The 57,671-nt window shown below is 72.0% G+C and carries 44 protein-coding genes and 2 tRNA genes (1 of these 46 running past the window's edge); 30 read left to right on the top strand and 16 right to left on the bottom strand.

Going from position 1 to position 57,671, the window contains the following annotated elements; all coding sequences use genetic code 11:
* On the bottom strand, positions 1-1,611 hold the 5' portion of the coding sequence (locus ABZW18_RS16915) for a DEAD/DEAH box helicase (protein WP_356187962.1). It extends 84 nt beyond the left edge of the window; only the first 1,611 of its 1,695 coding nucleotides appear in the window; it begins with the start codon at positions 1,609-1,611; its stop codon lies beyond the left edge, outside the window.
* A gap of 493 nt (positions 1,612-2,104) precedes the next feature.
* Between ABZW18_RS16915 and ABZW18_RS16910 the strand changes: the two genes are divergently transcribed.
* Positions 2,105-2,851 carry a ferritin-like fold-containing protein gene (locus tag ABZW18_RS16910; RefSeq protein WP_356187960.1) on the top strand — a complete coding sequence of 249 codons (747 nt, stop codon included), beginning with the start codon at positions 2,105-2,107 and terminating at the stop codon, positions 2,849-2,851.
* Positions 2,852-2,931: 80 nt separating this feature from the next.
* Here the strand turns inward: ABZW18_RS16910 and ABZW18_RS16905 are convergent, their stop codons facing one another.
* From ABZW18_RS16905 to ABZW18_RS16890, 4 genes are all read right to left on the bottom strand, one after another.
* Positions 2,932-3,198, bottom strand: coding sequence for a hypothetical protein (locus ABZW18_RS16905; RefSeq protein ID WP_356187958.1), 267 nt, complete (start codon positions 3,196-3,198; stop codon positions 2,932-2,934).
* A 185-nt stretch (positions 3,199-3,383) separates the two neighbouring features.
* Entirely contained in the window at positions 3,384-3,611 is a 228-nt protein-coding gene (locus ABZW18_RS16900; RefSeq protein ID WP_356187956.1) for a DUF3107 domain-containing protein, read from the bottom strand.
* 154 nt (positions 3,612-3,765) lie between these two features.
* Positions 3,766-4,407 (bottom strand): TetR/AcrR family transcriptional regulator, encoded by a 642-nt coding sequence (locus ABZW18_RS16895; RefSeq protein ID WP_356187954.1) that lies wholly within the window; start codon positions 4,405-4,407, stop codon positions 3,766-3,768.
* 167 nt (positions 4,408-4,574) lie between these two features.
* On the bottom strand, positions 4,575-4,790 hold the full coding sequence (locus ABZW18_RS16890) for a hypothetical protein (RefSeq protein ID WP_356187953.1): 216 nt from the start codon (positions 4,788-4,790) through the stop codon (positions 4,575-4,577).
* A gap of 151 nt (positions 4,791-4,941) precedes the next feature.
* Here ABZW18_RS16890 and ABZW18_RS16885 point away from each other — a divergent pair, with 151 nt between their 5' ends.
* The 7 genes from ABZW18_RS16885 to moeZ all read left to right on the top strand — a co-directional run bounded on the left by ABZW18_RS16885 (position 4,942) and on the right by moeZ (position 14,323).
* Complete coding sequence (locus tag ABZW18_RS16885) at positions 4,942-5,928, top strand: alpha/beta hydrolase (protein WP_356187951.1); 987 nt, start codon at positions 4,942-4,944, stop codon at positions 5,926-5,928.
* A gap of 59 nt (positions 5,929-5,987) precedes the next feature.
* On the top strand, positions 5,988-7,334 hold the full coding sequence (locus tag ABZW18_RS16880) for a DUF3152 domain-containing protein (RefSeq protein ID WP_356187949.1): 1,347 nt from the start codon (positions 5,988-5,990) through the stop codon (positions 7,332-7,334).
* 516 nt (positions 7,335-7,850) lie between these two features.
* Entirely contained in the window at positions 7,851-9,734 is a 1,884-nt protein-coding gene (locus ABZW18_RS16875) for a DUF3492 domain-containing protein (RefSeq protein WP_356187947.1), read from the top strand.
* The gene (locus tag ABZW18_RS16870) at positions 9,731-10,996 is read left to right on the top strand and encodes a hypothetical protein (RefSeq protein ID WP_356187945.1); all 1,266 of its coding nucleotides are present in this window, start codon (positions 9,731-9,733) and stop codon (positions 10,994-10,996) included. Before ABZW18_RS16875 ends, ABZW18_RS16870 begins: the two co-directional genes overlap by 4 nt.
* A gap of 369 nt (positions 10,997-11,365) precedes the next feature.
* Positions 11,366-12,319, top strand: a complete 954-nt coding sequence (locus tag ABZW18_RS16865; protein WP_356187943.1) for an NAD-dependent epimerase/dehydratase family protein — start codon at positions 11,366-11,368, stop codon at positions 12,317-12,319.
* The gene (locus ABZW18_RS16860; protein ID WP_356187941.1) at positions 12,307-13,062 is read left to right on the top strand and encodes a spherulation-specific family 4 protein; all 756 of its coding nucleotides are present in this window, start codon (positions 12,307-12,309) and stop codon (positions 13,060-13,062) included. Before ABZW18_RS16865 ends, ABZW18_RS16860 begins: the two co-directional genes overlap by 13 nt.
* An 82-nt stretch (positions 13,063-13,144) precedes the next feature.
* Entirely contained in the window at positions 13,145-14,323 is a 1,179-nt protein-coding gene (gene moeZ, locus ABZW18_RS16855; protein ID WP_356187939.1) for an adenylyltransferase/sulfurtransferase MoeZ, read from the top strand.
* 238 nt (positions 14,324-14,561) lie between these two features.
* Here the strand turns inward: moeZ and ABZW18_RS16850 are convergent, their stop codons facing one another.
* The 5 genes from ABZW18_RS16850 to ABZW18_RS16830 all read right to left on the bottom strand — a co-directional run bounded on the left by ABZW18_RS16850 (position 14,562) and on the right by ABZW18_RS16830 (position 22,803).
* Positions 14,562-16,151 (bottom strand): alpha/beta hydrolase, encoded by a 1,590-nt coding sequence (locus tag ABZW18_RS16850; protein ID WP_356187937.1) that lies wholly within the window; start codon positions 16,149-16,151, stop codon positions 14,562-14,564.
* A 334-nt stretch (positions 16,152-16,485) separates the two neighbouring features.
* Positions 16,486-18,609, bottom strand: a complete 2,124-nt coding sequence (locus ABZW18_RS16845; protein WP_356188012.1) for an ABC transporter permease — start codon at positions 18,607-18,609, stop codon at positions 16,486-16,488.
* 140 nt (positions 18,610-18,749) lie between these two features.
* On the bottom strand, positions 18,750-19,562 hold the full coding sequence (modA, locus tag ABZW18_RS16840) for a molybdate ABC transporter substrate-binding protein (RefSeq protein WP_356187935.1): 813 nt from the start codon (positions 19,560-19,562) through the stop codon (positions 18,750-18,752).
* A 73-nt stretch (positions 19,563-19,635) separates the two neighbouring features.
* Positions 19,636-20,037, bottom strand: a complete 402-nt coding sequence (locus ABZW18_RS16835; RefSeq protein ID WP_356187933.1) for a helix-turn-helix transcriptional regulator — start codon at positions 20,035-20,037, stop codon at positions 19,636-19,638.
* Positions 20,038-20,244: 207 nt separating this feature from the next.
* The gene (locus ABZW18_RS16830; protein WP_356188010.1) at positions 20,245-22,803 is read right to left on the bottom strand and encodes a lysylphosphatidylglycerol synthase domain-containing protein; all 2,559 of its coding nucleotides are present in this window, start codon (positions 22,801-22,803) and stop codon (positions 20,245-20,247) included.
* Positions 22,804-23,465: 662 nt separating this feature from the next.
* Between ABZW18_RS16830 and ABZW18_RS16825 the strand changes: the two genes are divergently transcribed.
* The 5 genes from ABZW18_RS16825 (at position 23,466) to nudC (ending at position 34,315) form a co-directional block, all read left to right on the top strand.
* Entirely contained in the window at positions 23,466-23,852 is a 387-nt protein-coding gene (locus ABZW18_RS16825) for an MGMT family protein (RefSeq protein ID WP_356187931.1), read from the top strand.
* 254 nt (positions 23,853-24,106) lie between these two features.
* Positions 24,107-27,529 carry an ATP-dependent DNA helicase gene (locus tag ABZW18_RS16820; protein WP_356187929.1) on the top strand — a complete coding sequence of 1,141 codons (3,423 nt, stop codon included), beginning with the start codon at positions 24,107-24,109 and terminating at the stop codon, positions 27,527-27,529.
* A gap of 110 nt (positions 27,530-27,639) precedes the next feature.
* The gene (locus ABZW18_RS16815) at positions 27,640-31,710 is read left to right on the top strand and encodes a UvrD-helicase domain-containing protein (protein WP_356187927.1); all 4,071 of its coding nucleotides are present in this window, start codon (positions 27,640-27,642) and stop codon (positions 31,708-31,710) included.
* A 170-nt stretch (positions 31,711-31,880) separates the two neighbouring features.
* Entirely contained in the window at positions 31,881-33,299 is a 1,419-nt protein-coding gene (locus ABZW18_RS16810; RefSeq protein WP_356187925.1) for a M20/M25/M40 family metallo-hydrolase, read from the top strand.
* A gap of 71 nt (positions 33,300-33,370) precedes the next feature.
* Positions 33,371-34,315, top strand: coding sequence for an NAD(+) diphosphatase (nudC, locus tag ABZW18_RS16805; RefSeq protein ID WP_356187923.1), 945 nt, complete (start codon positions 33,371-33,373; stop codon positions 34,313-34,315).
* Positions 34,316-34,433: 118 nt separating this feature from the next.
* On the opposite strand, the gene ABZW18_RS16800 is transcribed toward nudC, so the two are convergent.
* Positions 34,434-34,676, bottom strand: coding sequence for a mycoredoxin (locus ABZW18_RS16800; RefSeq protein ID WP_356187921.1), 243 nt, complete (start codon positions 34,674-34,676; stop codon positions 34,434-34,436).
* A gap of 302 nt (positions 34,677-34,978) precedes the next feature.
* Here ABZW18_RS16800 and ABZW18_RS16795 point away from each other — a divergent pair, with 302 nt between their 5' ends.
* The 5 genes from ABZW18_RS16795 (at position 34,979) to ABZW18_RS16775 (ending at position 38,882) form a co-directional block, all read left to right on the top strand.
* Positions 34,979-37,210: an ATP-dependent DNA helicase UvrD2 gene (locus tag ABZW18_RS16795; protein ID WP_356187919.1), complete on the top strand. Its 2,232-nt coding sequence runs from the start codon at positions 34,979-34,981 to the stop codon at positions 37,208-37,210.
* Between the two features lie 166 nt (positions 37,211-37,376).
* On the top strand, positions 37,377-37,715 hold the full coding sequence (locus ABZW18_RS16790; protein WP_356187917.1) for a hypothetical protein: 339 nt from the start codon (positions 37,377-37,379) through the stop codon (positions 37,713-37,715).
* Between the two features lie 170 nt (positions 37,716-37,885).
* A complete protein-coding gene (locus ABZW18_RS16785; protein ID WP_356187915.1) occupies positions 37,886-38,251 on the top strand; it encodes a WhiB family transcriptional regulator in 366 nt (121 codons plus the stop codon).
* Positions 38,248-38,574: a hypothetical protein gene (locus ABZW18_RS16780; protein ID WP_356187913.1), complete on the top strand. Its 327-nt coding sequence runs from the start codon at positions 38,248-38,250 to the stop codon at positions 38,572-38,574. The genes ABZW18_RS16785 and ABZW18_RS16780 overlap by 4 nt, the downstream gene beginning before the upstream one ends.
* A gap of 98 nt (positions 38,575-38,672) precedes the next feature.
* Entirely contained in the window at positions 38,673-38,882 is a 210-nt protein-coding gene (locus ABZW18_RS16775; protein WP_356187911.1) for a hypothetical protein, read from the top strand.
* 50 nt (positions 38,883-38,932) lie between these two features.
* Here the strand turns inward: ABZW18_RS16775 and ABZW18_RS16770 are convergent, their stop codons facing one another.
* Together ABZW18_RS16770 and ABZW18_RS16765 are read right to left on the bottom strand one after the other, a co-directional pair.
* On the bottom strand, positions 38,933-40,321 hold the full coding sequence (locus tag ABZW18_RS16770; RefSeq protein ID WP_356187909.1) for an AarF/ABC1/UbiB kinase family protein: 1,389 nt from the start codon (positions 40,319-40,321) through the stop codon (positions 38,933-38,935).
* Positions 40,322-40,354: 33 nt separating this feature from the next.
* The gene (locus ABZW18_RS16765) at positions 40,355-41,524 is read right to left on the bottom strand and encodes a ThiF family adenylyltransferase (RefSeq protein ID WP_356187907.1); all 1,170 of its coding nucleotides are present in this window, start codon (positions 41,522-41,524) and stop codon (positions 40,355-40,357) included.
* A 176-nt stretch (positions 41,525-41,700) separates the two neighbouring features.
* Between ABZW18_RS16765 and ABZW18_RS16760 the strand changes: the two genes are divergently transcribed.
* The 4 genes from ABZW18_RS16760 to ABZW18_RS16745 all read left to right on the top strand — a co-directional run bounded on the left by ABZW18_RS16760 (position 41,701) and on the right by ABZW18_RS16745 (position 45,618).
* Positions 41,701-42,297 carry a M48 family metallopeptidase gene (locus ABZW18_RS16760; protein ID WP_356187905.1) on the top strand — a complete coding sequence of 199 codons (597 nt, stop codon included), beginning with the start codon at positions 41,701-41,703 and terminating at the stop codon, positions 42,295-42,297.
* 113 nt (positions 42,298-42,410) lie between these two features.
* Positions 42,411-44,144, top strand: a complete 1,734-nt coding sequence (locus tag ABZW18_RS16755) for a TerD family protein (protein WP_356187903.1) — start codon at positions 42,411-42,413, stop codon at positions 44,142-44,144.
* Positions 44,145-44,155: 11 nt separating this feature from the next.
* On the top strand, positions 44,156-44,839 hold the full coding sequence (locus ABZW18_RS16750; RefSeq protein WP_356187901.1) for an AIM24 family protein: 684 nt from the start codon (positions 44,156-44,158) through the stop codon (positions 44,837-44,839).
* A 17-nt stretch (positions 44,840-44,856) separates the two neighbouring features.
* The gene (locus tag ABZW18_RS16745) at positions 44,857-45,618 is read left to right on the top strand and encodes an AIM24 family protein (RefSeq protein ID WP_356187899.1); all 762 of its coding nucleotides are present in this window, start codon (positions 44,857-44,859) and stop codon (positions 45,616-45,618) included.
* 30 nt (positions 45,619-45,648) lie between these two features.
* Here ABZW18_RS16745 and ABZW18_RS16740 read toward each other — a convergent pair whose 3' ends face one another.
* Complete coding sequence (locus ABZW18_RS16740; RefSeq protein ID WP_356187897.1) at positions 45,649-46,176, bottom strand: NUDIX hydrolase; 528 nt, start codon at positions 46,174-46,176, stop codon at positions 45,649-45,651.
* On the bottom strand, positions 46,173-47,615 hold the full coding sequence (locus ABZW18_RS16735; RefSeq protein WP_356187895.1) for a zinc-dependent metalloprotease: 1,443 nt from the start codon (positions 47,613-47,615) through the stop codon (positions 46,173-46,175). Before ABZW18_RS16735 ends, ABZW18_RS16740 begins: the two co-directional genes overlap by 4 nt.
* A gap of 192 nt (positions 47,616-47,807) precedes the next feature.
* Between ABZW18_RS16735 and ABZW18_RS16730 the strand changes: the two genes are divergently transcribed.
* From ABZW18_RS16730 to ABZW18_RS16715, 4 genes are all read left to right on the top strand, one after another.
* A complete protein-coding gene (locus ABZW18_RS16730; RefSeq protein WP_356187893.1) occupies positions 47,808-48,917 on the top strand; it encodes an NAD-dependent epimerase/dehydratase family protein in 1,110 nt (369 codons plus the stop codon).
* Between the two features lie 119 nt (positions 48,918-49,036).
* Entirely contained in the window at positions 49,037-49,495 is a 459-nt protein-coding gene (locus tag ABZW18_RS16725; RefSeq protein ID WP_356187891.1) for a molybdenum cofactor biosynthesis protein MoaE, read from the top strand.
* 204 nt (positions 49,496-49,699) lie between these two features.
* Positions 49,700-49,873, top strand: coding sequence for a hypothetical protein (locus ABZW18_RS16720; RefSeq protein WP_356187889.1), 174 nt, complete (start codon positions 49,700-49,702; stop codon positions 49,871-49,873).
* Positions 49,874-49,969: 96 nt separating this feature from the next.
* Positions 49,970-51,061, top strand: a complete 1,092-nt coding sequence (locus ABZW18_RS16715) for a PDZ domain-containing protein (RefSeq protein ID WP_356187887.1) — start codon at positions 49,970-49,972, stop codon at positions 51,059-51,061.
* A 221-nt stretch (positions 51,062-51,282) separates the two neighbouring features.
* Here the strand turns inward: ABZW18_RS16715 and ABZW18_RS16710 are convergent, their stop codons facing one another.
* Positions 51,283-51,840, bottom strand: coding sequence for a PPA1309 family protein (locus tag ABZW18_RS16710; RefSeq protein WP_356187885.1), 558 nt, complete (start codon positions 51,838-51,840; stop codon positions 51,283-51,285).
* A gap of 136 nt (positions 51,841-51,976) precedes the next feature.
* Between ABZW18_RS16710 and ABZW18_RS16705 the strand changes: the two genes are divergently transcribed.
* The 4 genes from ABZW18_RS16705 to ABZW18_RS16690 all read left to right on the top strand — a co-directional run bounded on the left by ABZW18_RS16705 (position 51,977) and on the right by ABZW18_RS16690 (position 57,605).
* Positions 51,977-54,850, top strand: coding sequence for a UPF0182 family protein (locus tag ABZW18_RS16705; RefSeq protein ID WP_356188008.1), 2,874 nt, complete (start codon positions 51,977-51,979; stop codon positions 54,848-54,850).
* Between the two features lie 42 nt (positions 54,851-54,892).
* Positions 54,893-54,966 (top strand) — tRNA-Met (locus tag ABZW18_RS16700).
* Between the two features lie 252 nt (positions 54,967-55,218).
* Positions 55,219-57,141 carry a tetratricopeptide repeat protein gene (locus tag ABZW18_RS16695; protein ID WP_356188006.1) on the top strand — a complete coding sequence of 641 codons (1,923 nt, stop codon included), beginning with the start codon at positions 55,219-55,221 and terminating at the stop codon, positions 57,139-57,141.
* A gap of 390 nt (positions 57,142-57,531) precedes the next feature.
* Positions 57,532-57,605: transfer RNA gene (locus ABZW18_RS16690), tRNA-Met, on the top strand.
* The last annotated feature ends 66 nt before the right edge of the window (positions 57,606-57,671 follow it).

The following is a 57,671-nucleotide window of genomic DNA, read 5'->3' as shown; positions in this document are numbered from 1 at the left end:
CGCATCCGATGCCTGCGGCGCGGCCGCCGGCTCGGTCTGCTCGGTGGCGGGCTTGGCGGCACGCGTACGGCGGCGGCGCGGCGCCGGAGCGCTGTCGGCTCCACCCTCAGCCGCGGTCACCGCTGACTGGGCCTCGGGGGCTGCTTCCGCGGTTCCGGAGGCCGCACCGCTGCTTGCCCGGGTACGGCGGCGCCGGCGCGGCTGCTTCGACTCGGAAGCGGACACGGACTCGGACGCGGGCTCGGGAGCCGACACGGCGCTCTCCGCCTTGTCGGCCGCGGGCTCGACAGCCTCGGCAGGGACGGCGTCCATGGCCAGGCCGTTGCGCGTACGGCGGCGCTGGCGCGGAGCGCGGGTGGACTTGGGGCGCTCCTCCACCACCGGGGTGGCGCCGCGGCCACCGCGGCGACCGCGGCCGCCCGTCTCGCCGAGGTCCTCGATCTCCTCGGCGCCGAGACCGGCGCGGGTCCGCTCTGCGCGTGGCAGTATCCCCTTCGTGCCCTTGGGGATGCCCAACACCTCGTACAGGTGCTCGGAGGTGGAGTAGGTCTCCTCCGGCTCGTCGAAGGGCAGATCCAGCGCCTTGTTGATCAGCTTCCAGCGCGGGATGTCGTCCCAGTCGACCAGGGTGACGGCGATACCCGAATTGCCCGCGCGGCCGGTGCGGCCGATGCGGTGCAGATAGGTCTTCTCGTCCTCGGGGGACTGGTAGTTGATGACATGTGTCACACCACCGACGTCGATGCCTCGGGCCGCGACGTCGGTGCAGACCAGCACATCGACCTTGCCATTGCGGAAGGCGCGCAGCGCCTGCTCACGCGCCCCCTGGCCGAGGTCGCCGTGCACCGCGCCGGACGCGAAGCCGCGGCGGGAGAGCTGGTCCGCGATGTCGGCCGCGGTCCGCTTGGTACGGCAGAAGATCATCGCAAGCCCGCGGCCGTCGGCCTGCAGGATGCGCGAGACCAGCTCCGGCTTGTCCATGCTGTGCGCACGGAAGACGTGCTGGGTGGTGTTGGCGACGGTCTGGCCCTCGTCGTCCGGCGAGGTCGCGCTGATGTGCGTGGGCTGGGACATGTAGCGCCGCGCGAGCGAGATGACCGCGCCCGGCATGGTGGCCGAGAACAGCATCGTCTGGCGCTTGACCGGCAGAAACTGGATGATCTTCTCGACGTCGGGCAGAAAGCCCAGGTCGAGCATCTCGTCGGCCTCGTCGAGGACGAGGGACCTGACGGAGGACAGGCTCAGCTTCTTCTGGCCGGCCAGGTCCAGCAGCCGGCCCGGGGTGCCGACGACCACGTCGACGCCCTTCTTCAGGGCCTCGACCTGCGGCTCGTACGCCCGGCCGCCGTAGATCGGCAGCACGCGGACGTTACGGACCTTGCCGGCCGTGAGCAGGTCGTTGGTGACCTGCTGGCACAGCTCGCGGGTGGGGACGACGACGAGCGCCTGCGGGGCGTCGGTCAGCTGCTCGGGTGTCGCCCGGCCCGACTCGACGTCCGCGGGGACGGTGACGCGGTCCAGCAGCGGAAGGCCGAAGCCGAGCGTCTTGCCGGTTCCGGTCTTGGCCTGGCCGATGACGTCGTTGCCGGCGAGTGCGACGGGGAGCGTCATCTCCTGGATGGGAAAGGGGGACGTGATGCCGACGGCCTCGAGGGCTTCGGCGGTCTCGGGGAGGATCCCGAGGTCTCGGAACGTAGTCAGGATGCTGCCTCTTCTGTGAGACGCGGCGCACAGGGGGCGAGGAGGGTTCTACCGCGCCGGGATTCGACGGCCGTGGGTGGCCGCAATGGCACAGGACCACAAGCTCTCGCGCTTCCACTCGCGCCGCGAGCGGGCCCCTCACTCAGCAGTTCGCACAGTCGTACGCGCCACGGGGAGGGCTGTCGGTCGGAGCCGATCGGGCCACCGACCGGGCATCCTCTGCGGGCCCGGAGAGCAGTCCCCGGAAGCCGCAGTATGTGATCACCCACCGAATCCTCGGCGGGCGCATTACCACCATACCCCGGAATCGCGCATCTGTGTCGGGGCGATTGTGTGGCCGGATGCATCACGCGTGTCTGACCAGGGCCTTCCCCGGGGCGCTCAGCGGGCTATTGTGCGCTCCATGGAGACGCCTGACGAGACCACTGCCGCCGCAGAGACCGCCGAGACGCACACCGGGTTCGCCGCCCAGGACTGGGCGCAGGCATCCGCAGACCCGCAGTACCGGGCAGCCGTGGTCGACCTGCTCGGCGCGCTGGCCTACGGCGAGCTGGCGGCCTTCGAGAGGCTGGCCGAGGACGCCAAGCTGGCGCCCAGCCTGGAGGACAAGGCGGAGCTGGCGAAGATGGCATCCGCCGAGTTCCACCACTTCGAGCAGCTGCGGGACCGGCTCGCGGCGATCAACGCGTCGCCGACCGAGGCCATGGAGCCGTTCGCGGCCGCGCTGGACGAGTTCCACCGCCAGACCGCGCCCTCCGACTGGCTCGAAGGGCTGGTCAAGGCGTACGTCGGGGATTCGATCGCGAGCGACTTCTACCGGGAGGTCGCCGCGCGGCTGGACTCCGACACCCGGAGCCTTGTGCTCCAGGTGCTGGACGACACCGGCCACGCGTCCTTCGCCGTGGAGAAGGTGCGGGCCGCGATCGAGGCCGAGCCGCGCGTCGGCGGGCGGCTGGCGCTGTGGGCGCGGCGGCTGATGGGCGAGGCGCTGAGCCAGGCGCAGCGGGTCGTCGCGGACCGGGACGCGCTCTCCACGATGCTGGTGGGCGGGGTCGCCGACGGCTTCGACCTGGCGGAGGTCGGCAAGATGTTCTCGCGGATCACCGAGGCGCACACCAAGCGGATGGCGGCGCTCGGCCTCGCGGCCTGACACCGGTCCCTCGGCACCGGTCGCACCAGTCCTTCGGCACCGGCCCCTCGAAAGGAAGCGGCCCGGCGGTCCGGAAACCGTCAGGCCGCGGCTGATCGCCGGACCCTCCCGGCGGGCCGGATGAGCAGCGAGAGCAGGGCCACGCCCATCACGAGCGCACCGAGGAGCGTCGCGAACGGATAGCCCGAGCCCACCACGGTGTAGGTGAGCAGGCCGCCGAAGAGTGCGGCCACCGCGCCGGTGATCAGCACCACCGGGCGTGCCGGGAGTCGCTCGGGCAGCAGGCGGACGCCGCCGTAGGCGACCGCGAGGCCGATGAGTACCGAGCCGAGCGTTTCCCAGATCATTGTGTGTTGTCCCTCCCGCACAGCAGCCGACAGGCACGTGCAATTCGGTCCACCGGCGGTCGTACCCCCGGCTCGCGGAAGGTAATCCTCCGCACTCGCCCCGTAGAGCACACGCGTACGGCGGCCCGGTAGCCGAATGACTACCGGGCCGCCGTACGCGTGTGCTGTGCCGTTGTGCCGGGCCGCTACAGCGCGCCGAACCCGACCTTGCGGGCCGTCGTCTCGCCGATCTCCACGTACGCCAGCCGATCGGCCGGAATCAGGACCTTTCGGCCGTGCTCGTCCACCAGGCTCAGCAGCTGCGCCTTGCCGACAAGCGCATCGGCCACCGCTCGCTCGACGTCCTCAGCAGACTGCCCGCTCTCCAGAGTGATCTCGCGGGGCGCGTGCTGCACGCCGATCTTGACCTCCACGGCTTCGTCCCTCCGACGGTTGTGGGATTCCCCATGGCGTAGCCCTGGGGAACGGTGCGCGGTCCGCCGCGCCGTACGCAGCACACATTAGCCCGGTACGGAGACCGCGAAGCCGCCATCCGTGCACGCCGGGAGCGAACAAGCGCGGTCCGGTTCAGTACTGCTGGGCCGCGCCGTGCATCGGGAAGCCGGCGATACCCCGCCAGGAGAGCGACGAGACGAGCTTCGCGGCGGCGTCGCGGGGGAGCTTCTGACCCGACCCCAGCCAGTAGCGCGCGGTGATCTGGGCCATGCCGCACATGCCCACCGCGAGCAGCATCGATTCCTCGGCGGGCAGGTTGGTGTCCTCGGCGATGACCTCGCAGACGGCCTTGGCGCAGTCCAGGCTCACCTTGTCGACGCGGTCGCGGACCGCGGGCTCGTTGGTGAGGTCCGATTCGAAGACGAGCCGGAACGCCCCGCCCTCGTCACCGACGTACGCGAAGTACGCGTCCATCGTCGCGCCGACCCGCTGCTTGTTGTCGACGGTGGACGCGATGGCCGCGCGCACCGCCTGGAGCAGGGACTCGCAGTGCTGGTCCAGCAGAGCCAGATAGAGGTCCAGCTTGCCGGGGAAGTGCTGGTAGAGCACCGGCTTGCTGACCCCGGCCCGCTCCGCGATGTCGTCCATCGCCGCCGAGTGATAGCCCTGTGCGACGAAGACCTCCTGGGCGGCGCCCAGGAGCTGCTGACGTCGGGCTCGACGCGGCAGGCGCGTGCCTCGCGGGCGCGCCTCGGTCTGCTCGATGGCTGTCACGCCGCCTCCCATGGGTTGATTGGTGCGCAGCGACGCAGTGTGCACCGCGTCGGCCATCGTACTTTCGGGTAACCCGGGTTTGCGTGGTGCGGGGCGAGAATTTCACGGACCGGACACTGCGCCGGGTCTGCGGAGCGGTCGGTGGAGGTGCTGACAAAAGGGGCAGGTCACCTGTAGTCGTCCTCACTGAGCTCGACGACCCGGGCCTGTTCCGCGGCATCCGCGGGGTCGGTCTCGAGATCGGGCTCGGGCGGAGCCTCCTGGGTGTTCGGGGTCACCTCGAAATGCTGTTCCGCGGCGTCGGCCTCGGGGGTCTCGATATCGGTCTCGGCGGGCTCGTCGTCGGTCTCGAAGGTTTCGGGATCGCTGGGATCGACAGACATGGTGCTCCCCTCTCCAGGGCGAGCGTCTTCTACACGAGCCTAGGGAAGGTGTCGTGCGGACGCCATGGATGCATGTGACCGCGCGGACACCATGCATGCATGTGACGGCGAACACACGAACCGTCGCGTGATCGTCTCGTAACATTGCCGCATGTCTTCGACCGAGCCGCCGGGTACCCGGTCCGCCCCCGCGGTAACCCCGGAGCGGGGATTCCGTCTCTGCCCGGGTGAGGAAATGCAGACGCTCGCCCTGCCCGGGCTGAATCTGGCCGTGCGCTCCCGCCCGCCCGCCCGCGCGGGGCTGCCGCCGGCGCTGTACGTCCACGGGCTGGGCGGATCATCGGTGAACTGGTCCGCGCTGATGGCCGAACTTCAGGACCGGGTCCACGGCGAGGCCGTGGACCTGCCGGGTTTTGGTCACTCCTCACCGCCGGACGACGGCGACTACTCCATCACGGGGCACGCCCGCGCGGTCGTCCGCTACCTCGAGGCCTCCGGACGCGGACCCGTCCACCTGCTCGGCAACTCCCTGGGCGGCGCGGTCACGACGCGGGTCGCCGCGGTCCGGCCGGACCTGGTGCGCACCCTCACCCTGGTCTCACCCGCGCTGCCCGAGCTGCCCCCGCAGCGCTCCGCGGTGCCGACCGCGCTGCTCGCGGTCCCCGGCGTGACGGCGCTGTTCGCCCGGATGACCCGGGCGTGGACCGCCGAGCGGCGTACCCGCGAGGTGCTGGCCCTCTGCTACGGCGACCCGGCTCTGGTCGATCCGCACGGATTCACGGCGGCGGTCGAGGAGTACGAGCGGCGGCTGGGCCTTCCGTACTTCTGGGATGTGATGCACCGTTCGGCACGCGGTGTCGTTGACGCGTACACGCTGGGTGGCCAGCATTCGCTGTGGCGGCAGGCGGAGCGGGTGCTGGCGCCTACGCTGCTGGTGTACGGCGGCCGGGACAAGCTGGTTTCCTCCCGGATGGCGCGCCGCGCGTCCGGTGCATTCCGCGACTCGCGGTTGCTGACCCTTCCGGAGGCCGGACATGTGGCGATGATGGAGTACCCGGTGGCGGTGGCGCGGGCCTTCCGTGAGCTGCTGGACGAGGAGACCACGGATGCGGGCAGTACCGATGCGGGCAGGAGCTGAAGCGACGCGTGGGACGTCATAGCCGTCGTGGCCGTCCGGAAGAGACTGCGGCCACGGAGATGAACCAGGACCAGGACCCCGACCCACTCGGCGATCCAGGCCACTCGGACAGCAGCACGACCGGCACCCACCGGCGCCCGCCCCCCGTCACCCCGCCGCACGGCGTTCCCCGTCCGCGCTCCGCGCGCGGCGGTCACCCCGAGCACCGCGAGGCGGGCGGTGCATGGGGTGTGCCCCCGCCTTCGGCGGCTCCGGCCCAGGCGCGGGCGGCGGCTCCGGCGGCACAGACCCCGGTGCAGGGCGTACCCGTGTACGGCGGGAACCCGCGTCGGGCGACCGGACCGCAGGGGGCAGCGCAGCAGTTCGGCCGTACCGCGGTGGCCGCACCCGTCCGCCCCAGCAGGGAGCAGGCGGGCGCATTCCTGCCGAGGCCGCGGCAGGAGTACGTGGACGCCTTCGACGAGGGCGTGTATCCCGCAGGGGCTCCGACCGCCCGGACGGCCGCCGAGGAGACGGACGCCCGGCCCTCGGCCGCGCCGGGCGGAGACGGTGAGCCGCCGGCCGGTGACCAGGAGACCGCGGCGCACGGCAAGGACGGAAAGAGCGGCAAGGGCCGGGCCTTCGGCGGTGTCGCGGCCGCGGCCGTCACCACCGTGCTCGCCGTCGTCGTGGCCGGACAGGTCGTCGGCCACGGCCGGGACAGTGGTGCGTCGCAGTCCGCGAACGAGGTGACGCGCAAGGACACCGACGACGCCTCCCGTTCCGACGACAGGCCGACGCCCGAGCGGCCGCCCGCGGTCACCGCCTCGTACGAGGAGAGGATGGCGGCCAAGTACCCGCTCGATGTGGCGCTCGCCGGGTCCGGGGACTTCAAGCCGGTCGCCGGGCGCGACAGTGCGCCCGGCAAGGGCGAGGTCGTGCGCTATCGCGTGGACGTGGAGAAGGGGCTCCCGCTCGACGGGGAGCTCTTCGCGCAGGCCGTCCACAAGACGCTCAACGACGAGCGCAGCTGGGGCCACGGCGGCACCCGTACCTTCGAACGGGTCTCCGGCCGGAAGGCCGACTGGGTGATCACCCTGGCCAGCCCGGGTACCACTGCGGTCTGGTGCGCCAAGTCCGGCCTCGACACGACCGAGGACAATGTCTCCTGCGACGCGGCCTCCACACAGCGCATCATGATCAACGCCTACCGGTGGGCGCAGGGCGCGGAGACCTACGGGGACAAGATGTTCTCCTACCGGGAGATGCTGATCAATCACGAGGTGGGCCACCGGCTCGGACGCAATCACGAGGAGTGCGAGGAGCAGGGCGCCCTTGCCCCGGTGATGATGCAGCAGACGAAGTTCCTCGCCACGGACGGCGTCATCTGCAAGCCCAACGCCTGGCCCTTCCCCGGGAGTCGATGACAGCGCGTCGGCACCCGGCGTTCCCCGGGCTTCTCAGCCTGTCGGACCACCACGCCTCGCACACGCCGCCGTCGAGCCTGTGTTCCCAGGTGGGCGGGCCCTGCGTGGCCGGGTGTGCGCTGGCGCTGACGCCGCCCCGGTGCGGGCGACGGCACCCCCGCCGGGTGGGGCCTCCGCGGCCGGGGCGCGGCCGGTCGCCGCCGGGGTGCGTTCGGCCCGTTGGTGCGATTCGGCAGGTCGCGCCGGGCCTGCTCGTCCGATCCGGCAGGTCTCCGCTCGGGGGCCGACGCTGCGGCCGCGAATCCTCGGCGCGCCGCCTGCCCGGGCTCCGTACTGCTCCGAACCGCAGGTTCGGGTGGCCTTAGCTCGCCGCAACGCCGTAACGCTGCGAAAGTCACGGTCGTTCACCCCTTCTGGTGGTGCAACGGACAACCGTCCATCGCACCACCGGCATGCCCGCATACGGTCTTCCCGCTGCCAGTCGGCGGCCGGACAACCAAGATCAGGGGTGCACACATGCGCGTCGGACTGCTTACGGAGGGTGGGTATCCGTATGCGACCGGTGAGGCGAGGTTGTGGTGCGACCGGCTCGTGCGCGGGCTCGCGAACCACGAATTCGAGGTCTACGCCCTGAGCCGCAGTGAGCGGCAGGAGGCCAGCGGCTGGCTCGAACTGCCTCCGCAGGTGGAGCGGGTCCGGACCGCGCCCCTGTGGGGGACGGCCGAGGAGTGGGGGCCGGGCGGCGCGGCGGGACGGGAGGCCGGACGGTCGTACGGCCGGCGCGAGCGGCGCCGGTTCGCCGGGCACTTCGGCGATCTGGCGGCGGCCGTGTGCGGCTCGGAGGGGAGTTCCGCCGGGCAGGCGGACCGTTTCGCCAACGGGCTGTACGGGCTGGCCGACCTGGCCCGGGAGCGAGGCGGACTGCCCGCCGCGCTCCGCTCGGAGACGGCCGCACGGACTCTGGACGCGGCCTGCCGCGCGCCCGGCGCACTCCGGGGGGCGCACAGCGCACAACTGCCGGACCTGCTCATGGTCCTGGAAGCAGTGGAGGGAGCGCTGCGGCCGCTGTCCCTCGACTGGTACGGCGAGGCGGAGCAGGGGCTCGGAGGGGTCGACCTCTGCCATGCGGCATCGGCCGGCGCGGCCGCCCTGCCCGGGCTGCTGGCCAAACGCTTCTTCGGGGTTCCGCTGCTGGTCACCGAGTACGGCGTGCGGCTGCGCGAGCACTACCTCGCGTACTCGGCCGCACCTCTCTCCGCGCCTGTCCGCACCCTGCTCGCCTCGTTCCAGGGGCGGCTGGCGGCCGAGGTGTACGAGCAGGCCTCGCTCATCACCCCCGGCAACACGCACGCGCGCCGCTGGCAGGAGCGGTGCGGAGCGGACCGCGCGAAGCTGCGGACCGTCTACCCCGGGATGGACGCGGGCCGCTTCTCCGCCGTGGCCGAGTGGGGCGAGGAGACCCGCGCGGACCCCGCCGAGGACCGGACACTGGTCTGGGTCGGACGGATCGAGCCGGTCAAGGACCTGGTGGGGCTGCTGCACGCCTTCGCGCGCGTGCGCACGGCGGAGCCGCGAGCCCGCCTGCGCATCGTGGGTGCGCCCGGGCGCGGCCAGGACGCGACCGCGTACGCCGCCCACTGCCGGGCACTCGCGGCCCAGCTCTTCCCCGACGAGGCCGAGACCGCGACGGAGGTCGGCGACAACCCGGTCTCCTTCGAGGAGGTCGGCAGCCCGGAGGTACCCGAACTCGCCGACGCATACGCCGGGGCCGGTGTCGTGCTGCTGTCGAGTGTCGTCGAGGGCTTCCCGGTCAGTCTGGTCGAAGCGATGTTCTGCGGGCGGGCGACGGTCTCGACGGATGTCGGCGCCGTCTGCGAAGTCATCGGCGGTACGGGGCTGGTGGTCCCGCCGAGGAATCCGCGCGCCCTGGCGGACGCGTGCGTGGCGCTGCTGCGCGACCCGGACCGGCGGGCCCGCCTCGGCGCCGCGGCGCGGGCGCGCGCGCTCGAACTGTTCACCGTCGAGCAGAACATCGCGGCATTTCGTGGCATCTACCTGGAGTTGATGTCGCACAGCCCGGTCCTCCGGGAGGACGCGGACGCCAACGGCGGACTCCTGCCCTTCGCCCGCCCGGCGGAAGCCCATGTACCGGGCAACTGGGCGGGGACCGCACCGCCGCGGCTGCCCAGCTGGGCGGCTTCCCGAACCCCGGCCGACCGGTCTGCCGCTGCCGCTGCCGCTGCCGCCGCCGTTGCCGTCTCCGGCCCCGGCCACGTGCCCGGCGCAGGCCATTCCCCCGGTGCCGCGGCCTGTTCCGGCGGGGAGGACCGGCGCGGTGCCCAGCGCGTGGGCGCCGGTGCCCCGTACGCCGGTGCCCCGTACAGGGAGGCGGAGGCATGACGACACGCCCTACGGCCGAGGCGCCCGCCGGCTCGGCCTTGTCCACCCCATCGGGTGCCGCCCCCGACGGGCTGTCCCCGCCGCCCGCGGCGGGGGCCGCTGTGCCGTCGGCGGGGCGGCCCGGGCGGCGGGGGACCGCCGACCCCGTGAAGGCGCTGATGCACCGGCATCGGGAGCTGTGCGAACGGGCCGTCGACGCGCTGGAGATCGCCGCCGGGCTCGAGGCGCACGGGCTGACGGACCGGACCGCGGCGCGCTTCCGGCACCGGGACGTGTTCTCGCTCGCGGAGGAGCTCTACGCGCGCGTGCCGCGGGCCGAGACCCACGCGGGCGTGGCGCCGGGGGCACAGACCGCGAGAGAGGCCACCGCGGAGGCCGAACCCCGAGCGCGGCGTGTGCTGTATCTGCTGCCGGGCGCCGGATGCCTCGCGGCGGTCGCCGGAATCCGGCTGGCGGGCGAAGCGGCGGCCGGACCGGCCGTACCGCTGGGCATCGGGGCCGCGGGGGCCGTCGCGGTGGGGGCCGGGCTGAGGCTCTGTCTGCGCCGCGGTTCGCTCGCCGTCCGAGGCAGGGCCGCGGGCGGCGGCGCACTGCTGTGGACCGGCTTGCTGCTCGGCCACCTGCTGTTCGGTGACGCGCTGCTCTCGTGGGCGGCCACCGGTGGCCAGGGTGGCCCGTGGCCGCCGGTCATCGGTTCCGCCGAGGCCATGGCCGCGCTCGCTCTCGCCGTTGCCTTCGCCGTCGGGCCCGCGGCCTGGTGCGCCCGGTGGTTCGCCGTACGCGCCCGGCGCCGGCTGGCGGCAAGCCGCGGGCCGGAGGAGTTCGCCGCGGGTGTCCGCCCGCTCCTCCCCGCCGCCGTCGGCCTGTTCCTCGGCGCGTGGGTGGCACTGCTGCTCGCGGCCCGGGAGGCCCTGGCCGCGAGCAGCTCGTACCGGGCCGGGGAGCTCGCCTCGGCCGCCGCCCTCGGTGTGCTGCTCTTCGTGGCCCGCCTACTGGCCGTCCACGGGCAGTCCGGCGCCGCCGCGGGCGGCCTCGCAGCCGTCTGCGGCGTCGAGGTGGCGGCGCTCGCGACAACCCTCGCCGCCCGGCTGCCCGGCTGCGGTGGGCTGGGCGGGCCGGTTGAGGCCGTCGTCACGGCCTACGGCCCCGCCGCCGTTCCGCTCGCCGCCTGCGCCGTCGCCGCGATCTGCCTGCTGATCCACGCCACCGTCACGCTGGCCCGCGCCTCGGCCCACTCCGACATCCCGGCGGTGAGCCGGTGACCGCGAAGGTCCGTGGCGCGGCCGGGGCGGCCGGCGCGGCTACGGGCCCTTGCACGCTCCGCGTGATCGACCCTGCTGCGGACCTCGGCGGCTCCGGAGCCCCGCGTCCCCGGTGCGCGGGCCACTCTCCATCGCTTCGGCCACGGCACGCCCGCATGGCCCTCGCCACCCGCTTCCCGTCCGGGCCCGCCCCCCAGAACTTCGGCAATTCCCTTGAGGAGAACGCGAGATGACAGCACAGCCACCCGCTGCGGAGGACCTTCACCTCCGCCGCAGTCCGAGTACCGACCGGAGGTGTCCCGCGGGGGCACGTCCGAACCCCGGCCCGCACACGGCGCCGACCCTGCGGCAGTGGGGGGAGGCCGCGCGATGAGAGTTCTGCTGCTCGGCGCCAATGGATATCTGGGGCGGCATGTCGCCGACCGGCTGCTCGCCGACCCGGCCGTCCAGCTCACCGCACTCGGGCGCGGCGACGACGCCGACGTCCGGTTCGATCTCGCCGCCGGGAGTCCGGGCGCACTGACCCGGTTCCTCAACGCCGTACACCCCGGCGTCGTCATCAACTGCGCCGGCGCGACCCGCGGCGGTGCGCGCGAGCTGACACGGCACAACACCGTCGCCGTGGCGACGGTCTGCGAGTCGCTGCGACGCAGCAGCTGCGGAGCGCGCCTGGTGCAGCTCGGCTGCGCGTCGGAGTACGGACCGTCCCAGGCAGGGTCGTCGACCGCCGAGGACGCGGTGCCGCGTCCGGGCGGTCCATACGGCGTGAGCAAGCTCGCCGGGACCGAGCTGGTGCTCGGCTCCGACCTCGACGCCGTGGTGCTCCGCGTCTTCTCGCCGGCCGGCCCGGGCACCCCGGCGGGGTCCCCGCTCGGCCGCCTCGCCGAGGCGATGCGCCGCGCGATGCAGGCCGGCGACAGCGAGCTCAAGCTCAGCGGGCTCGGTGTGCAGCGCGACTTCGTGGACGTACGGGATGTGGCACGGGCTGTCCACGCGGCCTCTCTCTCCGCCGCTCAGGGGGTGGTGAACATCGGCACCGGCCGTGCCATCCGGCTGCGCGAGGCCGCCGCCGTACTGGCGAAGGTCGCCGGCTACGGCGGCTCGGTCCACGAGCTGGACGGTGGCACGGTGCGGGGCGGCGGCCTGGCCGGTTCGCCGGACGGGCACCTGGGTATCCCGCCCGGCTACCCCTACCCCGACGGCTGCGGCAGCTGGCAGCAGGCGGACGTCCGGACCGCCCGGGACCGGCTCGGCTGGCGGCCCCGGATCGTGCTCGAGGAGTCCCTCGCCGACATCTGGATGGAGGCGGCATGTCGCATCTGATCTCGGCCGGCGCCCGGCACCCCGCGGCCGCCGGCGCCGCCCGGCTCGGCTTCGGTGTGCCCGGCTACGCCCACCCGCTGGTCGCTCCGGCCGAGTGGGCCGAACTCACCCGCCCCGAGACACCCCTGCACTGGACGGTCCTCAACGTCGACCGCGGGCCCGGCGTCCTGCCCGACCCGCACTGCCTGGAGGCGGCCGGACGGCTGAGGAACGCCGGGGTACGTGTTCTGGGCCACCTCGACCTACGGCTCGGCACCCGCCCCTTCGGGGAGCTGATCTCCGATGCCCACCGCTTCCTCGACTGGTACAAGGTCGACGGCTTCTATCTGGACCGGTGCCCGTCCGAGCGCTCCGCCCTGCAGGAGACGAGGCGGACGGTCACCACCCTCCGGGCGCTGTTGGAGGGGGCTTACGTCGTGTTCGGTCACGGAAGGCACCCCTGCCCCGAGTACGCGGACGCGGCCGACCAGCTGGTGACCTTCTCCGGCCCGTGGTCGAAGTACCGCTGGTCCCAAGTGGCGGAGTGGACGGCGGACCACGACCCGCAGCGCTTCTGCCACCTGGTGTACGGCCTGCCGCGCACGCATCTGGAGGAGGCGGTGCGGATCGCCCGCTGGCAGGGCGCAGGGACGATCTACTTCACCGACCGTACGGACCGTGGCGGCGGCTGCCGGCCCTGGGAGGCCCTGCCCGGCTACTGGGACGAAATCGTCTCGCGCATCGGACCGGGTGTCTCGGAATGAGTCGGGGCGTGGCAGTGTTACGGAAAGGTGCCCCGCATATGCGGGGATGATCCACGTACTCTCACCGACCAACGGAGTCCCCGTGTCGCTGCCACCCCTGGTCGAGCCGGCCGCCGAGCTCACCGTCGACGAGGTCCGCAGGTACTCCCGCCACCTGATCATCCCGGATGTCGGGATGGACGGGCAGAAGCGGCTCAAGAACGCCAAGGTGCTGTGCGTCGGCGCCGGCGGCCTCGGTTCCCCCGCGCTGATGTACCTCGCCGCGGCCGGTGTCGGCACTCTCGGCATCGTGGAATTCGACGAGGTCGACGAGTCGAACCTGCAGCGCCAGATCATCCACAGCCAGGCGGACATCGGCCGCTCGAAGGCGGAGTCCGCGCGTGACTCGGTGCTGGGCATCAACCCGTACGTGAACGTCGTCCTGCACCAGGGCCGCCTCGAGGCGGACAACGTGATGGAGATCTTCTCCCAGTACGACCTGATCGTGGACGGCACCGACAACTTCGCCACCCGCTACCTGGTCAACGACGCCTGCGTGCTGCTGAACAAGCCGTACGTCTGGGGCTCGATCTACCGCTTCGACGGCCAGGCGTCCGTCTTCTGGTCCGAGCACGGCCCCTGCTACCGCTGCCTCTACCCGGAGCCCCCGCCGCCCGGAATGGTCCCCTCCTGCGCCGAGGGCGGCGTGCTCGGCGTGCTGTGCGCGTCGATCGGCTCCATCCAGGTCAACGAGGCCATCAAGCTGCTCGCCGGAATCGGTGAGCCGCTGGTCGGCCGTCTGATGATCTACGACGCTCTGGAGATGACCTACCGCCAGGTCAAGGTCCGCAAGGACCCCGAGTGCGCGGTCTGCGGCAAGAACCCGACCGTCACCGAGCTGATCGACTACGAGGCCTTCTGCGGTGTCGTCTCCGACGAGGCGCAGGAGGCGGCGATGGGCTCGACCATCACGCCGGCCCAGCTCAAGGAGTGGATCGACGGCGGCGAGAACATCGACATCATCGATGTCCGCGAGCCGAACGAGTACGAGATCGTCTCGATCCCCGGCGCCCGGCTGATCCCGAAGAACGAGTTCCTGATGGGCGCGGCCCTCCAGGATCTGCCGCAGGACAGGAAGATCGTCTTGCATTGCAAGACGGGTGTCCGCTCCGCGGAAGTTCTCGCGGTCCTGAAGAACGCGGGCTTCGCGGACGCGGTGCATGTGGGCGGCGGCGTGATCGGCTGGGTGAACCAGATCGAGCCGTCGAAGCCGATCTACTGACCGACGTAGGGCTGGCTTCGCTCCGGGTCGGCTGCTCTGCTGCTCACGGGCGTGCCCGTGCTCAAGGGTCTGCTCACCGCATGCGGTGAGCAGACCCTTCGCGCATGCGGTGGCGTGGCGGACCAGGACGCTGGCAGCGGGAAGGAATGCCACTGGCGGACCTGTCGTACGCCAGGACCCGCCGGTGGCCTGTCCGGATCCTTTCCGGCCAGGTCCGGCCAGGTCCGGCCAGGTCCGGCTAGGTGCAGACCTTGCCGTTGGGCGGGACCTTTCCGTTGAGCAGATAGGCGTTCACCGCGTTCGTCACGCACGCCCCGGTGCCGTACGAGCCGTGGCCCTGGCCCTTGTTGGTGACCTCGATGCCGACGCCCTTGCCGAGCCCGTCGGCCATCCGCCGCGCACCTTCGTACGGTGTCGCGGGGTCACCGGTGTTGCCCACGATGACGATCGGGGCCGAGCCCTTCGCGGCGACGTCCAGGATGTCCGACTGCCCCTCGACCGGCCAGCCGGTGCACTGCAGCATTCCCCAGGCCAGGAACTCACCGAAGACGGGCGAGGCCTGACGGAACGTCGGCAGCTTCGCCCTGACGTCCGCGGCGGTGTAGCGCTGTTTCGCGTCGGCGCAGGCGATCGCGGTGTTCGCGGACTGCAGGTTGCTGTAGTGGCCCTCCTGGTCGCGCCCGGTCATGGCGTCGGAGAGGGCGAGGAGGAAGTTCCCCGTCCCGAGCTGCTGCGCCTCCTCGAGCCCCTGCTTCAGATACGACCAGTAGTCCTTGGAGTAGAGCGCCTGCGCGATGCCGTTGAGAGCGCGGGTCTGGGTGAGCTGTCGGCCGTCCGTGGTCGGCAGCGGCTTGGCGTCGAGCCGGGCCAGGAGTTCGGTGATCCGCTTGCCGCCCTGCGCGGGATCGGCGCCGGTGGGGCAGGATCCGCCGTCCTTGGCGCAGTCCTTGAGGAAGTTGTCCAGCGCGAGCTGGAACCCCTTGGCCTGGCCGAGGGAGCTCTGCTCGGGGTCGTGGGTCGGGTCGACCACCGCGTCGAACACGGCGCGGCCCACCTTCTGCGGGAACAAGTGGGCGTAGACGGCGCCGAGTTCGGTGCCGTACGAGATGCCGAAGTAGTGCAGCTTGTCGTCGCCGAGGACCTGGCGCATCAGATCCATGTCGCGTGCGGCGTCGGCGGTGTCCACATGGGGCAGCACCGTTCCGGAGTTCTTCTCGCAGGCCGCGGCGGTCTTCTCGGTGAGGGCGAGGGAGGCCTTCTCCTCCGCGGCGTTGTCCGGGGTGGAGTCGGTCGCGGACGCGGCGTCCTGTGCCTTGTCGTCCAGGCAGCGCACCCCCTCGCTGTTCCCGACTCCGCGCGGGTCGAAGCTGACCAGGTCGTAGCGGGTGTGCAGGGTGGTGTAGTCCTCCTTCGCCGCGGGCGGGAGGGTGGCCACGCCGGAGCCGCCGGGACCGCCGAAGTTGAAGACGAGCGAGCCGATCCGCCGGTCCTGGTCCTTGGCCTTCGCGCGGATCAGGGCGAGATCGATCCGCTCGCCGTCCGGCTTCGACCAGTCCAGCGGGACCTTCAGGGTGCTGCACTGCCACTCGGTGCCGTCGGGCAGAGGCGCGGGCTCGCCCTCGCCCGCGCCCTGGGCCGCGGAGGGGGCAGGGCAGTCGTTCCAGCTCAGCTTCTGGGCGTTGAGCGGCCCGGTCTCCGCCTGGTCCCCGTCGCCGCAGGCAGTGGCACCCGCGGAGATGAGCAGGGCCGCTGCGGCCAGCGCTCCGGCCGCCCGTTTGGATCCTGGCCTGCCGGCTACGGCAGCTCCGCGTCGCGGTATCTCACCCATTCAGGCACTGTAGAACAGTTGATCGGCCGAGTCTCTTTCAAGCTGCTGGAGGCGCCGCTGAGGGGTCTGCCGCCGACGGGGCTCGGGCGCTCTCATCGACTCGGGCGCTCCCGTTGAGCTGTCACTCGTACGATTGTTCGATGCGGTGGGTGGTGTGCGGCGCGTCGATGACCTCGTAGCGGGCGCTGCGTACCGCGAGGGGGCTCGAGGCGTCCCGGGGCGTAGAGCGTGGGCTTCCGTACGTCGGCCGTACGTCGGCGGCGTACGTCAGGGGGAGGCAGCGGCGGCGTCGAGGGCGTGGCGGATTCTCGGAGGCCTACGTACGTGCGTTCCGTCACAGTGCGACCAGGGTGACCTCGGTCGCCTTCACGCTCACCCAGACCTCGATGCCTTCCGCGAGACCCAGTTCGGCCGCCGCGGACGGGGTGATCTCGGCCACCACATCCGGCTCCCCGGTGACCAGGACGCGCAGCCGGCCCCCCTGTGCGGTGATCTCGCGGACCGTGCCCGGCCAGACGTTCCTGGGGCTGCCGGTCGGCCGCTCGCGGTGCAGGGACACGGCCTCCGGCCCCACGACGGCGATCCCGGCCGCGGTGCCGGGCGCCAGCGGTTCGGCCGCCACCAGGCTTCCCCCGCCGTCGAGTTCCAGGCGGTCGCCCTTCGGGGCGCCCGGCCAGGCGTTGCGGCCGAGCATCCGGGCCACCCAGGGTGAGCGCGGATGCCGGGCGACCTCGGCCGGCGGCGCGTACTGGACCGTACGGCCCTCCTCCAGGACGAGTACCCGGTCCGCCAGGGAGACCGCCTCGACGGGGTCGTGCGTGACGATCAGGCAGACGCCGGGGAAGCCGGTGAGATGGCCGCGGAGGGTGTGGCGTACCTGCGCGCGGGTCGTCTGGTCGAGGGCGGCCAGCGGTTCGTCGAGCAGCAGCAGCCGCGGCCGGACGGCGAGCGCCCGGGCCAGCGCCACACGCTGTGCCTGCCCGCCGGAGAGCTGACCAGGGCGCCGGTGGGCGAGGTGGCCCACACCGAGCCGGTCCAGCCAGTCCGCGGCCTCGCGCCGGGCCTCGGCCTTGGGAACACCCCGAGCGCGCAGCCCGTAGGCGGTATTGGAGAGCGCGGTCAGATGCGGGAACAGCGCGCCGTCCTGGGGTACCCAGGCGACGCCGCGCTGGTGCGGGGGTGAGCCGGAGACGTCCTCCTCACCGAGCACCAGCCTTTGTGTGTGGGCGCGCCGGGTGAGTCCGAGGAGAGCGCGCAGCAGGGTCGTCTTTCCGGCGCCGTTGGGGCCGACGACGGTGATGGTGGTGCCGGGGAGGGCGTCGAGCGAGACCTGGGTCCAGCCGGTGACGGTGGCGGCCAGCGGCCAGGACGCGGCGTCCGTGGGCTGCTGCGGCGCCTTGTCCGTGGGGGCGGGGTCGTACGGCTGTTCTGTCGTGCTCGCGGTTGGGGCCGGGCGGTGTGCCGCCTTCGTGCCTTCGGCCGCTCCGGGACCGTCCTGCTCAGCGCCGGAGGGGCCGGAGGTGCCGGAGGGGCCGGACGTGCCGGAGGGACCGGTTGCCTCCGGGGCCGGGCCGTCCGCCGCGTCCTTACGGGTAGGTCCGGCCACGTTCTGAGCCATGACCGGCCCGGGCCCGCCGGTCTCCCGCTCGCTGCCGACGGTCGTCCCACCCGCTGGGGCGGCCGTCGGCGCGTGTGCGTCGGCAGTGCGGCGCGAGTGCTCCCGCCGGACCGCACCGCCGCCGCTCAGCCACCTCCCCCGCAGAGCGATCAGCACCGTCGTCGCGATCACCAGCAGCAGCAGGGAGACCGCGGTCGCGCCTTCCGGGTCCTGCTGGAGCAGCAAGTACACCTGGAGCGGCAACGTCTGCGTGGTCCCCGGCAGGTTGCCCGCGAAGGTGATCGTCGCCCCGAACTCGCCCAGTGCCCGCGCCCAGCAGAGGGCTGCTCCAGCGACGAGCCCGGGCGCCACCATCGGCAGCGTGACCGTACGGAACGCGTGCAGCGGCGACGCGCCGAGCGAGGTCGCCGTCTCCTCGTAGCGTGGGTGGAGCCCCGCGAGCGCGCCCTCCAGGCTGATGACCAGGAACGGCATGGAGACGAAAGCGGAGGCGACCACAGCGCCCGCCGTGGAGAAGGGCAGCGTCACGCCGAACCATGATTCGAGGACGCCGCCGAGCAGGCCCCGGCGTCCGTATCCCTGCAGCAGCGCCACGCCCGCGACCGTCGGCGGCAGCACCATCGGCAGCATGACCAGGCACCGCAGCAGGGACCTGCCGGGAACGTCCGTTCGGGCGAGCAGCCAGGCGAGCGGCACACCGAGCAGCAGGGAGAGGGCGAGGGCCCAGCCGGAGACGAACAGCGAGAGCGTCAGGGCCTCGGTGACGGCGGGGGAGCCCAGCCGCCGGGGCAGTTCGTCCCAGGGCGTACCGGCCAGCACCCCGGCGAGGGGGACCAGCAGGAACGCGACGGCGAGAAGCGCCGGGAGAGCGAGCGCGACCGGGGTGCCCCGTAGAGGAGGAGCCGAGCGACTGGTGCGACCGCGCGTCCGGCGAGCGGGGGGCTCGTCCCGGGACGTACGCGCCCCCGGGCCTATCGAGGTCACGGCTGCTGGAACCCCGCCTCACGCAGCAGCTTCTGCGCCGCGTCGGAGCTGAGCCACTTCACGAAGTCCGCGGCCTGCGCGGCGTGCTTCGAACCGGAGAGCGTCGCGGCCGGGTAGGACGCGACCGCGTTCTGGCGGTCCGGGACGGTCACGGTCGAGACCTTGCCTTTCGCGGCTGCCGCGTCCGTGACGTACACCAGGCCCGCGTCGGCCTCGCCCAGCGTGACCTTGCTGAGCACGGCCCGGACGTTCGGTTCCTGCGAGACGGGCTTGACTTCGATCTTCTGCTGGTCGAGCAGCTGTCTGCCGTAGCGGCCGACCGGCACCTCGGGGGCGGCGAGCACGACCTTCAGCCCGGCCCTGTCCAGATCGGCCAGACCCTTGACGTTCTCCGGGTTGCCCTTGGCGGTGGCGATGGCGAGCCGGTTCCTGGCGACGACGGTCGGGTCGCCCGTCTCGCCCCCGAGGGAGTCCATGGTTCGGCTGTCGGCGGTGACCAGGGCGTCGGCCCCGATGCCCTGCCGCACCTGGGCGGCCAGCTCCTGCGAGCCGGCGAAGGAGAACCGCACCTTGGTGCCCGGGTGCTGCTTCTCGTACGCGGCCCCCGCCTTCTTGAAGACATCCGTGAGTGAGGACGCGGCCAACACGGTCAGCGTCGTCGACCGCGCGTCCGCCTCACCGGTCTTCCCGCCGCTCTTCGCGACTCCGTCCTCGTCGCCTCCGTCCCCGCCGCAGCCTGCGACGAGAGGGAGGAGCAGGGCCCCGGCGAGAGCGGGCAGCGCGGCACGGCGGGTCAGGGTTCGGGGCATCGGGCTTCTCCAGACGGCTGACGCGCTGGGCGCCGCTGTTCGGCTCGGGCAGGTCGCGTCGGCGGGCTCGGTCTCAGGCGCGGTCGATATGGACGTTGGTGGACTTCACCCGGGCCACGGCTTCCATGCCCACGGCCAGTCCCAGCTCCTCGACGGCCTCGCGGGTGAGCAGCGAAACGAGTCGGTGCGGGCCGGCCTGCACCTCCACCTGCGCCGCGACATCGCCGAGCTTGACGGCGGTGATGATGCCGGGGAAGGCGTTGCGCGCGGTGGTGTACGGCTCCTCGTCGGCGTCGGCGGAGTTCGCCTCGGCGGCGAGCGTGACCGAGAAGGCCGCGAGGTCGGGGCCTTCGATCAACCGCTTGCCGGCCTCGTCCCTGCGGGTGGAGATCCGGTCGGAATCCGCCCAGCGGCGGACGGTGTCGGGGCTGACGCCGAGGAGCCTTGCTGCCTGACCGATGGTATAGGACCGCATGTGCGGCAATGTACGGGCTGTTATGGCGCAGCTGCAAGCAGAATTGGTCGAGTCTCCTGGCTGATGAGTAGCCGTTGGTGGGATCGTCCGTGTGGGCGGGCCGGCGGAGGTGCGTATCGCCCGACGTGCGTACGTGCGTACGGCCCGACGTGCGGACGGGTGGATGGGACCGTGCTCCGCCGCACTGGCGGCGGCCCCGGCGGTGTCCTAGATCGCTTCCTTACGGGTGAGGTGGGTGAAGGAGAGCCAGCCCGGCAGCACCGGCAGCCAGAACGTCATCAGCCGGAACAGCAGCACGGCGGGCGTCGCGATCTCCTTCGGCAGCCCGGCCGCGATCAGCCCCAGCGTCAGCGTGGCCTCGATGGCCCCCACACCGCCCGGCGTCGGCGCGGCCGACCCCAGCGCGTTGCCCGCGAGGAAGACGAGCGCGATGCTCGCGTAGCTCAGCTCGCCGCCGAACGCCCGGATCGACGCGTCCAGGCACATCACGAACGCCAGCGGCAGCAGCAGCATCCCGCCGATGCCGGTCAGCAGCTTCTGCGGCCGCTGCATGATGTCGAGCATCCGCGGCACCACGCCCGCGAACAGCGACCGCACCCGCGTGGAGATGAACTTCCGCAGCGCCGGTACCGCCGTCACGATCAGCACCAGCACCGCAGCCGTCAGCAGCCCCGCGATCACCGTCCGGGACGGCGAGAGCGACGGTGTGCGCTCGGTCCCGGTGAGATAGCCGAAGGTCAGCAGCAGCACGATGTTTCCACCCAGGCCCACCAGCTGGGACGCGCCGACACTCGCCACCGCGAGCCCCGGCCGTACGCCCGAGCGTTGCAGGAACCGGGTGTTGAGGGCGACGCCCCCGACCGCCGCCGGGGCGACGAGCTTCACGAACGACCCGGCGACCTGCGCCAGCACCGTACGGACGAAGGACACCTTCTCGGGCACGAAGCCCAGGAGATGGAGCGCGGCGGCGACATAGCTCAGCGCCGAGAAGGCCAGGGCGGCCGCGACCCAGTACCAGTTCGCCTCGGCGATGACGTCCTTGAAGCTGACGTGGGTGAGCTGGGACAGCAGGAAGTACGCGGCGAAGGCGCCCGCGATGAAGGTCACGAGCGTCCGCGGCCGGATCCGCTCCAGCCGGGCCGGCTCGACCGGCGCCTGCGGCCGGATCAGCAGGATCTGCTGCCGGATCTGCGCCAGCAGATCCTCTTCGCGGGCTTCCTCGATCGCCTCGTCGATCGCCTTCTTCTCGGCGCTCTTCTCGGCGCGCAGGGACTTGCGGTCGGGTGCCGAGGTGGCGTCGCCGTGCTCCTCCCGCGCGGCACGGGACGCCTCCAGCACCGCTTCCCGTTCGCGCTGCGCCCGCTCCTTGGCGAGATGCCGCAGGGTGGCACTGGTGCTGCGGCTGAGGGCGATCGGCTGGAGCAGCGGCAGGCTGTCGGCGACCGCGTCCGGGCCGATGATGTCGACGGCGGCGGCGACCGACCGCTCCGCCCCGACCCGCAGGCCCAGCGTGGTGAGCAGCTGGGCAACGTCCATGCGCAGCACGAGATCGCCCGCCGCGATCTCGCCGCCGCGCAGATCGGTCAGCACGACCGCACCGTCCCGGTCCACCAGGAGCGCGTCCCCCACCAGCCTGCGGTGCGCGATGCGCCGCGACTGCAGTGCCTGAACCTGCCGCCACGTACTGCGCAGCAGCTCGTCGGTGAGCGCCTCGTCCGGCAATGCGTCCAGGGTGCGGCCCCCGGTGTGCTCGTAGACGAGGATCACCGCGTCCGGGCCGAGTTCGGAGGTGGCGATCAGCTTGGGTGCGTTGGCCCCGGCGGCGATGGCCGCGTACGCGAGCAGGGCCTCCTGCTCCAGGGCCTGGCGCAGCGACTGGAGGCTGCGGCGCTGGGTGATGCCGCGCAGCGCCAGCCGGCGCCAAACGCGGTAGAAGAAGCCCTGCGCCTGCTGCTCGCGGTCGACGACGGTGACATCGAGCGGGGGGCCGTCCTCGAGGGTGACGAGATAGCGGCGGCCGCGGTCCAGGCTGTCGGCGTCCGGGTCCTCCTCGGTGCGCAGGGCGCTCACCGGGTGGAAGCCGACGCGGCGCAGCCCGCCGAGGAGGTTCTGGCCGGTCGGCCGTACGTTCGGGGAGCCGACGGTGTAGAGGGTCCCGTACGCGACCGTCCAGCCGATCAGCACGGTGACGATGATCGAGAACGGTGTGGCGAAGCCGCCGACGAGGACCGCGAACACCTGCAGGGACAGCACGGCCCACAGCACCACGCGCCAGCGCGGTCTGCGGGACATCCCGACCGCCGTCATATAGGCGATGACGGGCGCGAGATAGCCGTGTACGGGGTCGGTGATGTCGCCGCCCGGACTCTGCTGGGTCAGCGCGTCCTGGATCGAGTCGGGGGCGGCCCTGGCGACCCACAGATCGGTGGCCAGGGACACACCGTGCGCGAGGACGGCGGCGAGGACGCCATCGGCGATCCGCAGGCCGTCGCGCTTGATGAGCCGCTCGATGGCGAAGGCGACGGGGACGATCAGCACGGCCACGCTGGAAGCGAAGCCCGCGAAGCTGATCAGCAGCGGTGGCGCCTGTCCCGCGCCCTTGCCGATGTCCTTCTCGAGCCCTTCGGTGGTGCCGTGCGCGAAGGTGGCGATGGCGAGGACCACCGCGATGCCGAGGACACCGAGCAGCAGGCGGACCAGGTCGGAGGGCCGGTGCACGCGCGCGGGGAGCAGGGGCTCGTCCCCGGAGACCTGGTCGACGTGGATATCGTCCCCGTCGCAGTCGGCGGGGTCGCAGGTATGGCGGGCTGTTGCGCCGCCCTCCCCCTCCTCGGGATGCGGAGGGCCGGTCTCCGTGGGCTTCGTGGCAGGTGAATCGCTCTCGGTGCGCGGCGGGCCGGACGCTCTGTCCTCCGGGTGCGAGGTATCGGGAGGATCGCTGTCCGGGTGCGAGGTATCGGGAGGATCGCTGTCCGGGTGCGAGGTATCGGGAGGATCGCTCTCCCGGCGCGAGGGATCGGCTGGACCACTCTCCGGGGGCGGCGACGCACTGTTGTCCGACTGCGACGGTGTGTCGTCGGTGCGGGGCGCGGTGCCGTCCTGCCGCGGGGTTGTCCCGTCCGGTTCCGACGGCGCTTCATCCCGGCGCGGCGGCCCGGCTTCCGGCGGCGGTGGCACATCGTTTTCCGGGCGCGACGGCGCCTCAGAAGTGCGGTCCCCCTCCTGCGGAGGCTCTGCGCCCTGCTGCCCTGCCGTCTCTTTTTGATCTCGTATCACCAGTCACCGCCCGGAAGATGGTGGCACGGCCCGACACCGCAGGGGGGCATCAGGGTGCATTTCGGGGGCGCGGGATGCGGAAAGCCCGCCCCGGGGCGGCGCCGTGCTCGCTCCGTGACCGGTCGTGCCCACTGTCGGTGGCGTGCGGCAGGATGGGCCGGATGAGTCGGGAGAGCGTGTCGGCGGAGCAGCTGCCGGAGTACGCGGAGCGGGTCCTGGAAGTCGCCGAGCTGATCCCGCCCGGACGGGTCATGGCGTACGGAGACATCGCCGAATGGATCGGTGAGGGAGGCCCCCGGCAGGTCGGACGGGTGATGGCGCTCTACGGCGGCGCCGTGCCGTGGTGGCGTGTCGTCCGCGTGGACGGAGTGCTGCTGCCCGGCCACGAGCAGCGTGCTCTGGGCCACTACCGGGCCGAGGGCACCCCGCTGCGTACGGCGGCGCGCTCGGCCGCGGGCCGTCTGCCGAAGATCGACATGGCCCGGGCCCGCTGGGACGGTGGCGCGGGCGGCGGCGCGGACGAAGGAGCTCATATCTGACAGCTTCCGCCATTCGGCGGCCAAAGAGGTGATCGAGAGCCCGTAAGGAGTATTTCGAGGGGCTTCCGGAGTGCCGGAGTGACAGACGGGACGCGCTGCGGCCCGTGCCACCCCGGGCGTACCGTCGGCAGCTCGCAGCACACTCATCATGCGCCCCTGGCCGTCGGCACGGGGCACCCCGGCGGCCGTGCGCGGCCCCTACAGCCGCTCGACCAGCAAGGCAACCAGTACACCCACCAGGACCGGCGACCCACGTGAGCTCCTCCTTCTCCTCCCCCTCGCCGCACCGGCAGGTACGACCGTCGGCCTCCGGCGCGTACCGGCTGGTGCGTACCCCGCCGGGGCCGGTGGACCCTCCTGTTCTGGACGCACGTCAGCGCGCGGTGGTTGACCATGCCGGCGGCCCGCTGCTCGTTCTCGCCGGACCGGGTACGGGCAAGACGACCACGCTCGTGGAGGCGGTCACGGAGCGGGTCGCCAAGGGCACCGACCCGGAGCGGATTCTCGTCCTCACCTTCAGCCGCAAGGCGGCGGTGGAGCTGCGGGACCGGATGGCCACCCGGATGGGCGGGGGACGGGTCGGCATACCGCTGGCGACGACCTTCCACTCGTACTGCTACGCGCTCGTCCGGGCCCACCAGGACACCGAGCTCTTCGTGAACCCGCTGCGGCTGTTGTCCGGTCCGGAGCAGGACGTGGTCGTCAGGGAACTTCTCGCCGGAGAGGCCGAGCTGGAGCGGGAGGGGCGTCCCGCCGTCAGCTGGCCCGACGAACTGCGCGCCTGCCTGACCACGCGGGGCTTCGCCGACGAGGTACGCGCGGTGCTGGCGCGCAGCCGGGAGCTGGGCCTCGGGCCGGACGCGCTGGGGGCCTTCGCGGCGCGGACGGGGCGGCCGGACTGGGGGGCGGCGGCCTCGTTCCTGGCGCAATACCTGGATGTGCTGGACGCCCAGGGGGTGCTGGACTACTCGGAACTGGTGCACCGGGCGGTGCTGCTTGCCGGGCGCCCGCAGGTCGCGGCGGAACTGGCCATGCGGTACGACGCCGTGTTCGTCGACGAGTACCAGGACACCGACGCGGCGCAGGTACGGCTGCTGCACGCGCTGGCGGGGGCGGGCCGCCCGCTGGTGGCCTTCGGCGACCCGGACCAGTCGATCTACGCTTTCCGGGGCGCCGACGTCAACGGCATCCTGCAGTTCCCGCACGACTTCCGGCGGGCGGACGGCAAGCCGGCGGACGTCGAGGTGCTCGGCACCTCCCGCCGCTCCGGCGCAGCGCTGCTGACCGCCACCCGGCTGATCACCCGCCGGATGCCGCTGACCAGGCTGCCGGCGGACGCGCTCCGCGCGCACCGCGACCTCGCGGCCGTACGGGACGGCGGGCGCGTCGAGGTCTTCACGTATCCGACGGCGGGCGCGGAACTCGACAACATCGCCGACATCCTGCGACGTGCCCACTTGGAGAACGGCGTGCGGTGGCGCGACATGGCGGTGCTCGTACGAGCCGGGGGGCGCACGATCCCCTCCGTGCGCCGTGCCCTTACCTCCGCGGGCGTCCCGGTGGAGGTCGACGGCAACGACCTGCCTCTGCGTGAGGAACCCGCGGTCGCGCCGCTGCTCGCGGCCCTGAAGGCGGCGGCGACCGCCGCCCTGCACAGTCCCGCCGACGAGGCCCCGTTGGGGGCGACGTCCGGGCCGGCGTCCGGGCAGAGTCCGAACAGCCGTCCGGAACGGCCCGCGATCGACGTCGAGACCGCCATGAGCCTCCTCAACTCGCCGCTCGGCGGCATGGACGGTTCCGATCTGCGCCGCCTCGGCCGTGCGCTGCGCGACGAGGAGCGCGCCGCCGTCCGGCCCGCCGCCGGGAGCCACCCCTTGCCCGAAGCGCCGCTTCGCGCGGCACCCCTCGTACCGCGTCCGTCCGACGTGCTCATCGCCGAGGCGCTGGCCGAGCCCGAGCGGCTCACGGCGCACGACCCGGCGTACGCGCGCGGGGCCCAGCGGCTGGGAGCGCTGCTGCGCAAGGCCCGCGAACTGCTCGCCGGGGGCGGGACGGCCGAACAGGCACTGTGGGAACTGTGGGACGGCACGCCCTGGCCGCAGCGGCTGGAGCGCGCGGCCCGTCGCGGCGGTGCGGCCGGGCGGAACGCGGACCGCGACCTCGACGCCGTGTGCGCCCTGTTCGAGACCGCCGCCCGCGCCGAGGAGCGCACCGGAGGCCGGGGCGCCCTGAACTTCCTCGACGAGCTGGCCGCCCAGGACATCGCCGCCGACCACCTCTCCCGCCGCACCGTCCGCCCGGACGCCGTACGGCTGATGACCGCCCACCGCTCCAAGGGCCTGGAGTGGCGGCTCGTCGTGACGGCCGGGGTGCAGGAAGGCCTCTGGCCCGACCTCAGGCGGCGCGGCTCGCTCCTCGAAGCCGACCGCATCGGGCGGGACGGCCTCGCCGAACCGCTCACCCCCGGCGCCCTGCTCGCCGAGGAGCGGCGGCTGTTCTACGTCGCTGCCACGCGCGCGAAGGAGCGGCTCGTCGTCACCGCCGTCAAGGCGCCGGCCGAGGACGGCGACCAGCCGTCCCGTTTCCTCGCGGAGCTGGGTGTCGATCCGGTCGACGTCGCCCACCGTCCTCGCCGCCCGCTCTCCGTCGCCGCGCTGGTCGCCGAGTTGCGCGCCACCACCGTCGACCCCGCGGTCTCTCCGGCGCTGCGCGACGCCGCGGCCCGGCGGCTGGCCCGGCTGGCGGCCCTGCGGGACGACGACGGCACCGGCGACGGGGCGGGGCAGCCGCTGGTGCCCGCGGCGCATCCGTACCGCTGGTGGGGCCTGTACGAACCGACCCACAGCGAGGTGCCGCTGCGCGACCCGGCCCACCCGGTCGCCCTGTCCGGCAGCGCGCTCGAACAACTGGCCAGCACCTGCTCGCTCCAGTGGTTCCTGGGACGCGAAGTGAAGGCCGACACGCCCTCCACCGCCGCCCAGGGCTTCGGCAACGTCGTGCACGTGCTGGCCGACGAGGTCGCCTCCGGCCGTACCCCCGCGGATCTGGCGGTCCTCATGGAGCGCCTGGACTCCGTGTGGGACGCACTCTCCTTCGACGCGCCCTGGAAGTCGCAGCAGGAGAAGGAGAGCGCCCGCGCCGCCCTGGAGCGCTTCCTGAGCTGGCACGTCATGGACCGCGCCGGCCGGACTCCGGTCGCCACCGAACACGACTTCGATGTGACGCTGGAGGCCGACGCCTACTCCGTACGCATCCGCGGCAGCATGGACCGCGTCGAGACGGACGCCCAGGGCCGCGCCTACGTCGTCGACTTCAAGACCGGCAAGGCCAAGCCGACCGGCCCCGAGGTCGCCCGCCATCCGCAGCTGGCCGTCTACCAGCTCGCCGTGCGCGAAGGGGCGGTTGACGGCGCGTTCGGGGGGCGGACGCCCGAGCCGGGAGGCGCGGAGCTCGTCCATCTGCGGCTGGGTGCCCCGCAGAAGGAGGGCGGCGACCGGCTCCCCGCCCTCCAGACCCAGGAGCCCCTGGAGGGCGACTGGGCGGGCGATCTCCTGGCCACCGCCGCGGGCCGGGTCCTGGACGAGCGCTTCGCCCCCAGCACCGGGCAGCACTGCCGGCACTGTGACTTCCGCAACTCCTGCACCGCACAGCCCGAGGGGCGTCACGTGGTGGAGTGAACCAACGGGGCGTGGAGTGCGGGGGTGTGGACTACCGGGGCGCGGAGTAAGAGCTGTGAGGTGAACCCGCGGCACCTGCGCTGTCGGTGGCGGCCGTTAGCCTCACTCGGGTGGCAGCGCGCATCACCGACCCCGAGCAGCTCAAAGAGCTCCTCGGCATCCCGTTCACCCCCGAGCAGACGGCCTGCATCACCGCGCCGCCCGCTCCGCAGGTGATCGTGGCCGGCGCGGGTTCCGGAAAGACCACGGTGATGGCCGCCCGCGTCGTATGGCTCGTCGGCACCGGACAGGTCGCACCCGAGCAGGTGCTCGGCCTCACCTTCACCAACAAGGCCGCGGGCGAGCTGTCCGAGCGGGTCCGCAAGGCCCTGGTCGCGGCGGGAGTCACGGACCCCGACGGCGACCTCTGGGGCTCCGCGGCGGACCCGTCGGCGGACGCCTCGGCAGGCCCCTCGGCCGAGGCCGAGGCCACGCTCGGCGAGCCGCGGATCTCCACGTACCACGCCTTCGCCGGCCAGCTCCTCAAGGAGCACGGGCTGCGCATAGGGCTCGAACCCACCGCCCGGCTGCTCGCCGATGCCACCCGCTTCCAGCTCGCCGCGCGCGTGCTGCGCACCGCCCCCGGGCCGTACCCGGCGCTCACCAAGTCCCTGCCTGCCCTCGTCGAGGACCTCCTCGCCCTCGACTCCGAGCTCTCCGAGCACCTCGTCCCCACCGAGCGGCTGCACACGTACGACACCGCGCTCCTGCGCAGCCTGGAGGGCGCGAGACTGGGCAACGCCGATCTGCGCAAGGCACCGGAGGCGGCCCGCGCCCGGCTGGAACTCCTCGAGCTCGTGGGCACGTACCGCGCCGAGAAGCACCGCCGCGAACTCCTCGACTTCGGCGACCAGATCGCGCTCTCCGCGACCCTCGCCCGCACCCATCCCGAGGTCGGCCGCATCCTGCGCGAGCAGTTCACGGTCGTCCTTCTCGACGAGTACCAGGACACCTCGGTGGCCCAACGGCTGCTGTTGGCGGGCCTCTTCGGCGGCGGCACCGGGCACGCCGTCACCGCTGTCGGGGACCCCTGCCAGGCGATCTACGGCTGGCGCGGTGCCTCCGTGGCGAACCTGGACGACTTCCCGGACCACTTCCCGTACCCCGACGGCCGCCCGGCGGAGCGCTTCGCGCTCAGCGAGAACCGTCGCAGCGGCGGCCTCCTCCTCGACCTCGCCAACCGGCTGGCGACCCCGCTGCGCGCGCTCCACGCGGGCGTGGAGGCGCTGCGCCCCGCTCCGGGCGCGGAGCGGGACGGCGCCGTCAGGTGCGCCCTGCTGCCCACCCACGCCGAGGAGTTGGTGTGGCTCGCCGACTCGATCGCCCATCTGGTCCGCACCGGAACCCCGCCCGGCGAGATCGCGGTGCTGTGCCGTACGGCAACCGACTTCGCGGAGATCCAGGGCGCGCTGGTGGCCCGGGACGTACCCGTCGAGGTGGTCGGTCTGTCCGGGCTGCTGCACCTGCCCGAGGTCGCGGATCTCGTCGCCGTGTGCGAGGTGCTCCAGGACCCGACGGCCAACGCCGCGCTGGTCCGGCTGCTGGTCGGCCCGCGCTGGCGGATCGGCCCCCGAGACCTGGCGCTGCTCGGCCGCCGCGCCCGGACGCTCGTCCAGCACGGCGCGGAGGGCGCCGGCGGCGCGGATTCCGATCCGGACCGGCGGCTGGCGGAGGCCGTCGCGGGCGTCGACCCGGCCGAGGTCGTCTCGCTCGCCGATGCCCTGGACACCTTCCTGGTGGCCGACGGGACCGACGACGGACTGCCCTTCTCGGCCGAGGCGCGGGTGCGCTTCGCGCGGCTCGCGGCCGAGCTGCGCGACCTGCGGCGCTCCCTCGCGGACCCGCTCATGGACGTGCTCCACCGGGTGCTGGCCACCACGGGCCTGGAGGTCGAGCTGTCCGCCTCCCCGCACGCGCTGGCCGCACGGCGCCGCGAGACGCTCGGCAACTTTCTGGACATCGCCGCGGCGTTCGCCCAGGGGAGTCCGGCTCTGGACGGCCAGGCCACACTGCTGGCCTTCCTCGGCTTCCTCCGCACGGCCGTCCAGTACGAGAAGGGCCTGGACAACGCCCTGCCCGGCGGCGACAACACGGTCAAGGTGCTGACCGCGCACAAGTCCAAGGGGCTGGAGTGGGATGTCGTCGCCGTCCCGGGGCTGGTCGCCAAACAGTTCCCCAGCGAGCGGTCCCGCGAGTCCTGGACCTCCAATGCGAAGGTGCTGCCGCACGCGCTGCGCGGCGACGCCGTGACCCTGCCGGAGATGGGGGAGTGGGACGGTGCTGGGATGGCGGCCTTCAAGGCAGCGATGAAGGACCACCAGGCGACGGAGGAACTCCGCCTCGGCTACGTGACTTTCACCCGTCCCCGCTCCCTGCTGCTCGGCTCCGGTCACTGGTGGGGGCCTGCCCAGAAGAGGCCTCGTGGGCCGTCCGACTTCCTCGAAGCGCTGCGCGAGCACTGCGAAAAGGGATACGGCGAGATCGAGGCATGGGCCGACCCACCGGAGGAGGGCGCCGACAACCCGGCCCTGGAGAAGTCGTCCGCCGACCGGGCGTGGCCGCTCCCGCTGGACGAGGAGGCCCTGGCCATGCGCCGCCGCGCCGCGGACACGGTGCTGGCGCACCTGGACGGGCTCATGCGGAGCGACGGGGACACGGGAGCGCCCGTGGGGGCCCCCGGGGACGCGGGGATGCCTGCCGGTACTCGCCATGAGAGCCGGGGGCGTTCCGGATCCGTCGATGTCCTTGTGGCGCCGGACTCCGGCGGTTCCGGGCACCCTGAGGACGGGAACTCCGCCCCGCGCCCCTCGGAACGGGGAACGATGCCCGTCCATGCGTACGAACCGGACCGGTTTCTGCCCGAGGGCGATCCGGAGCCGTTTCCGCCCCAGGACGACCCGGAGCGCACCGAGGTGCTCTTTCCGCCCGAGGACGACCCGGACTTCGCCCCGCCACCTGAGGAGGACGCTCCGGACGGTGACACCGACCCCGGTGACTGGGACGCGTGGTCGTCCGACCGCCCCGCTGCGCTGCCCCGCTCCACCGTGCCGCTCCGCTCCACAGCGGATTCAGGCGTCGCTGCGCCCGCCGGGGGCAGGGCACCGGCCGAGGAGCGCCCGGCGGCCGGCCAGTCGTACGCGTCAGGGGGCCCGGACGTCCTGTCGGCGACCCCCGTGCGCGCGCCCGGGGGAGGCGCCGGGGCCCCCCGCGTGCCGCACCAGGGGCGGCCGCGCCCGGCCGACGATCCCGCCCGTCCTGGTCACGGCGCGGCCCCGTCGGACGCCGGCGAGCGGGGAACCGCCGGGCCCGGACCGTACGGGACCGCCGACGACCCCTCGGTACAGGGCGCCGGGGAGCTCAGGACCGCCGGGCCCGGACCGTACGGGCCCGGCGCCGGCCCTTCCGTACAGGCCGGGGCGCACCCCTCCGCCGGGCTCTCGCCGGAAGAGGCGCGGGCAGTCGCCTCCTGGGACCGGGACCTCGAGGCGCTGGCCGGGGAGCTGCGGCGGGCCCGCGCGACCGTACGGGACGTGGCCGTACCGCCCGCCCTGAGCACCTCCCAGCTGCTCCGGCTGGCCGCGGACCCCGACGGCTTCGCACAGGACCTCGCCCGGCCCATGCCCCGCCCCCCGCAGCCCGCCGCGCGCCGCGGCACCCGCTTCCACGCCTGGGTCGAGTCGCGCTTCGAGGAGCTGCCGCTGCCCTTCCTCGGACTCGACGAGCTACCCGGCGGGGCCGACGACGACACGGCCGACGCGGAGATCGCGGATGAGCGCGATCTGGCCGCGCTCAAGGAGGCGTTCGAACGCACCCCGTACGCCCACCGCACCCCGCACCGCGTCGAGGCACCCTTCCAGCTGACCCTCGCAGGGCGGGTGGTCCGCGGCCGCATCGACGCGGTGTACCGGCACAGCGGCGCGGACGGCGACAGCTACGAGATCGTCGACTGGAAGACCGGCCGCGGCCGGACCGCCGACCCGCTCCAGCTCGCGGTCTACCGCCTCGCCTGGGCCGAGCAGCACGGCCTGCCGCTGTCCGCCGTGACCGCCGCCTTCCTGTACGTCCGCAGCGGCGAGGTGGTCCGCCCGCCCGACCTCCCGGACCGTGAGGCGCTGGAACGCATCCTGCTCGGCGAGGGCTGAACATCCACGTGGTGGACAGCGCCGCCGTAAATGGGGCAGAACGGGATCCGCGGTGACTCCGACCGGGGTCGCGCCGTGCGGGCCGGTCCGCAGGGCGACCGAGTCCGTCCCGCGGCCGCCAGGCGGAGCGGGCGGAATACCCCACTCGCCCGGCCGGTAGGCTCCCAGGCATGAGCAGCACCCCGGACAGCGCCGTCCGCGCGTACATCGACGACCACCGCGCCGCGTTCCTCGAGGACCTCGCGGAGTGGCTGCGCATCCCTTCCGTTTCGGCCGACCCGAGCCGCGCGGCGGACGTACGGCGCAGCGCCGAGTGGCTGGCGGCGAAGCTCACCGGGACAGGCTTTCCGGTCGCCGAGGTCTGGACCCCTCCGGCAGGCCCTGACGGTCCTGGCGCCCCCGCGGTCTTCGCCGAGTGGCCGTCCGGCGACCCGGACGCCCCCACCGTGCTCGTCTACGGCCATCACGACGTGCAGCCCGCGGCCCGCGAGGACGGCTGGCGCACCGACCCGTTCGAACCGGTCATCGAGGACGGCCGGCTCCACGCGCGCGGGGCGGCCGACGACAAGGGCCAGGTGTTCTTCCACACCCTGGGCGTCCGCGCGCACCTCGCCGCGACCGGCCGTACCTCCCCCGCCGTCAATCTCAAGCTGCTCATCGAGGGGGAGGAGGAGTCCGGCTCGCCGAACTTCGCCGCCCTGGTGCGCGAGCACGCCGACCGTCTCCGCTGCGACACCGTGATCGTGTCCGACACGGGCATGTGGTCCGAGGACACCCCCACCGTCTGCACCGGCATGCGCGGACTCGCGGACTGCCAGATCGACCTGTACGGGCCGGACCAGGACATCCACTCCGGCTCGTTCGGTGGCGCCGTGCCCAACCCGGCCACCGAGGCCGCCCGGCTGGCCGCCGCCCTGCACGGCGCCGACCGCCGTGTCGCCGTCCCCGGCTTCTACGACGGCGTCATCGAGCCGACCGACCGCGAGCGCGCACTCTTCGCCGAACTGCCGTTCGACGAGGTGGCCTGGCTGCGCACCGCGCACTCCCGCGCCACCCTCGGCGAGGACGGTTACACCACTCTGGAGCGGATCTGGGCGCGCCCGACCGCGGAGGTCAACGGCATCGGCGGCGGCTACCAGGGGCCCGGCGGCAAGACGGTCGTGCCCTCCACGGCTCAGCTGAAGCTGTCCTTCCGGCTGGTCGCGGGCATGGACACGGAGAAGGTGCAGCAGGCCGTACGCGCCTGGGTCGCGGCGCGGCTCCCGGCCGGGATCCGGCACGAGGTCACCTTCTGGGGCGCGACCCGCCCCTGCCTCACACCTCTCGACCATCCGGCGCTGCAGTCCGTCGTGCGAGCCATGGGCCGCGCCTTCGGCCAGAAGATCCGGTTCACTCGTGAGGGCGGTTCCGGCCCCGCCGCGGATCTTCAGGACACCCTGGGGGCGCCGGTGCTGTTCCTGGGAATCTCGGTGCCGTCGGACGGCTGGCACGCACCGAACGAGAAGGTCGAGCTGGATCTGCTCATGAAGGGCGTCGAAACCGCCGCGTACCTGTGGGGCGATCTGGCGCAGAATGGCCGGGAGGCCTAGATCGCCCCGTTCTCCGTCGGCTCGCGCGCCTCGATGAACCATTTGTCCCGCAAGGGGAGTTGGAAGCAGCTGTGACCACCTGGACCGATCGAACCGCCTTCCCGCGGATCCCCCTGACCGGGGCGAGCGCGATCGACCGTGAGGCGCACCACCGCCTGGACGAGGCCTGGCTCGCCGCGGCGTGGAGTCACCCCACGACGCGGGTCTTCGTGGTCTCGGGCGGGCAGGCGCTGATCGACGACACCCCCGACGGCCGCACCGAGCTCGTCATGACGCCCGCCTTCGAGGCGCCCCCCACCGAGACCCACCGCTATTTCCTGGGCACGGACGAGGACGGGGTGCGCTACTTCGCGCTGCAGAAGGACGCCCTTCCGGGACGGATGGACCAGTCGGCCCGGCAGGCCGGGCTGCGGGAAGCGGGGGCGCTGCTGTCCGAGCGCGACGCCGCCCTGATGGTGCACGCGGTGGCCCTGGAGAACTGGCAGCGGCTGCACCGCTTCTGCTCGCGCTGCGGCGAACGCACGGTAGTCGCGGCTGCGGGCCACATCCGGCGCTGTCCGGCCTGCGGTGCCGAGCACTATCCGCGTACCGACCCCGCTGTGATCATGCTGGTGACGGACGATGAGGACCGGGCGCTGCTCGGCCGCCAGGTGCACTGGCCCGAGGGCCGCTTCTCGACGCTCGCGGGCTTCGTCGAGCCGGGCGAGTCGATCGAACAAGCGGTCGTACGGGAAGTCCTCGAGGAGGCGGGTGTCACGGTCGGCGAGGTCGAGTACGTCGCCAGCCAGCCGTGGCCCTTCCCGTCGAGCCTCATGCTGGGCTTCATGGCGCGCGCCACGTCCTCGAAGATCCGGGTGGACGGCGAGGAGATCCATGAGGCGCGGTGGTTCTCGCGGGACGATCTGCGCGCGGCGTTCGAGTCGGGGGAGGTGCTGGCGCCGTCCGGCATCTCCATCGCGGCACGGCTCATAGAGGTCTGGTACGGCAAGCCGCTGCCCGCGGGGAGCCCGCGCTGAGGCGGACGACCCGGCGGACAGCGGCTCTCGGTGCCAAGGGGGAGGGGACGGCCCCAGGGGTACGTACCGGGGCCGGACCTGTAGGGGCCCGGACCTGCGGGGGCCGGACCCGTCGGGGTCAGACCCCGATCCGCTCCTTGACCTGGGCCAGGGAGGGGTTGGGCAGCGCTGAGCCGTCCGGGAAGAGCACGGTCGGCACCAGCTGATTGCCGTTGTTGACCTTCTCGACGAAAGCGGCCGAGGCGGGGTCCTGCTCGATGTTGATCTCGGTGTACGCGATTCCTTCGCGCTCCATCTGGCCCTTGAGCCGTCGGCAGTAGCCGCACCACGTCGTGCTGTACATCGTCACAGTGCCCTGCATCGGTCCTCGTGCTCCTTCGGCTATGGCGTCAACGTCGGTGGTGGAACGCGCGACCTCTCCGGTGCATTCCCCTCCGGGGTATCCAGGTGACCGGTGTCTCGGAACCACAGTGGCCCCCGGGGACCGGTGTTCTCGAGGCCCTGGAGGTCCCGGGGAATCCGGCGGCCTCGGGCGCAGCCGCTCCCCGGTGCCGGGGGCCAGGGGGATCAGCGCGACGATACCCACCGTGCCGGTACGACCGGAAGGGCACAGCTGTGGACAACCTTCCCGGCCGTCCCACGGGACCTGGCAGCATGGCGGCCGTGACATCAGCAACGGACTCCCCCTTCTTCCCGGCTGTTCCCGACTCGCCCGACGCGGTACTCGACGGGCTCGACCCGGAGCAGCGCGAGGTCGCCACGGCCCTGCAGGGTCCGGTGTGCGTGCTGGCGGGGGCGGGTACGGGCAAGACCCGCGCGATCACTCACCGGATCGCCTATGGCGTGCGAGCGGGGATCCTCCAGCCCGCGGGTGTGCTCGCCGTCACCTTCACCAACCGCGCCGCGGGGGAGATGCGGGGGCGGCTGCGCCGGCTCGGCGCGGGAGGGGTCCAGGCCCGGACGTTCCACTCGGCTGCTTTGCGCCAGCTCCAGTACTTCTGGCCCCGCGCGGTCGGCGGCGAGCTGCCGCGGCTCCTCGACCGGAAGGTCCAACTGGTCGCCGAGGCGGCGGCCCGCTGCCGCATCCGGCTGGACCGCAACGAGCTGCGGGATGTGACCAGCGAGATCGAGTGGTCGAAGGTCACCCAGACCGTGCCGGAGGACTACCCGGGGGCGGTGGCCAAGTCCAGCCGCGAGGCACCGCGCGACCCGGCCGAGATCGCCGGGGTGTACGGCATGTACGAGCAGCTGAAGCGCGACCGGGGCGTCATCGATTTCGAGGACGTGCTGCTGCTGACGGTCGGCGTGCTCCAGGACCGGCACGACATCGCCGACCAGGTGCGCCGCCAGTACCAGCACTTCGTGGTCGACGAGTACCAGGACGTCAGCCCGCTGCAGCAGCGGCTTCTCGAGCTGTGGCTGGGCGACCGGGACAGCCTGTGCGTGGTCGGCGACGCCAGCCAGACGATCTATTCCTTCACCGGTGCCACCCCGGACCATCTGCTGAACTTCCGCACCCGGCACCCTGACGCCACGGTCGTGAAGCTCATCCGCGACTACCGCTCCACCCCGCAGGTCGTGCACTTCGCCAACGGCTTGCTGGCGCAGGCCCGGGGCCGGGCCGCCGAACACCGGCTGGAGCTGGTCTCGCAGCGTGGCCCCGGCCCGGAGCCGGTCTGTGCCGAGTTCCCCGACGAACCGGCGGAGGCCGAGGGCACGGCCCGTCGTATCCGGGAGCTGATCAAGCCTATTGAGCAGGGCGGCGGAGGGGTCCCGGCCAGCGAGATCGCCGTTCTCTACCGCATCAACGCCCAGTCGGAGGTCTACGAGCAGGCCCTCGCCGACCAGGGCGTTCCCTATCAACTGCGCGGAGCGGAACGGTTCTTCGAGCGTCCGGAGGTACGCGAGGCGGGTGTGGCGCTGCGCGGTGCCGCCCGGGCGGGGGGCAATGACGCGCTGCTCGAGGACGTCGTGGACCTGGCGTCCCAGGTGCGGGCCGTTCTGGGCACGAAGGGTTGGACAGCGGAGCCCCCGACCGGCTCCGGCGCCGTACGGGACCGCTGGGAATCGCTCGCCGCTCTGGTCCGGCTCGCTGAACAGTTCTCTTCGAGCCGCACCGCGGCGGGGCTCGAACAGACCACCCTGGCGGACTTCGTGGCGGAGCTCGACGAGCGGGCCAACGCACAGCACGCCCCGACGGTGGAGGGCGTCACCCTCGCCTCGCTGCACGCCGCGAAGGGGCTGGAGTGGGACGCCGTCTTCCTGGTGGGTCTCACCGAGGGCATGATGCCGATCACTTACGCCAGGACCGACGAGCAGATCGAGGAGGAGCGCCGGCTGCTGTACGTCGGCGTCACCCGTGCCCGGCTCCACCTCAGCCTCTCCTGGGCGCTCTCCCGCTCGCCGGGCGGCCGGGCCACGCGCCGTCCCAGCCGCTTCCTCAACGGGCTGCGGCCGGGTTCCGCCGCCGGGGCGGGGACCCCCGCACCGGGCGGTGGAGGTGGGATCGAGCGGGGCGCCGCCCGGCGCAAGCGGCCCGGACCGGTCCGGTGCCGGGTGTGCGGCCGCACGCTCACCGACGCGGGCGAGATGAAACTGATGCGCTGCGAGGACTGTCCCTCGGACCTCGACGAGGCGCTGTACGAGCGGCTGCACGCATGGCGGGCGGAACAGGCCGCGGAGACCGGCCAGCCCGCCTTCTGTGTCTTCACCGACAAGACGCTGATGGCCATCGCCGAGGCCGTACCGGCCGACGAGTCCCAACTGGTCGCGATCGCCGGAGTGGGCGCGCGCAAACTCAACCGGTTCGGGGCGGATGTGCTGGCGCTGTGCGCGGGTCAGGAGCCCGCGCGGGAGGCGCCGTCGGGCAACGGCGAGGAGTCCGCGGGGGACTGATACGAACTCGTCGAGAAAATAGTTTGCGCATGCCGCAGGAATCCCCATAGCCTTCCGAACACGGAGGCAAGCGGGCTTCTCCGAGCCCATGCAGCCGTGTTGTACTGAAGAGCCCATAGGACTGGTGCAAACCAGTCCCCCGAGACGCCGAGAGGAGGCGAGCCCAATGATCAGCATCAACAAACTGGCCGGTCGTGAGGTCATCGCCTCCTGCCTGCCCGGCGTCACCGTGCCTCTCGGTACCGGCCTGTCCGGCGCCGTGGAAGCGCGCCCGGTCGAGCGTGAGCGCGGCAGTGTCGCGATCAGCGGACGACCGACCCAGGCACCGGCGGCAGTAGCAATGGCAGCGGCACAGGCATCGGCCTATGCCCTTGCGGCCAATGGTGCCGACCTCCAGCAGAAGTGGACTGATGGCGGTTTCGCCGGCTTTACGACCTCTGCGGCCGAGCAGCACCACACGATGAGGGCCTTCCGCGGGCTCGAACCCTGGAGAGATCCAGCCTGATCGCGAAGATCAGGTCGGCACCTTCCAGGGCCGCGGAACCCGAACCGGGATCCGCGGTCCTTTTCGTTGCCTGGGGACGAACGTCCACCCGGCAGCGGAATCGGAAAGTGACCCGGTACCGACCGAACCCCGGCTCACCCGGCCGGCCGAAACGACGAGGAAGACAAACCGTGCCCAGCTCAGCGCACGCCCCGTCCGTAACGCACGACGCTGCGATCCCCCCGCCCGGCTCTTCGGAGGTCCCCTTGACTCAGCTGACCCAGCTCACCCTGCTCGATGACGAGATCGAGCGCCTCGGCGAGCTCGTCCCCTGCCGTTCGTACGACCCGGAGGTCTTCTTCGCCGAGACCCCGGCCGACGTCGAGTACGCCAAGTCGCTCTGTCAGACCTGCCCGCTGCGTGAGGCCTGCCTCGCGGGCGCCAAGGACCGGCGGGAGCCGTGGGGCGTCTGGGGCGGCGAGCTCTTCGTCCAGGGTGTTGTCGTGCCCCGGAAGCGGCCGCGTGGCCGCCCCCGCAAGAACCCGGTCGCCGCATGACCGCCCCCGGAACAATCGACCGTCCTCATACGCGCTACCCCCAGAAGCAGGTCCCGACGATGAAGCCGTCCACCCACGAACCGTCCGCCGGCGACACCCCGGCCCGCAGTACCTCCGGCGTCAACACCTCGCGCCAGAACAGGAACCGAGAAATGCAACTCATCCCAGAAGCCATGGCCCGTGCCCGAATGCAGGACCGACTGCAAGAGGCCGAGTCCGAACGCAGGGCCGTGAGCCTGATCACCGCCAGGCGTATGCAGCGCCGCGCAGAGCGCGCCTCGCTGCGCGCCCGCCGAGCTCTGGCCATGGCCCTGATGCAGTAAGCACGACAGCGTCGTGACGCACCGCGGGGCCGGTTCGCCGAACCGGCCCCGCGGTGCGTTGAGACCCGTCTCGCGCGGTGCGGGGATATCGTCGGCAGGTGGAACAGCAGACTCATCACCCCGCACAGCAGGGTGCCGAGGACGAGGCCGTTGTATGCGCCCGCTGCGGTGCCAGCGCGGCCGGACCGCCCCCGCCCGTGACTTGGACCTGCTCAGTGGAGAACGGCAGCCGCCGCTACTTCTGCGAAGGCTGTGCCCGCGAGAACATCCGCGCCATCGAGGGACGGCTCGACTCGTCCTGGTGGTAACGCTGGGCAGGCCCCGCCCGGCAACGGCCCGGACCGGCCCCGGAAAGGGCCTAGGAGCCCGCGGCGGTCCCGTCCTCCTCCAGCACGCCCTCGCCCGCCTCCTCGGGTCCGAAACCAGGCACCCAGGCGGCCAGTTCGTCACGCATCCGCACCCGTGCGCCCAACTGGCACAGCACGCCGATGGTGCTCAGCGTCACCCGGTGGATCAGAAGGTAGGAGGGCGGCAGATTGAGCTGCCTGCCCAGTTGGTGTGCGGGGGAGCGGGGATCGGCGATACGGGCCGCCTGAGCGCGCATCCATCCGCGGGTGAAGGTGAACTCATCGACCCGGGCCGGCTCGATGACCGGCAGCAGATAGTCGAGCACCGCGTCGGGGTCCAGCTCGACGGACGGTTTGACGAAGCCTTCCTGGCACAGCATCGCGTACACGGCCTCGGCATCGCCGTCGAGCGTCATCCGCAGCGAGGCACCGATGGTCGGCGGCAGCCCGTCCGGCAGCCGGTCGACGGTGCCGAAGTCCAGCACGCCCAACTGCCACTTCTCGGGCGGCCCGTCGGGCGCGTCTCCTACGAGGAGCCGGAAGTTGCCGGGGTGCGGGTCCGCGTGCAGCAGCCCGGTGCGGGCCGTGCCGGAGAACAGGAAGCGGGCCAGCAGCTGTCCCGCCCGGTCCCGCTCCGCCTGCCCGCCATGGGCTATGACCTCCGAGAGCGGTATCCCCTCCATCCACTCCGTGATCAGCACCTGGTCGTTCTGGTGCACCACATCCGGCACCACCACATCCGGGTCGTCGGCGAACTCCTCCGCGTGCGCTCGCTGCGCCTGGGCCTCCAGGTCATAGTCCAGCTCCTCCGACACCCGGTCGCGCAGCTCGGCTATGAGGGGCTTGATGTCCATCCCCGGAATCAGCGGGCCCAGCATGCGTGCGAATCGGCCCAATTGGGTGAGATCCGACAGCAGCGCCTCACCCGCGCCCGGATACTGCACCTTGACGGCCACCTCCCGTCCGTCGTGCCACACCGCACGGTGGACCTGCCCGATCGACGCCGCGGCGGAGGGCTTGTCCTCGAACTCCTCGAACAGCTCGCGCCAGTCCTCGCCCAAATGCTCTTCCAGGACCCCGTGAACCGTCCGCGTCGGCATCGGCGGCGCCGCTTCCTGGAGCTTCGTCAGCGCCGCCCGGTACGGTCCTGCCACCTCCTCCGGCAGCGCGGACTCGAACACCGAAAGCGCCTGCCCGAACTTCATGGCACCGCCCTTGAGCTCGCCGAGCACCTTGAACAGCTGCTCGGCAGTGCGCTGTTGGAGCTCTCTGCCAACGATCTCCGCCGACCGTCCGCCGATCCGCTTGCCGAGCCCCCAGGTGGCCCGTCCGGCGAACCCCAGTGGCAGAGCTGCCAACTTGGCGGTACGCGTGACCGCCTTGCGGGGAAGATCAGACATTCGCCCCTCCAACTCACTGCACCTTCCGGAGGGCTACCCCCGGTGCGGCACCGCAGACGGCGGCCGCCCGGCCATTGTCCCGTGCCGCTCCTCGGCCACGGAGGGGGCTTCCCCGCAGGGGCCCGGAGCGGCCCCTGCCGCACCGCATCCGCAGCTCGGATGAGGTGCGATCCGCCGCGGCTCCCACAACAGGTCCGGCAGCGCGAACTCCAGCCGCGCCCCCGCGCTGACCGGGAGCTGTCCGTCCAGAAACGTCAGCGCATGAGAGGCGGCGAGCCCCGTCACCACCGTGGCCAGTGCTGTGTCGCACGCCACTGCGCCGGAGCCGCCGCGCCCCGACCGCCACTGAGCGAGCATCCGGGGCCAGGCGGGCTCACGTTCGGCACGGTCCAGGGCGAGACAGCCGGTACAGGCCGAGCCACCCGGCAGCACCAGCGGCCCCACGACACCGGTGCCCTCGATCACACCCGCGTACAGATGCGGTGTCCCGGAGGCGATCAGCTCCTCCGCGACGAGAGGGTCGGGGGCGTATGCGGACAATCCGTCACGCGGGGCCAGCACGACGAGCGCCGTCCCCGCCCCGGCCGACTCCGTACGCCGCGGGCGCAGACCCGGTGCAGCGGCTCGTACGACGCGCCTGGCGGCCACGCTCCGCCGTTCGCCGACGGAGTCCGCGGGCACGCCGGACGGGACGACATCCCACGGCTCCACACAGCCGCCGTCCGTCACCTCGACCTGCCCCACCCCGGACGCCGACAGCGCGGCCGCGATCGCCGCACCCACTCGGCCCGCGCCGCGTACCTGTACGGATATGGCTTCCCGCGCCGCCATCCGCCTCGCCGCACCGCCCGGCTCCGGATGCACCACGGACAGCGACGCCAGATCCGGCCGCAGCCGGTCCCAGGCGGCTCGCCGGTCTTCCCCGGCAGCGGCGGGACTTCGGCCCGCTGTCGGGTCGTCCAGCAGACCGGCCGTCTCCAGCCGGTCCACCAGCTCATCCGCCCGCTCGGCCGTCAGTCCTGTCGCCTCGGCTTCCTTCCGCAGCAGTGACAGTCCGCGGGTGCCGTCGAGCAGGCTCAGAAAGCTGCCCGTCGCCGTGTCCACCGGGCCCAGCACCACGGCGTGCGCGGCCGCCACGCCGAATTGCACGGTCTGCCGGTTCCGCCAACCCCGCCGCAGCGCTGGTTTGAGCATCGGATGCATGGCCGTCCCCCGTCGATCGATCCGGCCTTCAGCGTGCCCTCACCGAGCGCCGGCTGCGGAAAGTTGTCCACAGGCGGTGGCAATAGTCATTCAAATGGTGCACACCGTGGGGTGCATACACCGTGAACCGATCCAGGGGCAGGACTTCCGCCACCCCCAGCGGGTAACGTCGGGGCGTGCCCGCCGACCCACTGCAGCGCGCCGGCAACGCGCAGCGCAGCGCATCCACCCAGCCGACCCGCGGGTCGGGGACCAGTGCGGTCGAAGTCCGCAGAAGCGCTCGACGGCGCAGGACGGTGTCCGCCTACCGCGAGGGCGACCGCACCGTGGTCCTGATCCCGGCCCGTATGTCCGAAGCCGAGGAACAACGCTGGGTGTCCGTCATGCTCGACAAACTGGCGGCCCAGGAGAGCAAGCGGATGCTGGGCGACGGCGAACTCGCCGAGCGGGCCCGGCGGCTGTCGGACCAGTACCTGGAGGGCCGGGCCCGCCCGGCAACCGTCCGCTGGGTCACCAACCAGAACACCCGGTGGGGCTCCTGCACCCCCGCCGAGGGCAGCATCCGCCTCTCTCACCGCCTCCAGGGCATGCCCGAGTACGTCATCGACTACGTACTCGTCCACGAGCTGGCGCACTTGCTGGTGCCGGGCCACGGGCCCCGCTTCTGGGAACTGCTCGACGCCTACCCCCGCACCGAACGGGCCCGCGGCTATCTCGAAGGCGTGGTCGCTGCCGAGCGGCTGCCGCATCTGCCCGCCGCTCGCAGCGAATAGCCCCGAGAGCGCGGTGCCAGGAGCATTCGCGCACCGGGATCGCCCCCTGTCGGCCCGAGCGGCTAGCCTGACGCAACGGATACACAGCTCGGGATGGGGGACGGTCGGTACGCATGGCCAGGGAATTCCAGCGAGGCCACAAGGCCAAGATCAGTGACCTGACAGCGGGGACGGATCTGTACGTAGGTGTGCAGATATCCGGGTCCGGACTGTCCTTCGACATCAGCTGTTTCGGCCTGGACGCCGACGAGCGGCTGTCCGACGACCGGTACTTCATCTTCTTCAACCAGCCGAAGTCGCCCGAGGAGTCGATCCAGCAGCTCGGGGCGCAGGCCGGTGACACCGAGTCGTTCCGCGTCACGCTCGACCGCATCCCGGCGGACATCCACCGGCTCTCCTTCACCGCCGCGATCGACGGCGCCGGGCAGATGTCGCAGATCGGCCCCGGGTACATCCGGATCGTGGCGGGCGGCGAAGAGGTCGTCCGCTACGCGTTCAACGGCTCGGAGTTCACCAGCGAGCGCGCCGTCATGCTCGGCGACTTCTACCTGAAGGACGTGTGGCGGTTCGCCGCAGTCGGGCAGGGGTTCGACGGCGGCCTGGACGCGCTGCTGAAGAACTTCGGCGGCGAGGTGCTCGAGGAGGAACCCGCGGCGCAGCAGCCGCCCGGTGCCGCCCCGGGCTTCGCCCCGCCCCCCGGCGGAGCATCCGCGCCGGGATTCGCCGCACCCGCCGCGCCCCCGGCTCCAGCAGCCCCGCAGCCCGCACCCGACTTCGCCCCGCCGCCCGGTGCCACGCCGCCGGCTGCGCAGCCCGAGCCGCCGCAGCAGCAGCACATGCACGCGGCACCGACCATCGCCGCTCCCCTCGCGCCCCCCGGGCCCGGCCAGCACAGCCCGCCCGGCGCCGGCCAGGTCGCGCCGCCCGGCCCGCCCGGCCCGCCCGGCCCGCCCGGCCCGCCTCCCGGTCAGACGGCCGGCCACCAGGCCCCTCCGGCACCGGCGCCCTACGGACAGCCGCAGGGCGCTCCGGGGCAGTTCCCCGGCCAGCCGGGCTCGTACGGCCAGCCCGGCGCCCCCGCTCCCGCGCCTTACGGCCAGCCCGCACAACCCGCTCCGTACGGCGGGCCGGGCCAGGCGCCCGGCCAGCCGCAGTACGCCGGTGCGGCGGCGGCCGGCGCGGCCGCACCCGGTCTCGGTGCCGCGCTCCAGAAGTACCGCGAGGCGCCCACGGGCCAGCGGTGGACCCTGCAGAACCCGCAGCTCGTCCGGATCGACCTGGGCGCCGACGGACAGCCCGTACTGGCCCGCCAGGGCAGCATGGTGCTCTACCAGGGCAAGGTCGACTTCAGCTACAAGGGCGCCGGCTTCCGCGGCCGGATCGTCGGCAGTGCCACCGGCCAGGAGATGCAGCTGATGCGCTGCGCCGGCCGCGGCCAGGTCTTCCTCGCCGAGAACGGTTCGCACATTCACCCGATCGAGCTGCAGGGCGACTCGATCTGCGTCTCGGCGGAGAACGTTCTCGCCTTCGACGAATCGTTGCAGCACGAGGTGCGGCGGATCGAGGGCCACGGCATTCCCGGCGGGGCCCTGTTCACCATGCAACTCCAGGGCACCGGCACCGTCCTGGTGAAAACGCAGGGGATCCCGGTCGTTCTGCCGGTCACCCCGACCACCTTCGCCGACAGCAACGCCATCGTCGCCTGGTCCGCTGCCTCGCAGGTGATCATCTCCAGCCAGGTGCGGCTGCGCCGCAACGCCTACCCCGGCCACAGCGGGGAGACCGTGAACCTCCAATTCCGCGGTGCACCGGGCAACTTCATCGTCGTCCAGCCCTACGAGGTCTGAAGGAGCCCGTCATGGACCAGACACTGATCGCGGGCTACGCCCCGACCCCGATGGCCGCCCGGATGGAGAACCACGGGCGCAGCATGCTCAAGGTCGCCATGCAGAGCGGCCAGGACCTCTTCGCACGCACCGGCTCGATGGTCGCGTACGAGGGCTTCGTGCAGTACGAGCCGAACCCGCCGGCCGTCCGTCAGATGGCGTCCCAGTGGCTCAGCGGCGAGGGCGCCCCGCTGATGAAGTGCAGCGGCGACGGCCTGCTCTATCTCGCCGACTACGGCGCGGACGTCGTCTGCGTCAACCTCGACAACGACTCCCTCTCCGTCAACGGCACCAACCTGCTCGCCTTCGACGGCCACCTCCAGTGGGGTGTCCAGCGGGTCAAGGGCATGGCCAAGTTCGCCGGCCAGGGGCTCTTCAACGTCGGGATCTCGGGCACCGGTTGGATCGCCCTGACCTCGCGAGGCACCCCGATCGTCGTCGATGTCGGCAGTGGCGACGACGAGACCTGTGTGGACCCGGACGCGCTCGTCGCCTGGTCCAGCGGACTGAAAATGAAGGGGAAGCGCAGTTTCAAGGCGTCTTCCATGATCGGCCGGGGCAGTGGCGAGGCGTACCAGCTCGGCTTCTCCGGCCAGGGGTTCGTCGTGGTACAGCCGAGCGAGGACAGCACTGACCGGCTCCGGGCCCGGGGCTGAGGGGGAGCGAACACACCATGCAGAGCCCGCTTTTCGGTTTCACGGAAACCCAGACCCAGGACCGGTACGCGCTGCAGAACCCGCAGTTGCTGCGCGTCGCCCTCACCGGCCATGACGACGTTCTCGCCCGCAAGGGATCGATGGTCGCCTATCAGGGGCTGATCGAATTCGACGGCGAGTACCGGACCTCGGGGCAGCGCCGTGCCCGCGCCAACACCGGTGAGAGCCTCGATCTGATGCGCTGCTCCGGGCAGGGCACGGTCTACCTCGCCAACCTCGCCCAGTACGTCCACGTGGTGGATGTGGACCACGACGGGCTGACCGTCGACAGCGCGTACGTCCTGGCGCTCGACTCCACACTGCACTGGGAAGTGATCGCCGTGGACAGCCAGTTCGGCATCTCCGGCTCGGGTGCGTACAACCTGCAGATCTCAGGCCAGGGCAAGGTCGCGCTGATGACCTCCGGTCAGCCGCTGATGCTGCAGGTCACCCCGGACAAGTACATCAACGCCGACGCCGACGCCGTCGTCGCCTGGTCCACGTCGCTGCGGGTGCAGATGCAGGCGCAGACGCACTCGTCCGGAGTGTTCCGGCGGCGTGGCAACACGGGCGAGGGCTGGGAGCTCAGCTTCCTCGGTCAGGGGTACGCGCTGGTCCAGCCCAGCGAGCTGATGCCGCCGCAGAACGCGGAGATCGGCCAGGGGCTGCGCGCCCAGTACGGCATGGGCCAGCAGGGCGCCCATGGCCAGAACCAGGGCAACATCTGGAACAACCGCTAGGCCGGTGTGCGCGGGCCGTACCCGCGCGCCTCACAGCAGCGCGCGGGTACGGTCCACCAGCCCTACGACGGACGCGTCCGCCACCCCGGCCACCTCGTCGTACCCGAACCAGCGCAGGTCCAGCGACTCATCGCTGATCGCTGCCACCGCGCCGTCCGGCGCGAGCGCCGCGTACTGCACATCCAGATGCCATGCGCAGGGCGTGTGATGGCGGTCCAGCCGGACGGGCCCGGCGGGCAGGAGCGTCAGGCCGTCGATCCCGGATTCCTCCGTGGCCTCGCGGAGTGCGGCGCGCGCCAAGGTCGCGTCCTGCGGTTCGCAGTGCCCGCCCATCTGAAGCCACATCCGCAGCTTCCGGTGCAGGGTCAGCAGGACCCGCCCGCTCGACGGATCGACCACGAGCGCGCTCGCCGTGATGTGCCCGTCGCGGCAGCTTTTCCACAACCCGTCGGGGTACGAGGCCAGATGATCCCCGTACGCGATCCGCAGCCGCTCCTGCGCGGTGTCGGGAGCGGGCCACTCCTTCAGGACCCGCTCCGCGTCCTCGTGGAGGCTCACCGCGCTTCGTCGTCCTTGCCGCCCTCGTCGTCCTTGCCGCCTGCCTCGTCCTTGCCGCTGTCCTTCTTCAGGTTCGGCTTTCCGTCGCCGCCCGCGGCCTCCCCGAGCATCTTGTCCAGCTCCGAGAAGTCCAGCTGCTCGCGGTGCACGAACCCGTCGGGGTCGTCCAGGTCCTGTGCGGTCGGCAGCATGTCCGGGTGTGCCCACAGCGCGTCCCGGCCGTCCAGCCCCCGCGCGTCGGTCAGCGAAGCCCACAGCCGCGAGGCGTCCCGCAGCCGTCGTGGCCGCAGCTCCAGCCCGATCAGCGTGGCGAACGTCTGCTCCGCGGGGCCGCCGCTCGCCCGTCTCCTGCGCAGGGTCTCGCGCAGCCGCTCGGCGGACGGAAGATGGGGCATCGCGGCGGCGTGGACGACCGCGTCGACCCAGCCCTCCACGAGCGCCAGCGCCGTCTCCAGCCGCGCCAGGGCCGCCTTCTGCTCCGGAGTGTCCTCCGGCTGGAACATGCCCTGCTGCAGCGCCTCCTGGATCTGCTCCGGGTGCGTCGGGTCCATCTGCCCGACGACATCCTCCAGCTTCGCGGTGTCGACCTTGATCCCGCGGGCGTAGCCCTCGACGGCGCCGAACAGGTGCGAGCGCAGCCAGGGCACATGTGCGAAGAGCCGCTGGTGGGCGGCCTCGCGCAGCGCCAGATACAGCCGTACCTCGTCCTGCGGGACACCCAGGCCGTTGCCGAAGACCTCGATGTTCACCGGCAGCAGCGCGGCCTTGCCGGCCGGGCCGAGCGGCAGCCCGATGTCGGTGGAGCCGACCACCTCACCGGCCAGTACGCCCACGGCCTGGCCGATCTGGGTACCGAACATGGCGCCGCCCATGGAGCGCATCATTCCGAGCAGCGGGCCGGCCATGGCCTGCATCTCCTCGGGGAGCACATCGCCCATGGCGGCGCCGACGCGCTCGGCGACCGGGTCCACCAGGTCCTTCCACACCGGGAGGGTCGCCTCGACCCACTCGGCGCGGCTCCATGCCACCGCGGCTCCCGAGCCCGACGGCAGCGAGGTGACGCCGTCCAGCCACAGGTCCGCGAGCCGAACCGCCTCCTCGACGGCGGCCCGGTCACCCGGCCCGACGCTCGAGTCCTTGGTGCCGTCGGCGGTGCCCTGCGCGACGGTCTGCCGCGCGATGTCCTTGGCCATGTCCCAGTTCACCGGGCCGCCCTCGTAGGAGAGCATCTGCCCGAGCTGCTGGAAGGCCGCGCCCAGGTCGTTCGGGTTCAGCGAACCGAACATCGCGGCGAGCGGGTTGTCCCCACCGCTCCCGCCGCCGAACCCGAACGGATTTGCGGGGCCCTGATTGCCGCCCTGGCCACCCTTCTTCTTGCCGTCGTCGCCGTCCTCCGGCTCCTCCGGCGGAAGGCCGAATCCGAATGGGTTGTCACTCACGGGTTTCCTCGGCTCGTAGGGCCGCCGACCCGGGGCCGGCGGCGACTGCCCGACATCACAACCCAGCGTAGACACCCTGCCCACCTCTAGGCTCAGTGCTCGGCTGCCCGAATGTCTGCGGCAGGATGAACGCCAACTGGTACGTACGCGTCACTGTCGGTACGTACTGAAGACAACCGCTGGAGACGCCCGGTGAGTTCCCCAGACCCAGAAGTTCGCGCAGCGCGAAACGGCGCTGCGGCGCCCGCGCGGCGCCCCGTCGTCGCGGTCACCGGTGCCGCCTCGGGCGTCGGTGCCCTGCTCACGCGGCGGCTCGCCGCGTCACCGGAGATCAAGCAGGTCGTGGCGATCGACGAGCGGCGCGGCGATGTCCCCGAAGCCCAGTGGCACCTGCTCGACGTGCGGGATCCGGCCATCGCGGAGAAGCTGCGGGGCGCCGACGTGGTGGTGCACCTCGCCCTGGACCTCGACCTGGAGACCGACCCCGCCGCGCGCACGGCCTACAACGTGCGGGGCGCCCAGACCGTACTGACCGCGGCCGCGGCGGCCGGCGTGCGCCGGGCCGTCCTGTGCACATCGGCGATGGTCTACGGCGCGCTGCCGGACAACGACGTGCCGCTCGCCGAGGACGCCGAGCTGCGCGCGACCGCGGAGGGGACCGGTGTCGGCGACCTGCTGGAGATCGAGCGGCTCGGCCGCCGCGCGCCCCGAGCGCACCCCGGCCTCAACGTCACGGTGGTAAGACCCGCCACCCTGGTCGGCGGTACTGACACCGCACTGACCCGTTACTTCGAGTCCCCCCGCCTGCTGGTCGTCGCCGGGTCCCGCCCCACCTGGCAGTTCTGTCATGTGGAGGACCTGGTGAGCGCCCTGGAGTACGCGGCGCTGGAGAAGGTGGAGGGCGAGCTCGCGGTCGGCTGCGACGGCTGGCTGGAGCAGGAGGAGGTCGAGGAGCTGACCGGAATCCGGCGTATGGAGCTGCCGTCCGCCGTGGCCCTCGGCGCGGCCTCCCGGCTGCACCGGCTCGGCCTCACCCCCTCCCCGGTGGGCGATCTCGCGTACACGATGCATCCCTGGGTGGTCAGCGGCAGCCGGATGCACGACGCGGGCTGGCGCCCGCAGTGGACGAACGAGGAAGTCCTCGCGGAGCTGCTGGAGGAGGTCGCCGGCCGGCATACGGTCGCGGGCCGCCGGCTGGGGCGCAAGGACGCGACGACGCTCGGCGCGGCCGGCGCGACGGTGGCTCTGGTCGGTACGGCGGCACTGGTGAGAAGGGCCCGCAAGGCCCGCCGCCGGACGTAGGCCGGGCCCCGCCCCAGCCCCGCCCGGGAGGGGGCCGTTCTCCTGCGGCAGCCGGAGCGAAAACAGGTTTCCGGCATACGGGATTCCGTAACGGGTGCTCGTGCGGCACGATGGACGCCATGGCACGCACGCACGAGCACCCCGGCGAGGCCCCGGCACCGGACCCGATCCGCCTCCTCGCGATCCGCGACACCCCCCTGTCCATCGATGAGGTGTTCGCGGCCGTCGGGGACGACTCCGCGGGCGGCACGGCGCTCTTCGTCGGCACCGTGCGTGACCACGACGGCGGGACCGATGTGTCGGCCCTCGGCTATTCGTCCCACCCCAGTGCCGAGGCCGAGCTGCGCCGCGTCGCCGAGAAGGTCGCCGCGGACTTCCCCGTACGTGCCATGGCCGCGGTCCACAGGGTGGGCGACCTCGCGGTGGGTGATCTCGCGGTGGTCGTGGCGGTCTCCTGCCCGCACCGAGCGGAGGCGTTCGCCGCCTGCCGCCGCCTGATCGACGATCTGAAGCACGAAGTCCCGATCTGGAAGCACCAGACCTTTGCCAATGGCACCGAGGAATGGGTCGGCGCGTAGCGCCGTCGTTGAGGCGGTGGCCGGGCGAGCGGGAGGGTTGGCGCGTAGCGCCGTCGTCGGGGCGGGCGGTGGCCGGGTGCCGGACGGTTCCTCGGATGGCCCTCTCCGGTTGCGTAACCCACCCCCCGCGGTAAGCGTTGATCTGGCGGATGGTTAATCTGCTCATCGGTCAGTTGTGCTTGTGTATGGGGTCGGGAGGCCGGTATGGCGGCGCTCGCTTGGTTGCTGATTCCGGTTGTTGCGGCTGTCGTCGCCGCGGTGTGGGCCCGCTGGGCCGCTCGTAATCGGAAGATCGGTGATGTTGCCGAGCTGGCGGGCTATGCGCGCTTCCGCGAAGCGATGGAACAACGTCCCGGCTCCGAGTCCGACGCGGCCTGACGCCCACGGGCGCGCCGCGGGTCACGTACCGCCGGGCCGCCCCGTACGGACCGGCCCCGGAAGTGCACTGTCGGACCCGTCCCGTACTGTCGTTCCATGCCACGCCGCACCGCGACGATGCTCGCTTCAACTCTGATGCTGATCGCACTGCTGTGTGCCGGGGTGCTGATTCCCGTGCCGTACTCGGAGTTGTCTCCCGGTCCGACGGTGAACACCCTGGGCGAGCACGGCGGCGAGCCGGTGCTGCAGATCTCCGGGCGCAAGTCCTATCCGGCGACGGGCCACCTCAATATGACGACGGTCAGGGTCACTGGCGCCGACTACCGGATGAATCTCGTCGAGGCGGTCTACGGCTGGCTCTCCCACGACGACGCCGTCGTCCCGCACAGCACGCTGTACCCGGACGGCCAGACCGCCGAGCAGGTCACTCAGGAGAACGCCGAAGAGTTCAGCCAGTCCCAGGAGAGCGCCAAGGTCGCGGCGATGAAGGTGCTGGACCTCCCGGTCTCCGCGCGCGTGGTCGTGGCCTCCGTCGTCAAGGACAGCCCGGCCCAGGGCAGGCTGCACGCGGGCGATGTGATCAAGGCCGTGGACGGTACGCGGGTCGGGAAGCCCGGTGATGTGGCGAAGCTCGTGACCCGGCACAAGCCGGGTCAGCGGGTCGAGTTCACCATCGTCCCGGCCAAGGCGGCCGCGGCGGCGGAGAAGGCGGGCAAGCCGGAGCCGGGGACCCGCGAGTCGGTCTCCGTGACCACGAAGAAGGCACCGGGCGACGACCGGGCGATCGTCGGCATCCAGGCCGGCACCGACCACACCTTCCCGTTCAAGATTGACATCAAGCTCGCCGACGTGGGCGGGCCGAGCGCCGGGCTGATGTTCGCCCTCGGCATCGTCGACAAGCTGACCCCGGACAATCTGACGGGCGGCACCTTCGTCGCCGGTACCGGCACGATCGACGACAACGGCAAGGTCGGCCCGATCGGCGGCATCCAGATGAAGACCGTCGGGGCCCGGGCCAAGGGCGCCGAGTACTTCCTCACGCCCAAGGACAACTGCGCCACCGCTGCCCGGGACGTCCCCAGCGGACTGACCCTGGTGAAGGTCGACACGATGGACGACGCCGTGAAGGCGCTGAAGGACATCCGCAACGGAGACACGGCCGACCTGCCGCGGTGCGCGACAGGCTGACCGCCGCCGGCCGGGAACTGCCCGTCGGCCCGGGCCCGCCACTCCGGGCCCGCCAGTCCGGGCCCGCCAGTCCGGGCCCGCCACTCCGGGCCCGCCAGTCCGGGACCCGTCGAACCGGGCTCCGCTCGGGGGCTCTGACGTCACCAAGGGCAGCTCCGGGTGGCGCTCCGCAGCGGTCATTCTCCAGCAGTGACTCCCCAGCGGCAGTGACCCGCTGCGGGTCACTCGGCGAAGGTCGCCTTGAGGGCCTCGGCCAGTCCCGGCACCAGGTCGGAGCCGGTGAGCACCTCGGTCGGCGAGTCCTTCTCGCGCAGCCGCAGCGCCGTCTCCCGCGCACCGTCCCGCAGCACTGCGACCGTCATCCGGACCTCCTGGCGCTCCGGGTGCCCGGCCACCCACTCCGCGAGCTGCGCCTCGTCCAGGCCCTCCGGCACGGAGGACTCGGCGGACGGCGGGAGCATCAGCCGCTCCACGGTCATGGCGCAGCCGACCACCGCATCGGGCCAGGCGATGGTGGCGAGGAACTCGTCGAGCGGACTCCCGGCCGGAAGCTCGTCCTGCTCCACAGGGGTCAGGGAAGACGTTTCGGCGCCGTCGTCGAGCCCGAGCTGGGTGGCGAGACCCGGCTCCTCGGAGCGCAACCGACCGGTGTCGACGAGCGCGAAGAGCCGGGCAGGCTGATCCCAGCCGAGACCGGAGGCGTACTCGTCGATCTCGAGTACGGCGCGGGTGAGGGGGTTGGCCGCCATGGGCGTGCTGCCGGGGGAAAGGTTGGACATGCTCAATATCTTGCCCCCTTCGTGACCCGGATCGGGAACTGGGTAAAGCTTGAGTAAGTTGCATGAGTGGGCCCTACGATCGCGGGGCCTGTTCATACGACAGCGAAACTTCGAGGTGCGCACCTTGGCTTTCCAGATGCCGGACCGCGGCGGAGGCCCGACGGGGCCACGGATCAGAGTCCACCGACCGTCCCGGCGCGTCCGGACCCTGCTCATGACCATGGGCGTGCTGGCCGTGCTGTTCATGATCTTCGTCATGTTCGCCGGGTTCTGGACGGACTGGCTCTGGTACCGATCGGTCCATTACTCCTCGGTCTTCACCACCACCCTGTGGACCAAGATCGGTCTCTTCTTCGTCTTCGGCCTGTTGATGGCCGCTGCCGTCGGGGTCAACATCTGGCTGGCGCACCGGCTGCGGCCGCCGCTCAGCGCGATGTCGGCCGAGCAGCAGAGCCTGGACCGCTACCGGATGAGCATCGCCCCGTACAAGAAGTGGGTGCTGGTCGGGGTCACCGCCCTCGTCGGGCTGATCGCGGGCGCCTCCGCTTCCGGCCAGTGGCGCACATGGCTCCTGTGGGTCAACGGCGTGTCGTTCGGCACCAAGGACAAGCAGTTCGGCAAGGACGTGTCCTTCTACGCCTTCGATCTGCCCTGGTACCGCTTCCTGCTGGGCTTCGGCTTCGCGGCGGCCGTGCTGAGCCTGATCGCGGCCGCGCTCGTGCACTACCTCTACGGCGGACTGCGGATCACCAGCCCCGGAGCGCGTGCGACCGCCGCCGCCACCGGCCATCTGTCGGTACTGCTCGGCTTCTTCGTCTCGCTCAAGGCGGTCGCCTACTGGCTCGACCGCTACGGGCTCGCGGTGAAGTCCAGCGATCTGAAGTCGACCAACGGCTGGACGGGCCTGCGGTACGTCGACGCCAACGCCTACCTGCCCGCGAAAACGATCCTCTTCTGCATCGCCGCGATCTGCGCGGTGTTGTTCTTCGCGACGCTCTGGCGGCGCACCTGGCAGCTGCCGGTCATCGGCTTCGGACTGATGGTGCTCTCGGCGATCCTCATCGGCGGGCTCTACCCGGCGATCGTGCAGAAGTTCCAGGTCCAGCCGAACGAGCAGGCCAAGGAAGCGCAGTACATCAAGAAGAACATCGAGGCCACGCGGAAGGCGTACGGCATCGACAGCGCGAAGGTGTCGGACTACTCCGGCATCAGCAACACGAGCGACAACGAGAAGCTGCGCACCGACGCGAACAGCACGGCGAGTCTGAGGCTGTTGGACCCCAATGTGGTCTCGCCGACCTTCCAGCAGCTTCAGCAGGTGCGTGGCTACTACGGCTTCCCCGGCACTCTCGACGTTGACCGCTACCCGGGAAAGAACGGCGCGGAGCAGGACACCGTCATCGGTCTGCGCGAGCTGAACATCAACGGGATCCCCGAGCGCAACTGGATCAACGAGCACTTCAAGTACACCCACGGCTATGGCGCGGTGTCGGGGAAGGGCACCGAGGTGACCCCCGGCGGCGCACCGGACTTCACCGAGTCCAACCTTCCGACCAAGGGTGAGCTCGGCAACTACCAGCAGCGGATCTACTACGGCGAGAAGACCTCGCAGTACTCGATCGTCGGCGGCCCGCAGAAGGAACTCGACTACACCAACAAGAACGGCAGCGAGAAGACGTACAGCTACACCGGGAAGAGCGGGGTCAACCTGTCGAACCCGGTGAACCGCGCGGCGTACGCGGTGGCGTTCAGCGAGCCGCAGATCCTCTACTCGGGGGCGATCGGCCAGGGGTCGCGGATTCTGTACAACCGGACGCCCAAGGAGCGGGTCGAGTCGGTGGCACCGTGGCTGACCATCGACGGCGACGCCTACCCCGCGGTGGTGAAGGGCCGGGTCCAGTGGATCGTCGACGCCTACACCACGTCCAACGGCTTCCCGTACTCGTCCCGTACGACGCTGGGCGACACGACGGCCGACTCACTGACGGACGGCCAGCGAGCCGTGGTCGCACAGCAGAACCAGGTCAACTACATCCGCAATTCGGTCAAGGCGACCGTGGATGCGTTCGACGGCAAGGTGAAGCTGTACGAGTGGGACACCAAGGACCCGGTCCTGAAGACCTGGGAGAAGGCGTTCCCCGGGACGGTGGAGCCGAAGAGTGCGATCGACCCCGATCTCATGCAGCATCTGCGGTACCCGCAGGACCTGTTCAAGGTGCAGCGTGAGCTGCTGACGCGCTACCACGTCACCGACTCCGCGCAGTTCTACAGCGGCAGTGAGGTGTGGCAGGTGCCGCAGGACCCGACGAACAAGTCGGGGAACGCGGTGCCGCCGTACTACCTCAGCATGAAGATGCCGGACCAGAGGGAACAGTCGTTCTCGCTGACGACGACGTTCACGCCAAGGGGGCGGGAGAACCTCGGGGCGTTCATGGCCGTCGACGCGGACGCGAAGAGTCCCGACTTCGGCAAGATCAGAATGCTGAAACTGCCCTCCAACACCACGGTGTCGGGACCTCAGCAGGTGCAGAGCAAGTTCAACTCCGAGACGTCGATCGCCAACGAGATCAACATCCTCAAGAGAGGCGACTCGGAAGTCGAGTACGGCAACCTGCTGACCGTCCCGCTGGACGGCGGGCTGCTCTATGTCGAGCCGGTCTACGTCCGCGGCGCCGGCACCAACTACCCACTGCTCAAGAAGGTCCTGGTCTCCTACAACGACCGGACGGCCTTCCGGAACACGCTGGGTGAGGCGCTCGACGAGGTCTTCGGGAAGAGCACGGGCACGACCAAGCCGCCGAGCGACGGTACGCGGCCGCCGGCATCGCAGAATCCGACGGTGCAGGAGGCGCTCGGCGACGCCCAAAAGGCGTTCGAGGCAGGCCAGAAGGCGCTCCAGGAGCAGAACTGGACCGAGTACGGGAAGGCTCAGGAGGACCTCGAGGCGGCGCTGAAGCGGGCCGCCGACGCCGAGAAGAAGGCCGCCCAGGGAGCGAAGCCAGGCGACTGAGCAGGCTCCCCTCCGCGCCGTGCTACGGTTGGCACACAACGGCGCGGGGTGGAGCAGCTCGGTAGCTCGCTGGGCTCATAACCCAGAGGTCGCAGGTTCAAATCCTGTCCCCGCTACGACAGAAGGACCCGGAGTCAACAGACTCCGGGTCCTTCGCTTGTGTGGGGGACGCCGCGGAATCAGCGTTTGGCAAGTAGCTCTGTCGGGAAGTCGACAAAACGTCGAAGTGACTTCACGGGCTGCGGTATGCCAGGTGTACGCGGGTTGCAGGTGGTGCGACGATGGCCCTTATGGGGGACAAGGCAAGTCTGTTGGAAACAGGTCGGTTTGTGGACCCGCCGGATGACGGGTCGGGTCCGGATGCGCCGATGCTCGGCGAGAGCTGCCAGGGCACCGCCACGCTCAACGTCGAGGCGGAGGAGGAGACCCGTCACCGGCACGCCGCCGATGCCGGGGATACGGACTCGATGAGCGTCGTGGGTGCGCTACTGCTGCGCCGCGGTGACCTCGACGGCGCCGAGCCGTTCCTGCGGGCCGCGACCGGAGCGGGAGACCGGGCGGCGGCGAACAACCTCGGCGTGCTGGTGCATCAGCGCGGTTACCCGGAGGAGGCGGCCGGCTGGTGGCGGATCGCCGCCGTGGCCGGTTCCGCCGCGGCCGCGCACGCCCTGGGCCGCCACTACCGGGAGCGCGGTGACGAGCCCGCTGCCGAGTACTGGCTGCGCCAGTCCGCGGAGTCGGGGCACGCCCTCGGGGCCTACGCGCTCGCCGATCTGCTGGAGCACCGCGGCGACGTCGGTTCCGAGCGCTGGTTCAGGACCGCCGCGGAGCAGGGGCACCGCGAGGCCGCGTACCGCCTTGCGCGCATCCTGGACAAGCACCGCCCGGACCGGCAGCGGCTGGAAGAGCGGATCCTCGAGAGGCCCGCACCGGCGAGACCCGCTCCGGAGACCCGCGGCGCCGACGCCCGTCATACGGACAACCGCCGTACGGACAACCACCGTAGGGACAACAACCGTACGGACAACGACCGTACGGACACCCGTGGTCCGGAGGCCGGTGGCCCGGACGAGCAGCTCGACGACCCCGGCCACCACGCCGCGCAGGGCCAGGCGGAGCAGTGGTACCGGCAGGCCGCCGCGCGCGGTCACCGGCGCGCAGCGCTGCACCTGGGCACGCTCCTGGAGGAGCGCGGCGACACCCGGGAGGCCGGCCGCTGGTACCTCACCGCGGCCAAGATGGGCGAGTCGCGCGCCGCCTGCGCACTGGGCTTCCTGCTGCGTGACGTCGGCGACACCGACAGCGCCGCGATCTGGTGGCGGCGGGCCGCTCAGGAGGGCGACGGCAACGCCGCCAACGCCCTCGGCGCGCTGCACGCCGACCGTGGTGAGCCGCAGACCGCCGAGCGCTGGTACCGCACCGCGCTCGACGCCGGTGACGTCAACGGCGCCTTCAACCTCGGCCTCCTCTGCGCCGAGCAGGACCGTACGCCACAGGCCGAGCAGTGGTACCGGCGCGCGGCCTACGCGGGGCACCGCGAGGCCGCGAACGCCCTCGCCGTACTGCTGCTGCAGCGCGGCGACGCCGCCGGTGCGGAACCGTGGTTCTCCAAGGCCGCCGAGGCGGGCAGCGTGGACGCCGCGTTCAACCTCGGCATCCTGCACGCCGGGCGCGACGAGGACGCCATGGCGCGGCAGTGGTACGAGCGCGCGGCCGTGGCCGGGCACACCGAGGCCGCCCTGCAGGTCGCCATCGCCCTGCTCCGGGACGGCGACGAGCGGACCGCGGAGCGGTACCTGCGCTGCGCGGCAGGCGGCGGCAGCTCGGAAGCCGCCTTCCGGCTCGGCACGCTGCTGGAGCGGCGGCAGCGTCCCGAGGAGGGGGACGGCGGGACCACCGAGTGCGAGGAGTGGTATGAGCGGGCGGCCGAACAGGGCCACCGGCGGGCCCAGGTCCGTTGCGGGATGATCGCGTCGTTCCGCGGCGACGTGGTGGAGGCGGCGCGCTGGTACCGCACGGCCGCCGAAGCGGGCAGTCGCAACGGCGCGTTCAACCTCGGCTTGTTGCTCGCGCGCGAGGGCAGTGACCCTGAAGCGGCCCTCTGGTGGACCCGCGCGGCCTCGGCGGGACACGGCCGGGCCGCGCTGCGCCTCGCGCTGCTCGCCGCGCGCCGTGGTGATCTGGCGGAGGGCCAGCAGTGGTGCTCGAAGGCGGTGGAGCTGGGCCCCGCCGAGGTCACCGAGCGGGCGGCACGGCTGCGCGACGCGCTCCAGCAGGAGCTGACGGCGTAGCCCGGGACGACGCACCCGGCGTTGCGTGAGCCCGGGGCGGTGCCCATCCCGGTGGGGCGGGCACCCGCGCCGGGTACCAGCGCCGCGTACCCGTGCCGCAGCACCCGTACTGCGGCGGTGAGGGTTGCTCTCCCCGTCGTGCCCTGCCGACGACGACCATGAGGAGACGCCGGATGCGAAGGCCCCGCGGACCTGCGTATCCGGCAGTCCGATTCCGCCGGGCGGTAGGCCTGTACGGAGCCCTCCCCACCGGGCTTGCGAACTCGCGCGAACGTCCCGTGACAGCTTCGGCAAACTGCATGCTCGCGGGCCGCCGCCGAGTGAGCGGAGGGGGCCTCCTAAACGATTTGCGCTGGTCGTCGGCTTGAGGTTAGAGTTGGGGCACACCGACGCGGGGTGGAGCAGCTCGGTAGCTCGCTGGGCTCATAACCCAGAGGTCGCAGGTTCAAATCCTGTCCCCGCTACGACGACGAAGGCCCGGATCCCAAGGATCCGGGCCTTCGTCAAGCGCCGGGACTCGGCGGGGCACC

Source organism: Streptomyces sp. NPDC004647, from assembly GCF_040609575.1.
Classification (GTDB): domain Bacteria; phylum Actinomycetota; class Actinomycetes; order Streptomycetales; family Streptomycetaceae; genus Streptomyces.
This window is presented reverse-complemented; position numbering and strand designations above follow the sequence as displayed.

What these genes read in the sequence shown, in the direction of transcription:
- ABZW18_RS16875 (WP_356187947.1), top strand. Translation starts at nt 7,851, where the DNA reads ATGCGCGTCGGACTGCTTACGGAGGGTGGGTATCCGTATGCGACCGGT.
- ABZW18_RS16720 (WP_356187889.1), top strand. Translation starts at nt 49,700, where the DNA reads ATGGCGGCGCTCGCTTGGTTGCTGATTCCGGTTGTTGCGGCTGTCGTC.
- ABZW18_RS16770 (WP_356187909.1), bottom strand. Translation starts at nt 40,321, where the DNA reads ATGTCTGATCTTCCCCGCAAGGCGGTCACGCGTACCGCCAAGTTGGCA.
- ABZW18_RS16850 (WP_356187937.1), bottom strand. Translation starts at nt 16,151, where the DNA reads ATGGGTGAGATACCGCGACGCGGAGCTGCCGTAGCCGGCAGGCCAGGA.
- ABZW18_RS16800 (WP_356187921.1), bottom strand. Translation starts at nt 34,676, where the DNA reads ATGCAGGGCACTGTGACGATGTACAGCACGACGTGGTGCGGCTACTGC.
- ABZW18_RS16745 (WP_356187899.1), top strand. Translation starts at nt 44,857, where the DNA reads ATGCAGAGCCCGCTTTTCGGTTTCACGGAAACCCAGACCCAGGACCGG.
- ABZW18_RS16835 (WP_356187933.1), bottom strand. Translation starts at nt 20,037, where the DNA reads ATGCGGTCCTATACCATCGGTCAGGCAGCAAGGCTCCTCGGCGTCAGC.
- modA (WP_356187935.1), bottom strand. Translation starts at nt 19,562, where the DNA reads ATGCCCCGAACCCTGACCCGCCGTGCCGCGCTGCCCGCTCTCGCCGGG.
- ABZW18_RS16905 (WP_356187958.1), bottom strand. Translation starts at nt 3,198, where the DNA reads ATGATCTGGGAAACGCTCGGCTCGGTACTCATCGGCCTCGCGGTCGCC.
- ABZW18_RS16755 (WP_356187903.1), top strand. Translation starts at nt 42,411, where the DNA reads ATGGCCAGGGAATTCCAGCGAGGCCACAAGGCCAAGATCAGTGACCTG.
- ABZW18_RS16765 (WP_356187907.1), bottom strand. Translation starts at nt 41,524, where the DNA reads ATGCATCCGATGCTCAAACCAGCGCTGCGGCGGGGTTGGCGGAACCGG.
- ABZW18_RS16810 (WP_356187925.1), top strand. Translation starts at nt 31,881, where the DNA reads ATGAGCAGCACCCCGGACAGCGCCGTCCGCGCGTACATCGACGACCAC.
- ABZW18_RS16695 (WP_356188006.1), top strand. Translation starts at nt 55,219, where the DNA reads ATGCTCGGCGAGAGCTGCCAGGGCACCGCCACGCTCAACGTCGAGGCG.
- ABZW18_RS16890 (WP_356187953.1), bottom strand. Translation starts at nt 4,790, where the DNA reads ATGTCTGTCGATCCCAGCGATCCCGAAACCTTCGAGACCGACGACGAG.
- ABZW18_RS16880 (WP_356187949.1), top strand. Translation starts at nt 5,988, where the DNA reads ATGAACCAGGACCAGGACCCCGACCCACTCGGCGATCCAGGCCACTCG.
- ABZW18_RS16710 (WP_356187885.1), bottom strand. Translation starts at nt 51,840, where the DNA reads ATGTCCAACCTTTCCCCCGGCAGCACGCCCATGGCGGCCAACCCCCTC.
- ABZW18_RS16860 (WP_356187941.1), top strand. Translation starts at nt 12,307, where the DNA reads ATGTCGCATCTGATCTCGGCCGGCGCCCGGCACCCCGCGGCCGCCGGC.
- ABZW18_RS16825 (WP_356187931.1), top strand. Translation starts at nt 23,466, where the DNA reads ATGGGCCGGATGAGTCGGGAGAGCGTGTCGGCGGAGCAGCTGCCGGAG.
- ABZW18_RS16750 (WP_356187901.1), top strand. Translation starts at nt 44,156, where the DNA reads ATGGACCAGACACTGATCGCGGGCTACGCCCCGACCCCGATGGCCGCC.
- ABZW18_RS16715 (WP_356187887.1), top strand. Translation starts at nt 49,970, where the DNA reads ATGCCACGCCGCACCGCGACGATGCTCGCTTCAACTCTGATGCTGATC.
- ABZW18_RS16790 (WP_356187917.1), top strand. Translation starts at nt 37,377, where the DNA reads ATGATCAGCATCAACAAACTGGCCGGTCGTGAGGTCATCGCCTCCTGC.
- ABZW18_RS16865 (WP_356187943.1), top strand. Translation starts at nt 11,366, where the DNA reads ATGAGAGTTCTGCTGCTCGGCGCCAATGGATATCTGGGGCGGCATGTC.
- ABZW18_RS16910 (WP_356187960.1), top strand. Translation starts at nt 2,105, where the DNA reads ATGGAGACGCCTGACGAGACCACTGCCGCCGCAGAGACCGCCGAGACG.
- ABZW18_RS16780 (WP_356187913.1), top strand. Translation starts at nt 38,248, where the DNA reads ATGACCGCCCCCGGAACAATCGACCGTCCTCATACGCGCTACCCCCAG.
- ABZW18_RS16725 (WP_356187891.1), top strand. Translation starts at nt 49,037, where the DNA reads ATGGCACGCACGCACGAGCACCCCGGCGAGGCCCCGGCACCGGACCCG.
- ABZW18_RS16870 (WP_356187945.1), top strand. Translation starts at nt 9,731, where the DNA reads ATGACGACACGCCCTACGGCCGAGGCGCCCGCCGGCTCGGCCTTGTCC.
- ABZW18_RS16705 (WP_356188008.1), top strand. Translation starts at nt 51,977, where the DNA reads ATGCCGGACCGCGGCGGAGGCCCGACGGGGCCACGGATCAGAGTCCAC.
- ABZW18_RS16885 (WP_356187951.1), top strand. Translation starts at nt 4,942, where the DNA reads ATGTCTTCGACCGAGCCGCCGGGTACCCGGTCCGCCCCCGCGGTAACC.